Below are 57344 nucleotides of genomic sequence, written 5' to 3' on the forward strand. Positions count from 1 at the left end.
TCAGCTGCGCGGCCACGCCGGGCTGGCCGTGCCCGCCGGGGCGGCGCAGCAGCAGCGAGAACAGCTCGGTGCGGATCGCCGCGATCGGCCGCTCGTCGCCGTCGGCCTTCGCCAGCCGGGCGAGCTGATCGATGACCGCGTAGGCCTCCGCGGCCTCGTCGGCCGACAGTTCCGCGCCCAGGGTGGCCATGCCATCGTGACCGGGCTGCAGGAACACGTCGGCGCGGCGCTTGGCCTGCTCGCGGCGCTGGTCGGCGGCGACGGCGTCCAGCTCGGCCAGCAGCTCCAGCGCGCGGGCCCGCAGCCGGGCCACCGACAGGTCCACCGCCTCGGGCAGCAGCCGGGCCTCGACCGCCCGGGCCAGCTCGGGGCGGGTGGTGCCGAGCACGTCGGCCAGCGCGCCCGCCCGCGCCACGTCCAGGTCGCCGGCGGCCAGCGCCGCGTAGGTGGCGGGCAGGTTCTCCCGCCACGCCAACGCCCGGTGATGCAGATGCCTCGCGGTACCGCGGCCTCGGTTGAGCACCAGCGCCAGCTCCCCGGCGAAGAACTCACTCACCCCCACCGGATCCTCCCCGGCCGACCAGCCCGGCGCGCGTGTTCCCGGGGCGCCGGGCTGCGGGTCGTCGCCGTCGGGGGTCAGCTCGGCCAGCCGCAGGATCAGCTCCGCCTCGTAGGCGGCGTCCATCGCCTGCCGGCGCTGCCGCCGGGCCAACTCCGCGGCCGCCTGCCGCTTCGACAACAACTCCACCGGCAGCCCCGGCAGCTCGACCGGCTGGCCCAGCGACCAGTCGATCAGCACACCCTCGAACGTCGAGGAACCGGAAACCCGAGGCACACCCACAACCTAGGGAAGGGGTACGACAGTTTCCCGCCGACGACCTGCGCTTTCGGTCAGGGCGGCGGGAAGGGCGCGACGACCCCGCCGGGCAGGGTGCGTCGCACCGGAATGGGGCTCGATGTCCTCGTCCACCACCGCACCCCGCTGCCGCCCTCAGAAGCTGGTGACGACGGCGATGCCCGGCTGACGCCCGACGTCGGCCACCGCCCAAGATGCAGCCAGGACGTTTCGCCCGGGGAGCCCGCGTAGCTCGCCCTAACCGGCCCACTAAGGGACACCAGGCGGTTCGGTCCCCTTTGGTGCGGTGAGGGCTGCTCCAGCCGATACGTTGGGCCGGGCGCGATCCGATGCTCTCGACTGCATGGATGCCCAAACGGACGTGCCCTACATCTCGGGACAGGAGCGGCTGCGATGCCAATCGCAGAAGGGACGTATGGCCTCGAATGGTCACACGTGTACCTGTATGACGATGGCGCAGACGAAGATCTGCCCGAGTTCGATCCGTCGGCCCAGGTGGTCTTCGCGACCGCCAGCACGATTGTCGTTCGGGGACTTCCCGAAGCAGAAGGTGACGTCGGTCTGCGCGTCGTGTTCGACGAGTCCGCCGAAAGCAGCCGAACGCCAGAGCTTCTGGCCACGGGAGACTTCGCCGCTCCGTCGGGCCGGGTCATCGCGAGGACTTCGTCGTGGGACGAACCCATCCAGATGGCCGTCGCACCGGGCTCCTACCGATTCACGGTCCGCTCCGACGACGAGCAGTGGCCAACAGAAGTCCTCATCCAATTCGAGCGAGCTGCAGGCTAGAACCCCCGCCCGGGCGTCCTGGCGGTGTCCCTAAGGCCGCCTTCTGGGCGAGTCCGCGACGGGCAGTTAGCCCGATGCGATCACCCTCATTAGCCGTACTCAGAATCTCGTCACGACGGCGATGCCCGGCTCGCGTCCGACGTCGGCGAGCGCGCCGGCCGCCTGCTCCAGGCCGATCTCCCGGGTGACCAGCGGGCGCGGGTCCAGCCGGCCCGCGGCGATGAGACCGAGCAGCTCGGGATAGGCGTGCGCGGCCATGCCGTGGCTGCCCAGCACCCCCAGCTCGAGGGCGATGACCCGCTCCATCGGCACGTCGGCGCGCCCCTGCGCCGGCGGCAGCAGGCCCACCTGCACGTGCCGGCCGCGCGGGCGGAGGCTGCGGATCGAGTTCGCGCACGTCACCGGCGCACCGAGGGCGTCGAGCGAGACGTGCGCGCCGCCGCCGGTGAGCTCGACGACGGCAGCCGGGACGTCGCCCGCCCCGTCGACCGCGTGCTCGGCGCCCAGCGCCCGCGCCAGCTCCAGCGCGCCGGGGGACACGTCGACGGCGACGACGCGGGCGCCGGCCGCGGCGGCGATCTGCACGGCGGACAACCCGACACCCCCGCAGCCGTGCACCGCAACCCACTCGCCGGCCCGCACCCGAGCGACCTGGGTCACCGCGCGGAAGGCGGTCGCGTAGCGGCAGCCGAGCGCGGCCGCGGTGGTGTCGTCGAGCCCGTCGGGCAGCGCCACCAGGTTGACGTCCGCGGCGTCGAGCGCGACGTACTCGGCCAGCGAGCCCCAGTGGGTGAAACCCGGCTGGGTCTGCCGGGCGCACACCTGGTGCTCGCCGGCGGCGCACTGGGCGCAGCGGCCGCACGCGTTGACGAAGGGAACGGTCACCCGGTCGCCGACGGACCAGCGGGTGACGCCCCCGCCGACGGCCGCAACCGTCCCGGCGAGCTCGTGACCCGGCACGTGCGGCAGGACGACGTCGGGGTCGTGGCCCTGCCAGGCGTGCCAGTCGCTGCGGCAGATCCCGCTGGCACCGACCTGGACGACCACCCCACCGGGGGCGGGAACCGGATCGGAGAGGGTCTCCACCCGGAGCGGGCCGGCGAAGGAGTCGAACATCAGCGCGCGCACAGGGTGCAGCTTGCCCGGTGCCGCCGTGTGGTCGCCCCGGCCGCCCCGCACCGCGGCACCGGGGGCCGCAACGCGGCATCCGCCGTCGGCCAGACCGTCCGCCCCGGCGTCCACACAGTGGGACCGGTGTTTCACGTGGGACATCGGGCCACCTAGGATCGGGTCTGGCTCACGAGAGGCAGCGACAAGCACCTGGCTGGCTGCCCGGCAACCTCTACTCCGTCTGAGGTGCTCCAGGGGAAGAGCCGGCTCTCGCGGCGCCCGCCGCGGGGGCAAGGACGGAGCTCCTGCGCGCCGCGGGTTCTCCGCGACGAGAGGAGACGGCGCGTGACCGACCCCCAGGCATGGAGCTTCGAGACCCGGCAGATCCACGCCGGAACCAGCCCCGACCCCACCACCGGCGCTCGCGCGCTGCCGATCTACGCCACCACCGCCTACCAGTTCCGCGACAGCCAGCACGCCGCCGACCTGTTCGCGCTGGCCGAGATGGGCAACATCTACACGCGGATCATGAACCCGACGCAGGACGCGCTGGAGCAGCGCGTGGCGTCGCTGGAGGGTGGGGTCGCGGCCCTGGCGGTGTCGAGCGGCCAGTCGGCGACGACGCTGGCGATCCTCAACGTCGCCGAGACCGGCGACCACGTCGTCGCCTCGGCGTCCCTCTACGGCGGCACCTACAACCTGCTGCACCACTCGTTGCCCAAGCTCGGCATCACGGTCTCCTTCGTCGAGGACCCCGACGACCCCGAGGCGTGGCAGGCGCTGGTCCAGGACAACACCAAGGCGTTCTTCGGCGAGACGATCGGCAACCCGAAGGGCGACATCCTCGACATCGAGGCCGTGGCCGCGGTCGCGCACCGCAACGGCGTCCCGCTGATCGTCGACAACACCATCGCCACGCCGTTCCTGATCCGGCCGTTCGAGTTCGGCGCCGACGTCGTCGTCCACTCGGCCACCAAGTACCTCGGCGGCCACGGCACCGCGATCGCCGGGATCATCGTCGACGGCGGGACGTTCGACTGGTCCAGCGGCAGGTTCCCCGGCTTCACGACCCCGGACCCGACGTACCACGGCGTGGTCTACAAGGACCTCGGTGCGCCGGCCTACGCGCTCAAGGCCCGCGTGCAACTGCTCCGCGACCTCGGTCCGGCGATCTCGCCGTTCAACGCGTTCCTCGTCGTCCAGGGCATCGAGACGCTGTCGCTGCGCATGGAGCGGCACGTCGAGAACGCGCTGACGGTGGCGCAGTGGCTCGAGACCCACGACGAGGTCGACGCGGTGAACTACCCGGGCCTGCCGTCGTCGAGGTGGCATGCGGCGCAGCAGAAGTACGCCCCGAAGGGGGGCGGCGCGGTGCTCACCTTCGAGCTGCACGGCGGTCGCGAGGCCGGCCAGAAGTTCGTCGAGGCGCTGGAGCTGCACAGCCACGTGGCCAACATCGGCGACGTGCGCAGCCTGGTCATCCACCCGGCGTCGACGACGCACTCGCAGCTGACCGCCGAGGAGCAGCTGACCACCGGCGTCACCCCGGGTCTGGTCCGGCTGGCCGTGGGCCTGGAGGGCATCGAGGACATCCTGGCCGACCTCGAGGCGGGCTTCCGCGCGGCGAAGAGCGCCTGACGATGGGCGGGTGGGTCGAGGGGGATCCGGTCGGTGACCGGCGCTTCCTCGACCTGCCCGGCCCGTTCCCGCTGGAGCGGGGCGGGCAGCTCCCGGGCGTGCGGGTCGCCTACGAGACCTGGGGATCGTTCGACGGCTCCAACGCCGTGCTGGTGGAGCACGCGCTGACCGGTGACAGCCACGTCGTCGGCCCGGCCGGCCCCGGGCACCCGACCGGCGGCTGGTGGGACGGTCTGATCGGGCCGGGCCGGGCGCTGGACACCGGCCGGTTCTTCGTCGTCTGCCCGAACGTCCTCGGCGGCTGCCAGGGGACGACCGGCCCGTCCTCGTTCGCGCCGGACGACGGCCGCTGGGGCTCCCGGTTCCCGGAGGTGACCGTCGGCGACCAGGTGCGCGTCGAGGCGGCGGTGGCCGACGCGCTCGGCGTCGCGCGGTGGGCCTGCGTCGTCGGTGGCTCGATGGGCGGCATGCGCGCGCTGGAGTGGGCGGTCGCGCTGCCCGAGCGGGTGGAGACGCTGCTCTTCCTCGCGTCGGGTGCCGTGGCCACCGCCGACCAGATCGGCACCCAGACCACCCAGCAGGCCGCCGTCCGGGCCGACCCTCGCTGGTCCGGGGGCGACTACGACCCGGCCGACCCGCCGGTCGACGGGCTGGGCATCGCCCGCCGGATCGCCCACCTGACCTACCGCAGCGCCTTCGAGCTGGGCGAGCGCTTCGGCAACAGCGTGCAGGACGACGGCCGGTTCGCCGTCGCCTCCTACCTCGACCACCACGCCGACAAGCTGGCCCGCCGGTTCGACCCCGGCAGCTACGTCGTGCTGACCGAGACCATGAACACCTGGGACGTCGGCCGCGACCGCGGCGGCGTCGCCGCGGCGCTGGCCCGGGTGACGGCGCGGTCCCTGGTCGCCGGCGTCGACAGCGACCGGCTCTACCCGCTGGCGCTGCAACAGGAGGTGGCCGACGGTCTCGGCGTCCCGCTGCGGGTGATCTCCTCGCCCTACGGCCACGACGGCTTCCTGATCGAGGTCGACGCGGTCGGCGGCCTGCTGCGGGAGCTGCTGGGCTGACTGGCTAGCGTCGGGCCATGAGCTACGACGTCGCGGCGGTCCGCGCCCAGTTCCCCGCGCTCAAGGCCGGGACGGCGCACTTCGACGGACCCGGCGGATCGCAGGTGCCGGAGCCGGTGGCCCGGGCGGTCGCCGACCTGCTGATGTCACCGATCGCCAACCGTGGGCGGGTCACCGCAGCCGAGCGGCTGGCCGACGACACCGTGCTCGAGGCACGGCGGGCGATCGGGGACCTGCTCGGCGCCGACCCCCGCGGGATCGTCTTCGGCCGCAGCGCCACCCAGCTCACGTTCGACCTGGCCCGGACGCTCGCGGCCGGCTGGGGCCCCGGGGACGAGGTGGTGGTGAGCCGGCTCGACCACGACGCCAACATCCGGCCGTGGGTGATCGCGGCCGAACGCGCCGGGGCCACCGTGCGCTGGGCCGCGTTCGACCCCGCGACCGGCGAGCTGACCGCCGACGACGTCGCCGCGGTGCTCACCGACCGCACGAAACTGGTCGCCGTCACCGGGGCCTCCAACCTGATCGGCACGCGCCCGCCGGTGGCGGAGATCGCCGCTCGCGCCCACGCGGCCGGCGCGCTGCTCGCCGTCGACGGCGTCCACCTGACCGCGCACGCACCGATCGACGTCGCGGCGCTGGGCGCCGACTTCTTCACCTGCTCGCCGTACAAGTTCCTCGGCCCGCACTGCGGAGTCCTGGCCGCCGACCCCGCGTTGCTGGCGAGGCTGGCACCGGACAAGCTGCTGCCGTCGACCGACGAGGTGCCCGAGCGGTTCGAGCTGGGCACCCTGCCCTACGAGCTGATGGCCGGGACGACGGCGGCGGTGGAGTTCCTCGCCGGTCTCGACCCGGCCGCGACCGGCAGCCGGCGGGAGCGGGTGCTGGCGTCGATGGCCGCCGTCGAGGCATACGAGGACGGGCTGCGCGCCGACCTGGAGGCCGGCCTGGCAGCGCTGCCCGCCGTCACGCTGTGGTCCCGCGCGGCGCATCGCACGCCGACCCTGCTGCTCACGTTCGACGGCCGCGACGCCGCCGACGCCTACCGGTTCCTGGCCCAGCGCGGGGTCAACGCCCCGGCGGGGTCCTTCTACGCCATCGAGGCCAGCCGCTGGCTCGGGCTGGGCGACACCGGGGGGCTGCGCGCCGGGCTGGCGCCCTACAGCGACGCCGACGACGTCGAGCGCCTGGTCACCGGCCTGCGGGAGTGGCTGGCCTCCTGAGCGCGAGATCTGCACATCCGCCCGGTTCAGAGCTCTGAAAGGGGCGAGTGTGCAGATCTCGTCGCGGAATCAGGGCATGCCGTCGTCGGGCACCCAGCCCGCCGGGGGGAGCGGGCGGCGGACGACCGGGCGCACCTTCCGGGCCTGCGGCAGCCGCTCGTAGTACTCGGCGGCGTTCCACCGGATGTGCGCCAGGTCCTCGTCGGTGGCCTCGCGGACGACCTTGGCGGGCATGCCGGCGATGACCGAGCGCGGCGGGAACTCCTTGCCCTGAGTCACCACCGCGCCGGCGGCGACGATCGAGCCCGTGCCGATGTGCGCGCCGTTCATCACCACGCTGCCCATGCCGACCAGGACGTCGTCGTCGATGCGCGCGCCGTGCAGCACGACGCGGTGGCCGACGGTGACGCCGCGGCCGACCACCAGCGGGAAGCCGGGGTCGGAGTGCAGGGTCGAGCCGTCCTGGATGTTGGAGCGCTCGCCGATCTCGATCGTCTCGTGGTCGGCACGGGCGACGGCGCCGTACCAGATGCTCGCCTCCGCGCCCATCGTCACCGCGCCCACCACGACCGCCGTCGGCGCGACGAAGGCGTCGTCGTCGATCTTCGGGGCTCCGAAGGGCAGTTCCGCGATGTAGTTGTCGCTCGTCACGCCGTCCTCCTCGTTCGCACGTCGGCGGTGAGTCTGGCAGTCAGGGGGTGACCTCCGCGAGGGCTCGGGGGATCTCCGGCGGCAGCTCGCGGGCGAGGAAGCCCAGCTTCCCGACCGACGACGCCAGCCGCTCCCCCGTCCGACCGTGCAGCCAGGCGGCCCAGACGGCGGCCTGCGCGGGGTCCGCGCCCCGGGCCAGGAGCCCGCCGACGATGCCGGCCCGCACGTCGCCGGCACCCGAGACACCGAGCCCGGCACCCCCGCTCTCGTCCCGCCAGAGGTCGCCGTCGGGGGTGGCGATCCAGGACGTGACGCCGCCGAGCCCGACCACGCCGCGCGCCCGGCGGGCCAGCTCGATGGTCGCGCCGGAGGGGTCGTCGTCGATCGTCTCCTCGTCGACGTGCAGCGAGTGCGCGATCTCGGTCGGGTTCGGGGTGAGCACCACCCGGCCGTCGAGGTGGTGCAGGCACGTCTCGTCGGCGGTGACGTTGGCCAGCCCGAGCGCGTCGAGGGCCAGCGGGCAGCGCAGGTGGGGGAGCAGCCGCTCGCCGAAGGCCTGGGTGGCCTCGGTGTCGGCCATGCCCGGGCCGATCAGGACGGCGTCGGCGGCCTCCGCGAGGTCGCGCACGGCGTCAGCGGCGTCTGGGCCCAGCGCTCCCCCGCCGGTCTCGGGCAGCGGGCGCACCTTCGCCTCGGGCAGCGCGAGCGCCGCGAACGGCGCCATCGAGGCGACCGTGGCCACCTGCAGCTTGCCGGCCCCCGCGCGCAGGGCCGCCTCGGCGGCGAGGACGACGGCGCCCAGCGTCTCGGTGCTCCCGCCGATCACCAGGATCGAGCCGCGCGCGTTCTTCCCGCCGCTCGGATCCGGCAGCGACCACCCGCGCAGCACCTCCGGCGTGACCAGCGTGGCGTCGGGGCCGTCGGCATCAGGTGCGCGGTGCGGCATCGGGCTCCTTCGTGACGTCCTCGGCCTCGGTGACCAGGTGCTCCACCTCGTTGAACGTGACGAGCCGGAAGTCCCCGGCGTCGTCCCGCTCGTACCGGGTGAGCGAGGCGTTGGCGACCTGTTCCTCCTTGTCGACGGCGAGCAGTTCCTGCTCGGTCAGCTCCTCCAGCACGTACCGGAAGACCATGATCACGGCCTGGTGGGCGACGACCAGCAGCCGCTGGCAGTCGTTGCGCAGGCCCTCGGTGGCCAGCAGGCTCCGGATCCGCAGGGCGACGTCGGCCCAGCTCTCCCCGCCCGGCGGCCGGTAGTAGAACTTGCCGAGCAGGTCACGCCGGCCGGCCTCGTCCGGGAACTGCTCGCGGATGCCGGCGCCGGTCATCCCGTCGAAGGCGCCGAAGTCGCGCTCGCGCAGGCGCTCGTCGGTGCGCACCCGCACGTCCAGGGCACCGGTGGCGAGCTGGGCCGTGGTGAGAGCCCGCTTGAAGGGGGAGCTCAGGGCCGCCGTGGGCCGCTCGTCCTCCGGGAGGCCGGCCAGCCACTTCCCGAGCGCCTCGGCCTGCGACCGGCCGGTGTCGGACAGCGGGACGTCGGGGTCGCGCACGTCCAGCTCCAGCCGCCCCGCACCGGCCTTCTGCGCGTGCGCGTCGGCCACGTTGCCGATGCTCTCGCCGTGCCGCACCAGCCAGATCACCGACGGCCCCGGTTCCCGGTCGCCCACGTGCACCCCTCCCCGCCTCGGATCGATCCCCGGCCCGGTAGCCGCCGGGCGCCGTCGCGAAACGGCCGCCCCCTGGACGGGTGCGCCCGTCGCTGCCCAGGATGGCGCGGTGACGCTGCCGACCGACCTGCCCGTGCTGGCCTTCCCCGACCAGGCCGCGCTCGAGGCGTGGCTGGAGAGCGAGCACGCGACCGCCCCCGGCCTGTACGTGCAGCTGGCCAAGAAAGGCGCCGGCGTGCCGTCGGTGACCTACGCGGAACTGGTCGAGTCGTGCCTGTGCTTCGGCTGGATCGACGGGCGGTCCAACCGGCTCGACGACCGGTTCTACCTGCAGCGGATCACGCCGCGCCGGGCCCGCAGCGTCTGGTCGCAGAAGAACGTCGACGCGGTGGAGGCGTTGCTCGAGGCCGGGCGGCTGCGGGCGGCCGGGATCGCCGCCGTCGAGGCCGCCCGGGCCGACGGGCGGTGGGAGCGCGCCTACGCCGGCTCCGCCGACATCACCGTGCCCGACGACCTCGCCGCCGCCCTGGACGCCGAGCCGGCCGCGAAGGCGGAGTTCGAGGTGCTGGACGGCGCCAACCGGTACGCCGTCCTGTGGCGGGTGCACACCGCGGCGAGCGAGGCGACGCGGGCGAGACGGATCGCGACGCTGGTGCAGATGCTGCGCGAGGGCCGCCGCATCCACCCGCCGTCCTCCGGTTAGACCTCGATCGTGGGCCGCTCGCGCCAGAAGGTGGCGTCCCGGCGGCGCCACCAGAGCATCAGGACCACGCCCGCGCCCAGCACGCCGACCCCGATGACCAGCGGCGGCCCCACCCCGAGCCACGCCTGGCCGGTGTAGGAGTTGCCCGGGTCGGCCAGGTCGCGCACCGAGAGGACGAGCAGCCAGGTCAGCATCGCCGCGCCCGCGACCGGGCCCACCCCGAGCAGCAGCAGGTCGCGCACGCTGCGGGTCAGCCGGCGCCGGAAGGCGACGGCGCAGGCCAGGCCGGTGAGCGCGTAGTAGAGCGCGATCAGCAGGGAGAGGCCGGTGATCGAGTCGTACAGCGCGTTCTCGCTGAGCAGCCCGACGCCGACGTACCAGGCGACGGCGATGCCGGCGACCCACCAGGTGGAGACGTCGGGGGTGCGCCGGCTCGGCGAGATGTGCGCGAACCGGCGCGGGAGCGCTGCCCGCCGGGCCATCGACAGGCCGGTGCGGGACGCGGGGATGATCGTCGTCTGCGTGGAGGCGAGCGCCGAGGTGGCGACCGCCACCAGCACCACCCAGTCCCAGCCGCCGAGGGCCTCCGTGGACAGCAGCGCGAACACCGCCTCCTCCTCGTCGGCGTTCTCCGCCAGCCAGTCCGCGCCGGCGAAGGAGACGACCGCCGTCGCGACGCCCACGTAGGTGAGCAGCAGGACCACCGTCGAGAGCACCGCGGCCCGTCCCGGCGTCCGCTCCCCCCGGGCCTCCTCGGTGAGGTTGACCGTCGACTCCCAGCCCCAGTAGGCGAAGACGCCCAGCAGCAGACCGCCGGTCAGGGCCGCGCCGCCGGCGCCGGACGGGTCCAGCCAGGCGACCGACGGCGTGAGGGCCCCGAACGGGCTGTCGCCGCGCACGCCGCGGGTGAGCGCGACGCCGGCGAAGACGGCCAGCGCGAGCGTCTGGGCCACGATCAGCCCGTTCTGCATCCGGGACGACAGCTCCGTCCCGCGCACGCAGATCGCCGCCATCACCACGATGACGCCGACGGACAGGCCCATGACGACGGGCGTCGACTCCGCCCAGCCGTCGAGTCCGAGGGCGAGCAGCGAGAAGCGGACACCCACCTCGGCCAGCGAGCCGAGGACGAGGACGCCGGTCATGGTGATCGCCCACCCACCGATCCAGCCGGCCCACGGGCCCATGGCGCGGGTGACCCACGAGAACGTCGTCCCGCAGTCCGGGTCGACGCGGTCGAGAGCGGCGAACGCACCGGCGATCAGCAGCATCGGCACGAAGGACGCGAGGAGGACGCCGGGGGCGTGCACGCCGACCAGCGCCACCACCGGGCCCAGGACGGCGGCCAGCGAGTAGGCGGGCGAGGTCGAGGCCAGGCCGATGACCAGGGTGTCGAGGAACCCGACGGCATCGGGGCGCAGGGTGCCCCCGGACGTGCGGTCCACCGTCGGTGTGCTGCTCACGCCGACCGTTCTACCGGGCGGGCGACCGGGGCCGACCGGCGCGGGTCAGCCGACGATGCGGGTGGCGAACCGGTAGCCGGCCTGGTCGACGCTGGTGACCGCGACCGGCTGCCCGAACGTGCGGGCGTGCACCATCATCCCGTTGCCGATGTAGAGGCCGACGTGGCTGATCGGGCTGTAGAAGAAGACCAGGTCGCCGGGCTGGAGCTCCGATCGCGACACCTGCCGGCCGAGCGAGGACTGCGCGCGGCTCGAGTGCGGCAGCGCGACCCCGGCGGCGCGGTAGGCGTAGGAGGTCAGTCCCGAGCAGTCGAAGCCGGTCGGACCCGACGAGCCCCAGACGTAGGGGGAGCCGACCTTGGCCAGCGCGGCGCCGATGGCGATCGCCGCGGCGCTCCCGGGGGCGAGCGGGAGCGCGTCGACGGACGGCACGGCCAGCGCGGGACCGGCGATCGCGGTGGCGACGGCGGCCTGCTCGGCGGCGGACAGGCGGGCGAAGTCGGCCTGGTACTGCTGGACGCGTTCCTGGACCTCGGCCTGCTGGGCCTGGAGCTCGGTGAGCCCGGCCTCGGCCCGGGCGGCGGCCTCGGCGGCGACGGCCTGGGCCTGCTCGGCGGCGTCCTGGAGGGCGGCCACCTGCGCGATGATCTCGTTGGTGTGCGCGGCGATCAGGTCGAGCGTCGTCATCTGCTGGACGAGTTCGGTGGCCGAGTCGCTGGTGAGGAACGCGGCGACCCGCGACTGGTTCTCCCCGGTGAAGCCGCTGTGCGCGATGGCCCGCAGCTGGGGCTCGTAGGCGTCGACGGCCCGCTGCGCCTCGGCGGCGGCGGCGGCTGCCGCGTCGGCGGTGGCCCGCTGCTCGGCGACGGTGACCTCGGCCTGGTGGACCTGCTCGTCGATGACGGTCAGCTCCTGGGCGGCCTGCCGCACCTGCGCCATGGCCTCCGCGGCGGTCCCGGGCTCGGCGGAGGCGACCGTCGGCGACAGCACGCCGGTGGCGGTGGCGACGAGGGCCGCACCGAGAGCGAGGACCGCGCGCGAACGACGCCGGGTGGTCGAGCGCGTGAGCTGCACCGTGGCCTCCGTCTGCTGCGCCGGGCCCGGGGAAGGGGCCGCGTTCCATGCGCGTCGGAAACGGACGGTAGGCAACCGTTGTCGACAAGTAGTGGGGGCGCGCTGGGCGACATTCACCCTGGCGCCACGCACGTCACACCTGTCGCGGGGGGCGCCATCCGCCGCTCCCGTCACAGGCTGGGCGACGGAACGGGTTGACGCGGGCAGGGCAGGACGGATCGACTGCAGGGTCGATCGACGGGAACACGCCGCGGTGCCGAGGCGCCCCGGAACACGTGCGAACGGCCCGCTGCGAGCGTGCGAGCCGGAGGGGTCTCCCTCAGCCGGCGAGCGGCTCCTGCGACTGCAGGCTGGAGACGCTGCGGAAGTCGCGCAGGATGGCGGAGAGCTCCTCGGCGGTCCACGGCTCGCAGCAGTCGCACCCGCCGTCGCGGTAGCTGGCGAGGCCGAGCTTGCCGCCGGCCTGGTCCTCTTCGATGGAGAGGTGCCCGGCGGAGGGGTGCCGGTGGCAGGCGCAGGCCGCGGCGCAGAGGCCCAGCCCCCACCCGGAGATGACCACGGTGTGGCCGTCGTCCCGGACCTTGCCCACCTGGAAGACGGACGGCTTGCGACTCCTGCTCACGGAGCCTCCCCTCGACGGTCCCCATCTCCGAGATGAGGACACGCGGCGTGACGTACTGGGTATCGGCAGGACTCCGCGGTCACTGGATCGATCGCGACGGAAGTCATCCGAAGGCGGGGTGTAGCAGTGCTGCCGTCCCGGTACCGAGCGTAATTACATCGGTGCAATACGTCGCCGTCAGTTGTCCCCAGCGGTTGACCGCACCGGTTGGCGGAACTCCACCGCTGCCCGGCGCGTCGCGTGACGCCTGGGACTCGTGGGACGAAAGGTCGCCGAACGACCGTCCTGGCTCAGCTGGCGGGGCTGACGCTGCTCATGTTGAAGTCGGGCACCCGCAGCGCGGGCATGGCCGCCCGCGTGAACCAGTCGTTCCACTCGCGGGGCAGCGTCCGCTCCGTCCGCGACGCCTGGGTGGCCCGGCCGAGCAGGTCCACCGGCGACTCGTTGAACCGGAAGTTGTTCACCGCCCCGGTCACCTCGCCGTCCTCCACGAGGAAGACGCCGTCGCGGGTGAGACCGGTGAGCAGCAGCGTCTGCGGGTCGACCTCCCGGATGTACCAGAGGCAGGTCAGCAGCAGGCCGCGCTCGGTCGCCGCCACCATCTCGGGCAGCGTCGCGGTGCCCGTCGGGTCCTCGAGGATCAGGTTGTCGACGGCGGCCGTCGCCGGCGCCGTCGTCTTCAGGGCCCAGGCGCGCGGCCGGATCAGGTTGGTCAGCGTGCCGCCGGAGATCCAGTCCACCGCGGGCGTGGCCATCCCGTTGTCGAACACCGAGGCCGACCCCGACGAGGCGCCGACGACCTGGAACGGCGTCGTCTCCAGGCCGGGCGCGCAGGGGTCGCTGCGCAGGGTCAGCGGCAGTTCGGCCAGGCGCTCCCCGATCCGGTTGCCGCCGCCGGGCTTCGCGAAGACGTTGCGGCCCTCGTCGGCGTCGCGGGCCTCCATCGTCCAGTACAGGTAGATCATCAGGTCGCTGACGGCCGAGGGCGGCAGCAACGTCTCGTACCGGCCGGCCGGCAGGTCGACCCGGCGCTGCGCCCAGGTCATCTTCTGCGCCACCTCGGCGGCGAGGTCGGCGACCGAGACGTCGGCGAAGTCGCGGGTGCCGACGCCGGTCCACACCGAGCGGGCGAAGTCGGTGCTCTTCCCGTTGAGCTCGACCCGCCCGGTCGGCTGGTCGGTGCGCAGCCGCAGCCCGGTGGAGCTGCCGAGGTAGGTCGTGGTCAGCTGGTGCTCGGCGAAGCCGAACAGCAGGTCGCCGCGGTCGCGGGCCTCGCCGAACGCCTGGCCGAGCGCCGGCGCGAACTCGCCGAACACCTCGATCGACGTCGACGCGGGCTCGGCGGCCCAGTCGCCGGCGCCGGGCGGGACGTCGGAGATCAGCGGCATGGCGTCCTCGGCCGGTCCCGCGTCGCGGGCGGCCTGCTCGCTGGCGGCGACCAGCTCGGCGACGTCGGGCGTCCCGGTGCGGGTGACGGTGCCGGCGGCCATACCGGCACCCCCGTCGAGGAACGAGACGACGACGACCCGCCGCGAGCGCATCGACCCGTTGGTGGTCAGGCTGTTGCCGGCCCAGCGGAGGTTGGCCTCCGAGCTCTCGACGACGAAGGCGATCTGGCCGTCGGCGGCCGAGGCCGCCAGTGCCCGCTCGACGATCTCCTGTGGCCTCATCGCTCCGCTCCTCGCTCGCTGGCGCTCGCTGCGCTGCTCGCTTGCCGTCTCGCTGGCGCTCGCCGGCAGAGGGCATTCATCGCCCGGCCTCCTGGACGGTGTTGAGGATGGTGACGTTCTCGAACAGCGCCGACGGGCAGCCGTGGCTCACCGGTGCGACCTGGCCGGGCTGGGCCTTGCCGCAGTTGAACGCGCCGCCGAGGACGTAGGTCTCCGGCCCGCCGACCACCGACATCGAGCCCCAGAAGTCCGTGGTCGTCGCCTGGTAGGCCACGTCGCGCAGCTGCCCGGCGAGCCGGCCGCCCTCGATCTTGTAGAACCGCTGACCGGTGAACTGGAAGTTGTAGCGCTGCATGTCGATCGACCAGCTCTTGTCGCCGACGACGTAGATGCCGCGCTCGACCCCGGCGATGATCGCTTCCGTCGAGGGCCCGCCGGGCGCCGGCTGCAGCGACACGTTGGGCATCCGCTGGACCGGCACGTGGCGGGAGGAATCGGCGAAGGCGCAGCCGTTGGACCGGGGCATCCCCCGCAGCCGGGCCATGTTCCGGTCGACCTGGTAGCCGACGAGGACGCCGTCCTTCACGATGTCCCACTGCTGCCCCGCGACACCCTCGTCGTCCCAGCCGACCGTGGACAGCCCGTGCTCGGCGACCCGGTCACCGGTGACGTTCATCTGCGGCGAGCCGTACTGCAGGCTGCCGAGCTTGTCGACCGTGGCGAACGACGTGCCGGCGTAGGCCGCCTCGTAGCCCAGCGCCCGGTCGAGCTCGGTGGCGTGCCCGATCGACTCGTGGATGGTGAGGAACAGGTTCGAGGGGTCGATGACCAGGTCGTAGCGGCCGCCCTGGACCGACGGCGCCTTGGTCTTCTCGCGCAGCAGCTCGGGGATCTCGGCTAGCTCGGCGTTCCAGTCCCAGCCCGTGCCGGTGAGGTACTCCCAGCCGCGGCCGACCGGCGGCGCGAGGGTGCGCATGCTCTCGAACTGGCCGGTCGCGCGGTCGACGGTCAGCGCCGTGAACTCGGGGTGGATGCGCACCCGCTGCTGGCGGGTGCGCGTGCCGGCGGTGTCGGCGTAGTACTTCTGCTCCTTGACCAGCATGCAGCCGGCCTGGACGTGCTCGACCCCGTCGGCGGCCATCAGCCGCTCGGAGAGCTCGATGAGCAGGCTCGACTTCTCCGCGTCCGGCACCGCGAACGGGTCGATCTCGTAGGCCGACACCCACGAACCGTCGTAGGTCGGCTCGGGCGCCAGCTCCACGCGATCGCTGTTCACCGCGGCGGAGACCTTCGCGACGGTGACCGCCTCCTCCGCCAGCCGGACCGCCTCGGCGGCGGTCAGGACGACGCCCGCCGCGAAGCCCCACGTGCCCTCGTGCACGACCCGGACCGCGAGCCCGAGGTCCTCCTCGTCGGAGAACGCCTCGGGCCGCGCGTCACGCAGGCTGATCGTCTGGGTGCGGATCCGCTCCACCCGGATGTCGGCGTGCTCGCACCCGAGGTCGACGGCCCGGGTGAGGGCGGCGTCGGTCAGCGCGGAGAGGGGGAGCGCGAGGAAGGACTCGTCGACGGCGCGGGCGGCTGGCACGGCGCCCTGTCTACCAGCCGGATCCGCGCCGACACGACCAGATTGTTCGCACGGCTACAGATTTTGCCGCCACACCGCGGCGGTCAGCCGCGGGCCAGGACCTCGTCGAGACGCTCGTAGCCCTCGACGACACCGGTGTCCATGCCGCTGGCGACGAACGCGTCGCGGTCGGCGAAGGAGTCCACCAAGGACGTCGAGGTCAGCCGCGTGCGGCCGTCGCCGAGGTCCTCGAGCACCAGCTTCTCCAGCGCGACGCCGTCGGGCATCCCCTCGAAGGTGAAGGTCTGCACGATCAGCTCGTTCGGCCGAACCTCGTGGAAGCAGCCGTGGAAGCCGTACTCCTCGCCGTCGCGCGAGTGGATGTAGCGGTAGGAGCCGCCGGTGCGGCAGTCGTGGTGGTCGATCCGCATCTCCATGCCGCGTGGGCCGAGCCACTGGACGAGCAGCTCGGGGTCGGTGTGCGCGCGGAAGACCTTCTCCGGGGGCGCATCGAACTCCCGGACGATCCTCACGAGCGGGACGTCGGGGTCGGAGACGATCTGGGTCTCGTGGTGGGTGGTGCTGGTCATGTCGGTTGTCCTTCCTGGTGTGGGGTGGGTGACCGCCCGTCCGGCCTGACGTCGTCCGGCATGGACCGGAGGACGTCGTCGAGACGGCGGTAGCGCTCCTCGGCCTGCCGCCGGTACCGCTCGATCCACTTGGTCATGAGGTCGAAGACATTCGCTTCGAGATGGACCGGCCGGCGCTGGGCCTCCCGGCTTCGGCTGACCAGGCCGGCGTCCTCGAGCACCTTGAGATGCTTGGAGACGGCCTGGACGGTCACGTCGTAGGGCGCGGCGAGCTCGTTGACCGTGGCATCGCCGACCGCGAGCCGTGCCACGATGTCCCGCCGGGTGGGGTCGGCCAGGGCCGAGAACACCCGGGAGAGCGGATCTGCCGCCACTGCATCCTCCTTGTTCAACCTCTCGGTTGATAAGGACGCTAGCCCTCGACCGCAGCGTGGTCAACCGTTCGGTTGAAAAAGAGGGGATTCAGCTTTCGGTACAGGAAGCTCAGCCCGGCGGTCGAGCTTTCTGTACAGAAAGCTCCGGGGTCAGCCGGCCGCGAGGCGGGCGGCTCGCGCCGCGACGTCGGCGCGCAGCGCCTCGACGTCGACCCGCGTGGACGCCCCGTCCCGGACCACCTGCGCACCCCCGACCCAGACGTCGCGGACGTACCGCCCCCCGCCCGACCAGACCAGGTGTGCCGTCAGGTCGGCCGGGGAGAGCACCGGCTCGAAGACGAGATCCCGGGTGTCCACGTGCACGAGGTCGGCCCGGCGGCCCGCGACGAGCTGCCCCAGATCGGGTCGGTCGATCGCGTCGGCCGCACCGCCCGTGGCCAGCCACAGGGCCTCGGGTGCGGTGAGCGCCGTGGCCGACGCCCCGACCAGGCGCGCCAGGGAGGCGGCCAGCCGCACATCGGCGAACAGGTCCAGCCCGTCGTTCGACGCCGGGCCGTCGGTGCCCAGGCCCACCCGGATCCCGCGGTCGAGCATCGCCCGAAGCGGCGCGATCCCGCTGGCCAGCTTGGCGTTGCTGGCCGGGCAGTGCGCGACGGCGACGTCGTGCTCCTGCCAGACGGCCAGGTCTCCGTCGTCCATGTGGACGCAGTGCGCGGCGAGCACCCGTCCTCCGAGCACGTCGTGGGCGGCCAGGAGCACCGGCACCGACAGGCCGTGCGCGGCGAACAGGTCGTCGCCCTCGGTCGCGGTCTCGGCGACGTGCAGGTGGAGCAGCAGGCCGTGCTCCCGGGCTGCCGCCGCGGCTTCGCGCAGCACCGGGAGAGGGACGGTGTAGGCGGCGTGCGGCCCGAGGCCGTACTCGATCGTGCCGTCGTCGGGCCCGGAGGCGGCCAGGGCCACCGCCTCGCGCAGCTGCTGCTCCATCGGCGGCATCCCCGGCAGCGGCAGGAGGGGCGTGGCGATCACCGCGCGGGCGCCGGTCGCCCGCACCGCGGCGGCGATCCGCTCGGGGTGGAAGTACATCTCGACGCTGGTGGTGACGCCGTTCGCGAGCAGCTCGGCCGACGCCGCGGTCATCGCGACCTCGACGTCCTCGGGCGTGAGCCGCGCCTCCCGCGGCCACATCACCTCGCGCAGCCAGCGGTCCAGCGGCAGGCCCTCGCCCTGGCCGCGGAACAGCACCATCGGCGCGTGCGAGTGGGCGTTGACCAGCCCCGGCGCGAGCACACCGGGCAGCTCCACGACCTCGGCGCCGGCGGCCGGTGGCGCCTCGGCGGCGGGGCCGACCCAGGCGATCCGGCCGTCGGCGACGTCCAGCACGGCGGCGGGGATCACGGTGCCGGCGCGGTCACCGACGACGACGGCACGGGCGGTGAAGCGCTGCGGCATGCCGGCGAACCTAGCGCCGCCCGCCTCCCCGACGTCCGGGCGACTCCCAGGACTCGCGGATACGGTGGGGGCATGGATCTCCTCGCCGCAGCGTCCGACGAGGGCGGGATCACCGGCTTCCTGCTCGACCTCGTCGACAGGCTGGGGGCCGTCGGGGTCGGGCTGAGCATCCTGGCCGAGACCGTCGTCCCGCCGATCCCGAGCGAGGCGGTGCTGGGGCTGGCCGGCGTGCTCATCAACGACGGCCGGATGTCGATCGTGCCGGTGATCCTCTTCGCCACCCTCGGCTCGCTCGTGGGTGCGGTCTTCTTCTACTACGTCGGCCGCGCCCTGGGCCCGCGCCGCTCGCACGCGTTCCTCGACCGGCTGCCGCTCGTGGAGACCGCCGACGTGGACAAGACCTTCGACTGGTTCCGGCGACACGGCCGGTCGGCGGTCTTCTTCGGCCGGATGGTGCCGATCGTGCGCAGCTTCATCTCGGTGCCCGCCGGGGTGGTCCGGATGCCGCTGGGCCAGTTCCTGCTCTTCACGGCCGGTGGCAGCCTCATCTGGAACACCGTGCTCGTCAGCCTGGGCGTGGCGGCGGGTGACTTCATCCAGGCGAACCTGCGCTACCTGGACTACGTGGTCGTCGCCGTCGTCGTCCTGGCCGTGGCGTGGTTCGTCTACCGCAAGGCGACCGGGAAGCTGCGCCGCCCGCCCACGGCGGGCGCCGACCTGCCGACCGACGAGCGCGACCAGGCAGCATGACCCGGCAGCGCCCGCAGGTCGTCGCCTTCGACGTCAACGAGACGCTGCTCGACCTCGCCCCGGTCCGCGCCGCCCTGGTCGAGGCCGGACAACCGGAATCCCTCCTGCCCACGGTGTTCGCCCGCACCCTGCTGACCGGGATCGCCGCCGCGTCGCTGGGGGACTGGTGCCGGTTCCGGGACGCCTTCGACGCCGCGCTGGCCCAGGTGAGCGATCTGGACGGACCGGTCCGGACCGGGATCGCGGACGCGTTCGGCGAGCTCAGCCCCCACCCGGACGTCGAGCCCGCACTGCGTCGGCTCGCCGCCGCCGGGGTCCGGGTCGTCACGCTGACGCACGGCTCCCCCGGGGTCGCCGAGGCCGCCCTGGAGCGCGGCGGGATCAGCCCGCTGGTGGAGCGGTGCCTCTCCAGCGAGGAGATCCGCGCCTGGAAGCCCAGCCGGGAGGTCTACCTCTGGGCCGTCGGGAGATGCGGGACGACGCCGGAGCGCACCGCGCTCGTCGCCGCCCACGGCTGGGACGTCCTGGGCGCGCAGCGGGCGGGGCTCACCGGCGCGTGGTTCCCGCGCGCGGAGCGCAGCTACCCGGCCGTGTACGCGGCTCCCCACGTCGCCGCGGCCGATCTCGGCGCCGCCGTCGACGCGCTGCTCGACCTCCCGTGACCGCGCGGGAGATCGCCACCCCGCTGGGTCCGGCCCGGGCGCACACCACCGGCGACGGCACGCGCGGCACCCTCGTCCTCGGCCACGGCGCCGGCGGCGGGACCGACTCCGGTGACCTGCTGGCCGTCACCGCGGCGGCGGCGGAGGACGGCTGGCGGGTGCACCGCGTCGACCAGCCCTGGCGGGTGGCCGGGAAACGGATCGCCCCGGCTCCGGCCCGGCTCGACGTCGCCTGGACGGCGGTGCTCACGGCCCTGCGCGACGACGACCTGCTGACCGGCCCGCTCGTGCTCGGCGGGCGCAGCGCGGGGGCGCGGGTCGCCTGCCGCACCGCGGCGGAACAGGGCGCTGCCGGGGTGCTCGCGCTGGCGTTCCCGCTGCACCCACCCGGTCGGCCCGAGAAGAGCCGCGCCGACGAGCTGACCTCGGTCCGCGTGCCGCTGGTCGTCGTCCAGGGCGAGACCGACGCCTTCGGCGGCCCCGAGGAGGTGGCGACGGCGCTGGCCGGGCACGCGCACGCCTCGGTCTACGGCGTGCCCGGCGACCACGCCCTCACGAAGAACGTCGACGTGGTCGCCGCGGCCGCGCTGTCCTGGCTGGGTGAACTTCTACGGACGGCCCAGGCCTGACGACGCCTTAGTCGCTGTATCCCGTTTTCCGTAGGGTTTCGGCGCCGGCAGCGACCGTCCGGTCCACAAGACCCAGCACTATGTCCTCCGCCATCACGTCAAGCCGGTAGGTCAGTGCTGGACTCACCGTCGGCTGCAGGTCGCGAATCAATGCTTCTTCAACCACGGCGACGGGGCTTCCACCGACGATTACGAAGTCGGGGCCATCTGCTTGCCCCTTCATGATCATGCAGCTAAACGCAAGGGTGATCTTCGCGGACGCGGGCGGGGCAGACTTCGCTTCCAACTGAAGGATTCTCGAGTTGGGCGGATTGCGATACGGTTCCAATCTCGCAACGGATCCGCTAGCGAATCCCTTCCGAATCGACAGCGGGTGCTCAACGGGGTTCGAAACCATGGCCCGATCGAGAGCAGCGACGAACTCGTCAAAGAGCAAGGATGCGAGCGCATCAACCTCCTCGTGCGGCAAACCGCCTCGCCCCAAGAGTGCCCGCCGCATCTCCTGCATGCGGTCACTCACGCTGGGGCGGGGTTGACGACGCATATCGGCAGACACCATTCGCACGACATCCACGGCCCGATCGGCGATGAAGTGAATGAAGGGCCGATAGGCACCGCGGTCAGCAGCTTCGAGAGCATCCAGGTAGGCAGGTTTTTGGTCCGCAAAGATCACCAACGGGACGCCTGGCGACCGGTAGAGGTACACAGAAGCGAGCGCTCGCGACACCCTACCGTTTCCGTCCGCAAACGGATGAACGCACACAAAGGCGTAGTGCGCGTATGCCGCTTGAACTACTGGGTGAGCGGTCGCGAACGCCTCGCTATTCAACTCTTGAATTAGTCGATGCATCTCGGCAGGCGTATCCGAGACGGGCGCATACCCATGAATCTGATTGGCGGCGAGATTCAGGGGGTTATTTGGAAAAGCCTTATAGCTACCCTTGGGGAGCGGATGGTCCTGCTTTCCAGCCGCCGTGATTACTGCGTGCGTATCCTGCGAGGCGCAGATTACCGTGTGCAACTCTTTGATCCACGTCTCGGTAATTGGCCTGCTTTGCGTTGCCACATCCAATACGAATTCATATCCATTGAGCGCGTCCTGAATCGCTCTCTCTACAGACTCACCCTTCTGGAGGTGCACGTTGTCCCACGCGGCCGCCTCGGCCGCAACGGTAAACGTGAAACCTCGATCAACCTCGTAGAGTCCTTCGATCGCCCCCGTGTCAATCGCAGCCCATTTAGTAGCCTTTTCCACGGCAGCCGCCATCTGCTCTTTCGTGGCGGCTGCGCGAGCTTGCTCTAGGATGTCCGCAAACTGTGAGAAGGTGGTGTCGTCGAAATCGACTTCGGTGAACTCTTCAAACGATGGAAAGGGCTCATACTCAGCCAGTTCGGGGGCTGCCATATTGGGTTGCACTCTCCTTCTGAACCGACAGCAAACAATAGCTAGGCTGCTCGGGGTGGGGCAACCCACTTCTCGACAAAGGGAAGTAGCCCTGCTCCGGCACGGAGGAAGCCACGCTATCGCGGCAACACGAGGATGCATCAATAGCCAGTCAGTTCCCGTACGAGGTCGGCCCAGCCGGCCGGGTAGCGGCAGCTGGGGTGCGGTCGGGCGGGATCCCGAGTCAGGCAGGCCGCCGCATTGCGGCGCTCGACCGCTACTAGTCATCCGGCGGGAGGCCACTGCAGGAGCGGGCAGGCGCAGTTACAGGACGGTAGTTCAGCCGGCCACGCCGCGAGCCGGTCGAGCTCGGCGCGAAGCACAACTCCGCGGGCCTCGGTGACCGGGTCGGTGCGCGCGATGTCCGACGCGACAGCCGAGCGGGGACCGCAGGTCGCCGGGAAAACAGCAGCTCCACCCCGAAGGATCACCTTCGGACACGTGACGAGCGCGGGGGGGAGTGCGACAGGAGCTGGCAGCCGAGCAGGACGAACGGCTCAGCCTTCCCGTCAGCCGGTCCGAAGGGCCGGCGGCCCTAGTTCGCGACGAATGAGGGCCCGATAGCGGGTCTCTCAGCGACGGCGGCGCCGCAGCAGCAGGAAGATCAGCAGCAGCACGCCGAGGATCCCCGCCGCGGGAGCCGCGTAGCGCGCCATCGCCGCGCCGCCGGCAACCTCGAGGAGGTCGATCGGCTCGGGCTCGGCCTGGGGCCGGGGTCGGGCCGGCGGGGTCGTCGTCGGCAGGGTGCGCACGGGGGCGCCGGTCGCGGGCCGGGTCGGCGGGGCCGTGGTGCCGGTCGGCGGGCCGCTGGGCGCGGCCTTCTTCGCCGGGGCGGCCTTCTTGGCCGGCTTCTCCTCCAGCGCCTTGTCGGTCGCCGCGGCCGCGGCCTTCTTCGTGGCCGCCGCGGTCTTCTTGACCGCCTTCGCGGCGGCGCCGTTGCCCTCGACCTGCTCGGCCGAGGCGGCGATCTCCTCGACCGCCCCGGCCGCCGTGGCGGCGGCCTCGGCGGCCGCGGTCTCGGCCCGCTCGGCCTGGCCCTCGGCGGTGCCCTCGCCGAGCTGGGCGGCGAGCTTGTCGGCGAACTGGCCGAGCAGCTTGTTGCCGACGTCGGTCATCACCCCGCGGCCGAACTGGGCCGGCCGGCCGGTGATGTTCAGGTCGGTCAGGACGTCGACGCGGGTCACCGAGCCCTCGGCCTTGAGGTTCGCGGTGACGACCGCGGCGGCCGTGCCGTTGCCGCGCTGGTCCTTGCCGCGGGCGTCGATGACCGCCTTGTGGTTGGCCTCGTCCTTCTCGATGAACGACGCCTTGCCCTGGTAGGTCAGGTTGATCGGTCCGAGCTTGACCTTGACCCGGCCGGTGAAGTCGTCCCCGTCGACGGAGTCGAGCGCGGCTCCCGGCATGCACGGGGCGATCCGCTCGATGTCGAGGAGCACCCGCCACGCCTCGTCGACGGGCACGGGAACGGTGAACGAGTTCTCCAGCTGCACTGCTGACCTCCGAGAGGCGACACGGTCGGCCCGCCCCCGTGAGGGCGGGCCGACCGCGAGACGGACGAGTACTGACCGGTTCCGGTTCGGACGCTACAGCCCGGCGGCTGCGGTGACCGCCCGGCGCGTGAGGACCGTGACCAGGTGCTGACGGTAGTCGGCCTGGGCGTTGAGGTCACTGCTCGGGCTCGTGCCTTCGGCGGCCCGCGCGGCCGCCGCCGCCACGGCCTCCGCGGTGGCGTCCGCGCCGGTCAGTGCCTCCTCGACACCGGAGGCCCGGATCGGCGTCGGGCCCATGTTCGTCAGCCCGATCCGCGCCTCGGCGATGCGGCCGCCCTCCCGGCGGACCGCCGCGGCGACCGCGACGATCGACCAGGCCTGGGCCACCCGGTTGAACTTCTCGTAGTGCATGCCCCAGCCCTCGCGCTTGGGGACGCGGATCTCGACGAGGATCTCCCCCTCCTCCAGCGCGGTGGTGAGGTAGTCGACGAAGAAGTCCGCCGCGGGCACCGTCCGCCGCCCGCCGGACCCGGCGATGACGAACTCCGCGTCCAGGGCCAGCGCGACCGCCGGCAGGTCGCCGGCGGGGTCGGCGTGCGCCAGCGCGCCGCCGAAGGTGCCGCGGTGGCGCACCTGACGGTCGGCCACCGTCTCGGTCGCCTCGGCGATGAGCGGCGCGTACTGCTTGATCAGCGGGTCGGAGAGGACGTCGGAGTGCGTCGTCATCGCGCCGATGACGATCGCGTCGCCGTCGTCCCGGACGCCCCGGAGCTCGGCGACCCGGGTGAGGTCGACGACGGTCTCCGGCGCGGCCAGCCGCAGCCGCATGACGGGAATGAGCGACTGCCCGCCGGCGAGGATCTTGACGTCCTCGCCGCCGGAGGCGACCGCCTGCAGGGCTTCGTCGACCGTGCTCGGACGCGCGTAGGCGAACGGTGCGGGAATCATCGGTCCCCTCCCAGCGACGACGCGTCGGTGGACTCCCCGGTGGTGGTCTCGGTCGAGGCCCCGCCGTAGGCGTTGATGCCGGCGGTGGCGCGGTCCCCGCCGTCACCGCCCTGGTGGATCGCCCGCCAGACGCGTTCGGGTGTCAGCGGCATGCGGATGTCGGAGACACCGAGGTGCCGGACGGCGTCGAGCGCGGCGTTGACGACAGCAGGCGTGCTGGCGATGCAGCCGGCCTCCCCGACGCCCTTGGCGCCGAGCGGGTTGCTCGTCGCCTCGTGCACCGTGTTGCCGGTGTCGAAGTGCGGCAGGTCGTTGGCCGAGGGCACCAGGTAGTCGACGAAGGTGCCGGTGGTCAGGTTGCCGTCGGCGTCGTAGACGGCCTCCTCGTACAGGGCCTGCGCGATGCCCTGGGCGAGCCCGCCGTGGATCTGACCTTCGACGATCAGCGGGTTGACGATCGCCCCGACGTCGTCGACGCAGGCGTACTTGCGGATCTTGACGAACCCGGTCTCGGTGTCGACCTCCATGGCGCAGATGTGCGTGCCGTGGGGGAAGGAGAAGTTCTCCGGGTCGAACGTCGCCTCGGCGTCGATCGAGGGCTCGATGCCCTCCGGGTAGTTGTGCGCGGCGAAGATCGCCAGGGCGATCTCCTGGATGCCCAGGCCCGTGCCCGGCGTGCCGCGGACGGAGAACTTGCCGCCCGAGAACTCCAGGTCGTCCTCGCTGGCCTCCAGCAGGTGCGCGGCGATCTTCCGGGCCTTGGCCACCACCTTTTCGGCGGCCTTCACCACAGCGGTGCCGCCGACCACCAGCGACCGGGAACCGTAGGTGTCCAGACCCTTCGAGGAGATCGCGGTGTCGCCGTGCAGCACCTCGACGTCCTCGAACGGGACGCCGAGCTGGTCGGCGACGATCTGGCTCCACGCCGTCTCGTGGCCCTGCCCGTGCGGCGTCGAGCCGGTGACGACCTCGACCTTGCCGGTCGGCAGCATCCGGATGGACGCCGACTCCCAGCCACCGGCCCCGAAGGACAGCGAGCCGAGCACCCGGGAGGGGGCCAGGCCGCACATCTCGGTGAAGGTGGAGAAGCCGATGCCCAGCTGGACCGGGTCGTTCGACTCCCGGCGGCGACGCTGCTCCTCGCGGAGCTCGTCGTAGCCGAGCAGGTCCAGCGCCTGCTGGGTGGCCATCTCGTAGTCGCCGCTGTCGTACTGGAGACCGGCGACCGTGGTGTACGGGAACTCGTCGGCGTTGATCCAGTTCTTGCGGCGCAGCTCGAGCGGGTCCATGCCCAGCTCGACGGCGAGCTCGTCCATGATCCGCTCGATGGCGAACGTGGCCTCGGGCCGGCCGGCTCCGCGGTAGGCGTCGGTGGGCACCTTGTTCGTGAAAACGCCGTCGCACTCGAAGCGGAACGCCGGCACCTTGTAGATCGCCGGGTACATGAGCCCGCCCAGCACCGGCACGCCCGGCGTGATCAGCCGCAGGTAGGCGCCCATGTCGGCCAGCAGGCGCACCTTGAGGCCCTTGATGTGGCCCTCGCGGTCGGCGGCGATGTCGATGTACTGGATCTGGTCGCGGCCGTGGTGGGCGGTCATCAGCGACTCGCTGCGGGTCTCGGTCCACTTGACCGGCTTGCCCAGCCGGCGCGCGATCATCAGGCAGAGGATCTCCTCCGGGATCACCTGCAGCTTGCCACCGAAGCCGCCGCCGACGTCGGGGGCGACCACGCGCAGCTTGTGCTCGGGGATGCCGGTGACCATCGCGGCCATCACCCGCAGGATGTGCGGGATCTGGGTGGCCGACCACATCGTGTAGTTGTCACCCTGCGGCTGGACGACGACCGAGCGCGGCTCCATGAACGCCGGGATCAGCCGCTGCTGGATCAGCCGGCGGCTGACGACCACCTCGGCGTCGGAGAAGGCCTGGTCGACGTCGCCCCCCGTGCCGACCTGCGCGGAGTCGAACACGAAGTGGTAGCTGCTGTTGCTCTCGATGTGGTCGTGGCAGAGGTCCGCGCCGTCCTTGACCGCCTCCTCCATGTCCAGGACGACCGGGAGCAGGTCGTAGTCGACGTCGACGAGCTCGACGGCGTCCTGTGCCGCGACCTTGCTGCGGGCGACGATCACCGCGACGGCCTCGCCGACGTGGTTGACCTCCTCGACCGCGATCGACGGGTGGCCGGGGTTGACCATGTCGGGCGTGACCGGCCAGGCGCAGGGCAGCGAACCCTGCTCCTCGGCGAAGTCGGCGCCGGTGAACACGGCGACGACGTTCGGCGCCTCCTTGGCCGCGCTGACGTCGACGTTGCGGATCTTGGCGTGCGCGACGGGGCTGCGGACGACGGCGAGGTGCAGCATCCCCGGCAGCACCATGTTGTCGGTCCAGGTGGTCTTGCCCGTGATGAGGCGGGCGTCCTCCTTGCGCTTGCGCGCCTGGCCGACCTCCTTGGCGGGGGCGACAGCGGCGGCGTCCTCGGTGACCGTCATGCCTGGCCTCCCGCCGGGTTCATCTCGGCCGCCGCCTGCCGCACGGCGCGCACGATGTTCTGGTAGCCGGTACAGCGGCAGAGGTTGCCCTCGATGCCCTCGCGGACCTCGTCGTCGCTGGGGTTCGGGTTGTCGTTCACCAGGTCGATCGAGGCCATGATCATCCCCGGGGTGCAGAACCCGCACTGCAGGCCGTGCATCTCGTGGAACGCCTTCTGCATCGGGTGCAGGCCGCCCTGCGGGGCGATCCCCTCGATGGTGGTGACCTCGCTGCCGTCGGCCTGGACGGCGAAGACGGTGCAGCTCTTCACGGCCTCGCCGTCGAGGTGCACGGTGCAGGCGCCGCAGTTGCTGGTGTCGCACCCGACGACGGTGCCCACCTTGCCCAGCTGCTCCCGCAGGTAGTGGACGAGAAGCGTCCGCGGTTCGACGTCGTCGGTGTACGACGCTCCATCGACCCGCACGCTGATGTGCGTCAAGGAAGACCTCCGCTCTGAGGTGTGGCCCCGGTCACTGCCGGGGTGCTGAGCGGAGTCTGTCAACGGGGCAGGGGTGCGTCCAGAGCCATCGCGCGCGGGGGCACCACCGGATCCGCGGATACGGGTCCTGGACCCCGATCGGCCCCGTTCTGCGGGGCGTGCGCCCGAATCCGGTGCGCGGGCGCGGCCCCGCGCAACGTTGCAGCCTCGTTGCAGGTGGGACCGGTCCGCCTCACCGGACGGTCGCGGGCTCCTGGTGCGCGAGAGCGATCCGGTCGGCGGCGTCGTCAGTCGTGGCCGCACGCACCGCGCGGTGCCGGACGACGGCCGACGCGGCCAGCGGGAGCAGCCCCGCGACCGCCAGGCCGGCGCCCACGGCCGCCGGCGCCCGGAACCCGAGTCCCGCCGCGATGACCAGCCCGCCGAGCCACGCCCCGAGCGCGTTGGCCAGGTTCAGCGCGGAGTGGTTGAGCGCGGCCCCGAGCATCTGCGCCTCGCCGGCGGTCTCCATCAGCCGCATCTGCAGGGTGATGGCCAGCACCGAGGCGGCCACCGACACCGCGAAGACCCCGACGAACAACGCCGGCGCCCACGGGGAGGTGAGCGCGACCAGGACCAGGAGGAGGAACAGGGCGACCAGCGAGCCCACCAGGGAGCGGAACAGCGCCCAGTCGGCCAGCTTCCCGCCCAGCGCCGTCCCGATGATGCCGCCGGCGCCGTAGGCGAGGAGGACCAGCGGGACCGTGCCGCGGGACAGGCCGGCGACGTCGGTGACCACCGGCGCGATGTAGCTGTAGAGCGCGAACATGCCGCCGAACCCGACGATCCCGACCATCAGCGTGAGCAGCACCTGCGGCCGGCGCAGCGCACCGAGCTCGCCGCGGACCGTGGCCTCCGGCCGCCCCGGGGAGGACGGCACGACGGCGAGCACCGCGGCGACGGTCAGGGCGGCGAGGACGGCGACGGTCCAGTAGGCCGACCGCCAGCCGAACTGCTGCCCGAGCCAGGTGGCGGCCGGGACGCCGGTCAGCATCGCGGCGGCCAGGCCGAGCATCACCGAGCTCACGGCGCGGCCGCGCAGGTGCGGGGCGACGAGCGATGCGGCCACCAGCGACGCGACCCCGAAGTACGCGCCGTGCGGCAGCCCGCTGAGGAACCGGGCCACCAACAGGGTCCGGTAGCCGGGCGCCGCCGCCGACAGCCCGTTGCCGATCAGGAAGGCAACCATCAGGCCGACGAGCAGGGCACGGCGGGGGAGTCGGGCACCCAGCGCCGCGATGACCGGCGCCCCGACGACCACGCCGAGGGCGTACACGGAGATGACGTGGCCCGCCGAGGGGATGTCGACACCCACGCCGTCGGCGATGTCGGGCAGGACGCCCATCGTGACGAACTCGGTGGTGCCGATCGCGAAGCCACCCAGCGCCAGGGCGACCACTGCGATGACCACCCGGCGGGTGGACAGGGCAGGACGGTCGATCGAGGGAAGGGTGGTCACTCAGACAGCGAAGCCCACCCGGCGGCGGGGCATTCCCGACGCGCCGTCACCGCGGGCGTGAGGTGCGCCGCAGCCGCAGCAGATGGGCCGCCGCGGCCGTGCGCCGCGGCGAACCGGCCGGGAGCCACTCGACGCAGGCCTGCCAGACGGCGGCGTCGTCGCGGGCCTCGGGCAGCTGGGCGTAGCGCAGCAGCAGCTCCGGACGGCGGCTGCGCAGGACCGCCTGCCGCAGCAGGGCGGTCACGCGCTCGCGGGCGGCCATGACCCCCGGCGCCAGCGACCCCGGCAGCACCGCCCCGGGATAGCGCTCGAGCGCGGAGCCGACCGCCCCGCGCGCGAGCAGCCGGCGCACCTGGTCGAGGTCGGTCTCGATGCGCCCGCGCAGCCGGTAGGGCCGCGAGCCGACGAGGTCGGGACCGAGCAATCGGCGCAGGCGGGACAGCTCGGCGCGGATCGTGACCGCTGCCGCCTCGCCGGGGTGGCACTCGGCGGCCAGCTGGGTGGCGCTGCGGCCCTCGCCGGCGACGGCGGCCTCGGCCAGGAGGAGCAGCAGTTCCGAGTGGCGCAGCGACAGCTCGAGGGTGCCGCCGGGACGGCGCAGCCGTCCGCGCTCGCGGCCGAGCACCTCCAGCAGCGGCGCGGGGCGGGGGACCGGCGGCGCGGGCCGGCGACCGGCGGCGCGCTGAGCCTGCTCCCGGTGCAGCCAGCGCAGCTCGGACTCGACGGCGGCCACCGTGGCCCGGACCAGCGTGAGCACGTGCGGGCTGGCCACGTGGTCGCCGCCGGTGACGTCGATGGCGCCGAGCAGCGTGCCGGTGAACGGGTCGTGGACCGGCGCCGCCGAGCAGCTCCACGGCTGGACCGGACGACGGTAGTGCTCGCTGCCGTAGATCTGGACGGCGTGGTCGACGGCCAGCGCGGTGCCCGGGGCGTTGGTGCCGGCGACCTCCTCGGCCCAGCGCGCGCCCTCGACGAAGTTCATCCCGGCCGCCATGCTGCGCAGCCGGTGGTCGCCCTCGACCCAGAGCATCCGGCCGCCGGCGTCGGTGACGGCGACGATCATCTGGTCGGCCTCGGCGTCCTCGACCAGCAGCCGGCGGATGACCGGCATGACCGGCGCGAGCGGATGGGCGGCGCGGTAGGCGAGCAGGTCGTCGTCGAGGAGCTCGACCGGGGGGGCCTGGCCGTCGGGATCCACGCCGCTGCCGAGGGAGCGCCGCCACGAGTCGCGGACGACCGAGCGGACCACCGAGTCGGCCGGCAGGCCGCAGCTGGTGACGAGCCGTTCGTGGGCGGCACGGAGCTGCCGTGTCAGGCTCGCGCTCGGCCGGCCGTCCGGCAGCGCCAGCCAGGGATTCACGGCCGTGGACACCGGGCGCCCCGCGTTGAGTGGCTCATGTCACGCCCATCGTGGCCGGTGGTTGACGATTCCACCAGGCGTGGCGTCGTCCGGGTCGCGCCGTCGATCCAGGGCCGGCCGTGCCCGGTGCCGCCGTAGGGCTCCCAGGACCGCGTCGCACCGCGGCACCGGAGGCCGCACCGGGGCACCGGGCGGAGCAGCGGTCAGAGCCGCGGCGGCCGGGTCGGCCGGAGCGCCCGGAGGTCGTGAGCCCGGGCCGCGCCCCACCACAGGCCCGCCCCGTAGGCGAGGTCGTCGAGCCGCCGGGCGACGGCGAACCGGAGGGGGCCGAGACGCCGGCGGACCGGCCACCAGGCGGCCGCGGCATCGACGACGGCGGCGCCCAGCAGCCACGGACGCAGCCGCCGGACGGCGAGCAGCACGACAGCCAGCGGCCAGTGGTGCCGCGTGACGGCCCGCGCCAGGGAGCGCCCCGCCGAGACCGCCCCCCGCAGGACCAGCCCGGCGGCGAACCCGGCCTCCGGGGGCCGGCCCGGGCCGGCGAGCCGGCGGGACAGCCGGACCGTGTCGACGGCGAGGATCGCGGCCGCCGGCGCCCATCCCCGCCGACCGCCGGCGACCAGGAGAGCCCACACCGCCGCCGATGTGGGGGCGAGGACGACCGGCGCGACCGCCGGGCCGTGCCGCGCGGCGAGCAGCGCGGCGCCGGTGCCGTAGAAGGCGCGGCGCCGCAGCCACTCCGCCGTCGCCACCGGGTGCTCGTGCTCCACGACGGCCCCCGGCTCGTAGCGCACGCGCCACCCCGCCTCGACCAGCCGCCAGACCAGGTCGACGTCCTCCGCGACGCGCATCGACTCGTCGAAACCCCCGCCCAGCGCCACCCGCCGGGCCAGCATCGCGGCGCTGGGCACGTAGGAAACCGCGGACCAGGGGCGCACCGGCGCCGGGTGCTCCCCCATGTCGAGCGCCCCGGCCACCTCGTCGTAGGCGGCGGTCCAGCCCGTGGGACCGCCCGGCAGGCCGGTGATGCGCGGCGCGACCAGGGCCAGGCGGGGGTCGGCGAGGTGCGACCGCAGCACCCCCAGCCAGCCGGCCCGGGGCACGCAGTCGGAGTCGAGGAAGGCGACGAGGTCGGTCCGGGCCTCGCGCAGGCCCGCGTCGCGCGCGGCGGCCGGGCCACCGGAGACCTCGCGGCGGACGACCCGCACGCCGCACGCACCGGCCACCCGGACCACCGCGGCGGGATCGACCGAGCCGTCGTCGACCACGACCAGCGGCGCCCGGGCGGTCGCCGGGTCCGCCCGCAGCGCGGTGAGCAGCCGGGCGAGGGCCGCGGGGCGGTCCCGCACCGGGACGACGACGGTGACGTCGTCCTGCGCGCCCCCAACGGCCGGCAGGTCGGGGTGGGCGAGGCCGGCGTCGAGCAGGCGGCCGGCGAGCACCGCCGTCCGGGCGTCCCGCACGACGAGGCGGTCGCCGGAGAGGAGCGCGCGGGCCGGGGGCGAGAGCCGGAGCAGTCGCAGCGGCGACCCGCCGAGCAGCACGGCGCCGTCCTCGCGACGGCGGGCCCGCGGGTCGAGCCGCACCGCGAAGCCCGTCGGGAGCGGGCCGCCCGGGGTCACCGCCCGAGGACCTCGTCCGTCGTGGCCAGGCGCACCAGCGGGGAGTAGCGGTGCATCAGGTGCAGCGCCCGGTCGTGGTCGTCGTCGGAGGATCCCGCGCACGCGTCGGTGACGACGAGGACGCCGACCCCCGCGTCGGCGGCCGGCAGGACGGTCGAGAGCACGCAGCAGTCGGTGGCGACGCCGGTGACGGTGATCGGGCCCTCGCCCACGACCTCCATCAGGTGCGGCCCCCACTTGCCGAAGGTCGGCGCATCGATCACCGGCTGTCCGCCCGGGTCCTCGACCAGTCGGTAGCAGTGCGCGTCGGCCGGCTGCAGGGCGAAGTCGTACTCCTCGAAGTACTCCTGCCACGCGCCGATGGGCTGCGCCGGGGCCACGAACCGGGTCCAGACCACGCGGTCGCCGAACGCCTCGACCAGCCGGCGGATCCGCGGCCGGATCTCCTCGAAGCGGGGCGTCGTCCAGGGGGTGTCGGGATCGCCGAACACGTGCTGCAGATCGACGACGACGAGCCAGCCCTGCACACCGGAACCCACCGGCGGACCCTAACCTCCGGCCGGGTCCGTCCCCTCGGGCGCCGCCGGCTCGCGCAGCCGCCCACCGGCGTCGACCGTCCAGGCCAGGGTGGCGGCGACCAGCCGGTCGGTCAGCGCGGTCAGCAGAACGGCCCCCTCCTCCGCCGAGGCACCGGCCGGGTCGCCCAGGACCCCGGTCGGGCTGACGCCCCGCACGCCCTCGGCGCGCAGCCGGGGCAGCAGCTGCGCGAGCGGCGCCGTCTCCCCCGCCACCGCCCGCTCCCCCAGCACTCCCTCCGGTTCCACGTGCAACATCAGCGACGTCTCGGTCCGCCCCGCGTGGGCGTCGCCACCGGGCACGCCGCAGGGGAACCACGCGACGTCCCGGCCCTCCGCCCGCAACAGCGTCCCGGCCGCCCGCAGCGCCTCGAGGTTCCCGCCGTGGCCGTTGACCAGCAGCACGCGCCCGGCCCACCGGCAGGCCGACCGCCCGTACTCGACCAGCAGCCCGGTCAGCGCCTCGGTGCCCAGCGACACCGTTCCGGGGAACCCTTCGTGCTCACCGCTGGCGCCGTAGGCCAGCGCCGGGGCGAGCACGGCGCCGTCCAGGGAGAGCGCCGCGGCGTCGGCGACCGCGCAGGCGACCGCCGTGTCGGTTCCCAGCGGCAGGTGGTGTCCGTGCTGCTCGGTCGAGCCCAGCGGGACGACGAGCAGCGGCGACGGGGGGATCGCCGGCCAGACGGAGCCGGCCAGGGATCGCACCGCCGCAGCCTAGTCAGCGACGGGCACCATTCATTCCGTCGTCCTGAAGATGCGCGCCGCCAGCGCCACCAGGCCCAGGGTGATGACGGCGACCGCACCCAGCTGCACGCCGACCGGCACCTCCCAGCCGAACCAGGTGATGACCGGGAGCAGGCGTTCCTGCTCCGCCGCCGTGAGCGAGAGGTGCTCCAGCGTGAAGTGCCGCATCGGCTGGACCACGTAGGTGAGCGGGTTCAGGTGGGTCAGCACGGCCAGCCAGCCGGGCAACCCGGAGATCGGGAACAGCGAGCCCGACAGGAACATCATGGGCATGATCAGCAGCTGGCTGATCGGCATGGCCGCCTGGATGGTCTTGATCCGGGTCGACAGCAGGACGCCGAGCGCGGTCAGCAGCAGCGCCCCGAGGAACAGGCAGCCGATCAGCTCGACGATGAGCACCGGCGAGTAGGGGATGCCGACGGTGCCGAGCAGCGCGAGCAGCACCAGGCTCTGTAGGGTCGCCACGATCGCGCCGCCGAGGCACTTGCCCCAGATGATCGAGGCCCGGGAGATCGGCGCCACCATCATCTCGCGCAGGAACCCGAACTCCCGGTCCCACACCAGCGAGATGCCCGCGAACGCGGCGGTGAAGAGCACCGAGGTCGCCAGGACGCCCGGGTAGAGGAACGTCCGGAAGTCCGTGCCCCCGCCGGTGTCGACGATGCTGCCGAGCCCGGTGCCCATCACGAAGATGAACAGCACCGGCTGCAGCAGCATCGTCACCATGCGCGCCTTGTCCTGCTTGAGCCGCAGCAGTTCGCGCCGGGTGACCACCCAGGTGGCCCGCAGCTGGTGCGCCCGGTCGCTGCGCACCTCGGGCAGGAGATCCAGCGGCGCGGCGGTGCCGGCGGGCGCGGTGTCTCGCGTGGTCATCTCAGCGCCTCCCGGCGAAGGGAAAGACGGAGCCCTGCGGCCCCTCGGAGTCACGGATGGTGCGGCCGGTGTAGGTCATGAAGACGTCGTCGAGGCTCGGCCGGGTGACGGTCACCGACAGGATGTGCACCCCGAGCTCGGTGAACAGCCGCGGGACGACCTGCGCCCCCTCGGGGACGGCGATCGTCACCTGCCCCTCGTGCACACCGGCCTCGACGCCGAGCCGCTCGCGGATGCGGGCGATGGCGACCTCGTCGTCGTCCGTGCGCAGGGCGATCCGGTCGGTGCCGATGCTCGACTTCAGCGCCTCCGGGGTGTCCTCGACGACGATCTCGCCGTGGTCCATGATCGCGATCCGGTCGCAGTGCTCGGCCTCGTCCATGTAGTGCGTGGTGACGAAGACGGTGATCTCGGTGCGCTGCCGGAGGTCGTGCAGGTAGTCCCAGATCGCGGCCCGGGTCTGCGGGTCCAGCCCGATCGTGGGCTCGTCGAGGAACAGCACCTGCGGGGCGTGCACGAGGCCGCGGGCGATCTCCAGCCGGCGCTTCATGCCCCCGGAGAACTTCATGACGACGTCCGAGCGACGATCGGCCAGCGCCACCATCTCGAGCACCTCGTCGATCCGGCGCTCGGCGTCGGCACGGCCGAGCCCGTAGAGGTCGGCGTGGAAGCGCAGGTTCTGCTCGGCGGTCAGCTGCAGGTCCAGCGTCTGCTGCTGGAAGACCAGCCCGATCCGGCGGCGCACCTGGTCCCGCTCGCGGACGACGTCGAAACCGCCCACCCGCGCGGTGCCGGACGTGGGGTTGCGGATGGTGCAGAGCATCTCGATGGTCGTGGACTTCCCGGCGCCGTTCGGGCCGAGGAAGCCGTAGGTCTGCCCGGCCTCGACGCGCAGGTCGATGGAGCGGACGGCCTCGACGGCGGTGTCGCCGGATTTGTACGTCTTGGTCAGCCCGACGGCCTCGATCGCGGGGCCTCTCACGGTGTCGGACACGCGGGACAATCTCCCCTACCCGCGGGCCGACTCCCAACGGAATTCGCGTCGCGCCCCTCCGTCGCGTTCCCGGGTAGCTCCGCTCCGGGGGCGTTGTCCGCCCTCCCCGGGTCCTGCAGGACACCACGTGCGGGAGGAACACCCCGGGAGCAGTGGCCTCAGCCGGTCGGGGCTCCCTGGAGACGCTCGATCGCGGGCGGGCCCGGCTGGGCGGGGATCCCTCCCGTAGCGAGATGGGCACCCGCCTGGTGCGCCGGCTCCGGTCGGGCGAACAGGTAGCCCTGGGCCGAGCCGCAGCGCAGCTCCTCGAGCGTCCGGCGCTGCTCCTCGGTCTCGACGCCCTCGGCGATGACCTCGAGGCCCAGCGTGCGGGCCAGCTCGACGATCGAGGAGATCAGCGTGCTGGCCGAACGTCCGGTGGGGAGGTCGCCGACGAAGCTGCGGTCGATCTTGATGATGTCGGCCGGCAGGTTGCGCAGGTAGGACAGCCCCGAGAAGCCGGTGCCGAAGTCGTCGATGGCGATGCGGACACCCAGGGCGCGGAGCGCCTCCAGCCGGGCGACCGCGCGGTCGACGTCCCGGACCAGGACACCCTCGGTGACCTCCAGGGTCAGCTGTCCCGCGGGGAACCCGCTGTCACGCAGCGCCGCCTCGACGTCGGCGACCACGTCGTCGTCGAGCAGCTGGCGGGGCGAGAGGTTGACGGCCATGCGCAGCGGCGTTCCCGTGGCGGCCGACCAGGCCGCGCCCTGGGCGACCGACTGCCGGAGCACCCAGCGGCCGATCTCGGTGATGATGCCGGTCTCCTCGGCGAGCGGGATGAACTCGGCCGGCGGCACCATGCCGCGGGCGGGGTGGTTCCACCGGACGAGCGCCTCGAAGCCGGTGGTCCGGCCGTCGGCCACGCGGACGGTCGGCTGGTAGTGGACGACGAGTTGGTCCTCCGGCACGGCGAGGGCGAGGTCCTGCTGGAGCTCGGCGCGGCGGCGGGCGGCCTGGGCCATGCCGTCGGCGTAGGCGACGAGGCGGTTCTTGCCCTGGGCCTTGGCCAGGTGCATCGCGAGGTCGGCGTTGCGCAGCAGCGAGCCGGGGGTGGACTCGCCGGGATCACCGGACGCCGCGATGCCGACGCTGGCGCGCACGGTCACCGGCCCGGAGTCGAGGGGCACGGGCACGGCCAGGCAGCTGAGCGCGCGGCCGGCGATCGCCCGGGCGACGTCGGGGCCGCCCTGGACGACCAGCGCGAACTCGTCGCCGCCGGTGCGGGCGACGACGTCACCCGGGCGGACGCAGCCGCGCAGCCGCTCGGCCAGGACCAGGAGCAGCTCGTCGCCCTGGGAGTGGCCGCGGCTGTCGTTGACGTCCTTGAAGTCGTCGATGTCGATGAACAGGACGCTGACCGCATCGCCCCGCTGCAGGATCCGGTGGGTGATCTCCTCGAGCAGCGTGCGGTTGGCCAGACCGGTGAGCGGGTCGCTGAGCACCTGGTCCTCGTTGAGGCGCCAGGACGCCAGGTTCGCCAGGCTGGCGGCGAGCACGAACGCGGCGTGGATGCCGGCCCAGACCCAGGGGTCGTGCACGGCGCCGTGGCTGAAGACGACCGAGGGATACAGCGTCCCCACGACGCCGTGGTGCAGCGTCACCACGAGCAGGGCGATGAGGTAGGGCAGCCAGTCCTGGTAGAGGGAGACGACCCCGATCATCACGAAGAAGATGAAGTGCGACTCGGTGACCCCGCTCCACAGGTGCACGAGGGCGACCGAGGCGGCCATGAGGCTCGTCGTGGCGGCGACCGACCGCTGCTTGCGGCTCAGGTGGGGGATCGCGGCCACGCCGGCCGGCCCGGCGACGGCGGCCAGGACGGCGACGGCCGCGGGCTGGCCGAAGCCCTGCAGCCAGCTGAAAATCACCAGTGCCACGGCCAAGCCCAGCGCGACCCGCACGATCGCCAGGTGACGCCGCTGCCACACCGCTTCGGGCAGCAGCCGACCCTCGGGCAGCGCATGCAGCACCCGATCGCGGAGTCGGCGCATCACAGCCGGACCATCGGCCCGAACGGGTGATTCCTGGAGCCGCTGGGCACCGAGCTGCCTCTTTCGGGGCAGCCAGAGAACGTCCCGCGTCAGTCCAGCGAGAGGCCCGCGAGCGGCGATTCGTCGCAACCGCGCACCGGCGGGAGGCTCGGCATGCCCAGGAGCGTCGGCTGTCCGCGCACCGGGCCGCTGTGCGAGTGGTCGAGGTGACTGCGCGGCGCCACGCGGTCGGCGTCGCGAGCCGCCAGCGCCGTCTCCCCGTAGCCCTGGACGCACTCCGGGTCCGGGCCGTCCAGCGGCAGGCCGGTGAAGAACTTGGCCGCCATGCACCCGCCCCGACAGGCGTCGAAGTGGGCGCACTTGGTGCACGCGCCACCGGTCTGCGGGCTGCGCAGGTCGGCGAACAGCTCGCTCTGCTGCCACACCCGCTGGAAGCCACCCTCGTCGCGCACGTTGCCGGCGAGGAAGTTCTCGTGGATGGCGAAGGGGCAGGCGTAGACGTCGCCGACCGGGTCGATGAGGCAGACCACGCGGCCGGCACCGCAGAGGTTCAGCCCCGGCAGCGCCTCGCCGAACGCGGACAGGTGGAAGAAGGAGTCGCCGGTGAGCACGTTGTCGCCGTTGGCCAGCAGCCACCGGTAGAGGTCGCGCTGCTGGGCCTGGGTCGGGTGCAGCTGGTCCCAGACGTCGGCGCCCCGACCCGAGGGCCGCAGCCGGGTGATGCGCAGCTGCGCGCCGTAGGAGTCGGTGAGCGCCTTGAACTCGTCGAGCTGGCCGGCGTTCTCGCGGGTGACGACCACCGAGACCTTGAAGTCCTTCATCCCGGCCTCGGCCAGGTTCTCCAGGGCGCGCGTCGCGGTGGCGAACGACCCGGTGCCGCGCACGCGGTCGTTGACCTCCGCCGTCGCGCCGTCCAGGGAGATCTGGACGTCGACGTAGTCGGTGGCCGCGAGTTGCGCCGCACGGGCTTTGTCCAGCTTGATGCCGTTGGTGGAGAACTTGACCCCGACGTCGTGGCCGATGGCGTAGTCCAGCAGGTGCCAGAAGTCCGGCCGGACGGTCGGCTCGCCGCCGCCGACGTTGACGTAGAAGACCTGCATCCGCTGCAGCTCGTCGATGACCGCTTCCGCCTCGGCGGTGGAGAGCTCCCGCGGGTCGCGCCGTCCGGACGACGACAGACAGTGCACGCAGGCGAGGTTGCAGGCGTAGGTGAGCTCCCAGGTCAGGCAGATCGGGGCGTCGAGCCCGTACTCGAACTGGTCGATCAGCTTTCCGCCGACGGGACGCGTCGGGAGGACAGAGGTCATGCGGAGGTCTCCCGGCGTTCGATCATCTGCGAGCGGGCGAGATCGGCGAGCGCCTTCTCGTAGGCCGGGCGCTGCGCGTCCGTCACGCCGCACGCGGTCAGCGCCCCGGCGGCCGTGGGGTGGTTCTCGAGCGCCTCGACGACGCTCACCAGCGTCTTCGACTTCAGGAAGGACAGCTTCCGGTTGCCGAAGTGGTAGACCAGGGCCCCGAACGGCTCGGGGCGCAGGGCGACCGAGCGGGCCCGCCGCCACGGCACCGCGACGTCGAAGACGTCCGACGCCGGGCTCGGGGCAGTCACGGGCGGGCTAGTAGACGCCGCACATGCCGTCGATCGAGACCTCCTCGACCAGCGACTCCTCGACCAGGACCTCCTCGACTCCCGGTGTCTCCGCGGTCTCCACGCTGCTGTCGGTGGGTTCGGGCATCGGGACCTCCGGAACGACTCTGGGGCGGGATGTCCCGAGGCTAGGGACACCCGGTGCCAGCGGCAATACGGGGGGACGGATCGGTCCATGCGCAGGTCTGACGGGGGACAATGGGACCCGTGACCGAGACGGGGCTCGACGAGAGCCCGCGCGAGGGAACCCGGGCGCGCATCGAGCGCGCAGCCCTGGACCTGTTCACCCGGCGCGGGTTCGAGGGCGTGACGATCGACGAGGTCGCCGAGGTGGCCGGCATCAGCCGGCGGACGTACTTCCGCTACTTCGCCACGAAGGCCGACGCCGTCTGGGGGGACTTCGCCGCGCACGTCGCCCGGCTGGCCTGGCTGCTCCGCGACACCGGCGACCGTCAGCCGGTGCTCGCGGCCATCTGCGCGGCCTACGTCGAGGTGAACGACTACTCCTCCGCCGACCTTCCGCTGCTGCGCCAGCGGATGCAGCTGATCCTCACCGAGCCGGCGCTCCTGGCCCACTCGCAGGTCCGCTACGCCGACGTCGACCGCGTGGTCGCCGAGTACGTCGCGATGCGGACCGGAACGGAGCCAGGCGAGCTTCTCCCCCGGCTCGTCGCGACCAGCACGCGGGCCGCGGCGACGACGGCCTTCGAGGCGTGGCTGACCTACCCGGAGTTCTCGCTGGACAAGGCGCTGCGCACCGCCTTCGACGAACTCGCGACCGGCTTCCGGTCGCTGGACGTCCAGGCGCCGTCGGCGTGAGCTGCGGGTCAGGGGGTGGCTTCATCGCCCCTCGCGCGTTCGGCTCGACACAGGCACCATGGCACTCAGTGCCACGGCGGGGAGCTGCCCGAGTTGTGGCGAGCGGGTGTCGCCGAGAAGAGTCCAGACAGCGGAGGCAGTGATGGCGAGCAAGTGGTTCGAGTCGGTGGCCGAGGCCCAGCGCCGGGCGAAGAAGCGGCTCCCCAAGGGTGTGTACGGCGCGCTGGTCGCCGGGTCGGAGCGTGGCCTCACCGTCGAGGACAACCTCGCCGCGTTCGCCGAGCTCGGCTTCGCGCCGCACACGGCAGGCCTGGCCAACGAGCGCAACATGGGCGTGACCGTGATGGGCCAGTCCCTGTCGATGCCGATCATGATCAGCCCCACCGGCGTGCAGGCCGTGCACCCCGACGGGGAGGTCGCCGTCGCCCGCGCGGCCGCTGCGCGCGGCGTGGCGATGGGGCTCTCGTCGTTCGCCAGCAAGCCGATCGAGGACGTCGTCGCCGCCAACCCGCAGACGTTCTTCCAGATGTACTGGGTCGGCACCCGCGAGGAGATGCTCGCCCGGATGGAGCGCGCCCGGCGGGCGGGTGCGGTCGGGATGATCGCCACGCTGGACTGGTCGTTCGCCTACGGCCGCGACTGGGGCAGCCCGTTCATCCCCGAGAAGATCAACTTCGAGGCCGCGCGCCGCTACGCGCCGCAGGTCCTGCTCAAGCCGCGCTGGCTGCTCGACTTCGCGAAGACCGGGAAGATCCCGGACCTGAAGGTGCCGAACATGGTGGCGAACCCCGGGGACGACGCGCCGACGTTCTTCGGTGCCTACGGCATGTGGATGCAGTCCCCCATGCCCACCTGGGAAGACGTGGCCTGGCTGCGCGAGCAGTGGGGCGGCCCGTTCATGCTCAAGGGCGTCATGCGGGTCGACGACGCCAAGCGCGCCGTCGACGCCGGGGTCACGGCCATCTCGGTGTCCAACCACGGCGGCAACAATCTCGACGGCACGCCGGCGTCGATCCGGGCGCTGCCCGCGGTGGCGGAGGCCGTCGGCGACCAGGTCGAGGTGCTGCTCGACGGTGGCATCCGCCGCGGCGGCGACGTCGCCAAGGCCCTGGCCCTGGGCGCCAAGGCCGTGCTGATCGGCCGCGCCTACCTGTGGGGCCTGGCCGCCAACGGCCAGGCGGGCGTCGAGAACGTGCTCGACCTGCTGCGCGACGGACTCGGCTCGGCCATGGTCGGCCTCGGCCACCCGGACGTCGGCGACCTCAGCCGCGACGACCTGGTCATCCCCGAGGGGTTCGAGCGGCAGCTGGGCAGCACCGCCGTCGCCAACGCCCTGCTCACCACGTCACCGGCCCGCGCCCGCCGCGAGGCCTGACCCGGGCACGGTTCCGCCCGCGCCCGGCGGGCGACCGGGCGCGGGCGGAGCGGGTGGACGGGGGATGCGGTCAGTCGTCCGAGCCGTGGCCGCCGGCGCTCCGGTCGTCGGAGTCGTCCGGACCGTCGTCATCGCCGTCGTCGCCGTCGTCGCCGTCGTCGACACCGTGCCCCCCACCGACGCGACCGTCGGAGTCGTCCGGGCCGTCGTCGCTGTCGTCGGCACCGTGACCGCCCCCGACCCGACCGTCGGAGTCGTCCGGACCGTCGTCGAGGTCGTCGGAGCCGTGCCCGTCGTCGTCACGGCGGTCGTCGGCACCCGGACGGTGCGAGCTGGAGGTGGATTCCGCCGTGGAGGCGGGTGCGACCACGGACGTGTCGTCCGTGGCTGTCGGGCCGCTGGGGGATGCGGCGAACGCGAAACCGGCCAGGGCGGCACTCATGGCGACGGTGGCGGCGGTGATCACTGTCTTCCTCATGCCGCAGACAGTGCGTCCGCTCAGGTCAAGCCGACGCTAAGCCGACGTCAAGACCTCTCCAGACGCGCGACTGTGCGCGTATCCACGCATCCCGCCAGGAATTCGGTGCTCGAGCGCACAATCGCGGGCTCAGCCCCTGGCGGAGCGCACGATCCGGTCGGGCCGCACGGTCACCGCGCTCGCCCGGCCGTGCCGCAACCAGCCGGTCACGGTCCCGCCCGGGTCGTCGGCGGTCACCTCGGAACCGTCGGCGCGGATCACGACCAACCGGTCGCCGTCCGGCCGGATCTCCGCCTGCCCCGGGCCGAGCACGTCGTCCAGCCGGCACGGTCGCCCGTCGACGAGCACCGTCGGTTGCGGCAGGAGATGCCCGGCCAGCCGCCGGCCGGGTCGCCCCCGTCGGTCGACCAGCGGACCGGCGGGCAGGGGCGGTGAGGCGGAGTCGGTGGCCAGCCGGGCGACGACGGGGATCCGCCGGACGACGGCGAGGACCGCGCGGCGCAGCACCGACCCGGCCCGCCCCCCACCGGTCATCAACCGGCCGAGCAGCCGCGCGACGCCGATCAGCGCGCGGGCGTGCGGCTCGCGCTCGGCCTGGTAGCTGTCGAGCAGCTCGTCGTCGGCCGCGCCGCCGAGGACGTCGGCCAGCTTCCAGGCCAGCTGGTGCACGTCGCGGAGCCCCAGGCCCAAGCCCTGCCCCACGAACGGCGGGCTGAGGTGGGCCGCGTCGCCGGCCAGGAGCAACCGCCCGGCCCGCCAGCGGTCGGCCACCTCGGCGCGGTAGGTGTACTCGACGGCCCGCTCGATCGTGACGGCCTCCGGGTCGACGGGCGCGAGCAAGGCTGCGAGGGAGTCCGGCGTCGTCAGGTCCGCCACCGTCTCCCCCGGCGCCATCCGGCACTCCCAGCGGTACCGGTCCGCCGTCACGGGCATGAAGGTCGCGGCCCGGCGCGGGTCGCAGACCTGGTGGACGCCCGGCCAGACCGGCAGCGGCCCGGGGGCGCGCACGTCGAGCACGAGCCAGCGGTCGGGTGGGCCGAGCGGGCGCATGCTCGCCCCGATCAGCGTGCGGACCGTGCTGTTGGCGCCGTCGCACCCGAGCACGGCCGCCGCCCGGACGGACCGGTCCGCACCGTCGTCCGCGCGCAGGGTGGCGACCACGGGTCGGCCGGGCGTCAGGCCGACCAGCTCCACCCCGCGGTCCACGGTGATCCGGGGATCGGCGTCCGCCGCGGCAGCGAGCACGGCCTCGAGGTCGGGCTGGTGCACGAACGAGCCCTGCGGGAAGCCGTGCAGGCCGGCGTCGGGGGACCGGCGGAACTCGGCGAGCACGCGGTGCCGGCCGTCGAGCAACCGGAGACCGGCCATGGGCCGGCTGCGGGCGAGGACGTCGTCGACCACCCCGGCGGCCTGCAGCACGCGGAGCACCTCGTCGTCCAGGTGCACCGCGCGGGGCAGCGGATAGGGCCGGGCATGCCGTTCGACGACGTGCACCTCGAGCCCCCGCCCGGCGAACAGCAGCGCCGCCGTCAGGCCGACCGGTCCGGCGCCGACGACGAGCACGGGGGCGGCGGGCACCGCACCAGTGTCCGCATCGGCCTCATCCTCGACACCCTGAGCGCATCCCGGACCACGCAACGTTGCACGACCGCCGTCCGGGGGCCCTCAACGTTGCACGCCTCTTTCCCCGATGTGACGGGGGCCATAGCGTGCAGGGGAGGCATGCGTGACCACGCATGCAGCGGCCGGCCCTCGACGATGAGGGCGACGAGGAGGTTCGGATGCCCACCAACACCCGCGGCGCGATCATGCGCGAAGCCCCCGGCAAGTGGGAGGTCGTCGACCTCGTCTGCGACGACCCGCAGCAGGGCGAGCTCCAGGTCAAGGTGGCCGCCTCCGGGCTGTGCCACTCCGACGACCACGTCGCCACGGGCGACATGCCGGTCGGCCACTACCCGTTCCTCGGCGGCCACGAGGGTGCCGGCGTCGTCACCAAGGTGGGGCCGGGCACGAAGGGCTTCGAGGAGGGCGACCACGTCGTCTTCTCGTTCCTGCCCGGCTGCGGACGCTGTCGCTATTGCGCCAACGGCCAGCAGTACATCTGCGACTCCGGAGCCAACCTGCTCGTCGGCTCGCGGTGGGACGACGCCACGAGCTTCCGTTTCCAGACCTCCGACGGCACCGACGTCGGCCAGATGTGCGGGCTGGGCACGTTCGCCGAGATCACCACGGTCGACGTCCGCTCGACGGTGAAGATCGACAAGAGCATCCCGCTCGAGGTCGCCTGCCTCGTCGGATGCGGCGTCGGCACCGGCTGGGGCACCGCCGTCCAGGCCGGCGAGGTCAAGGCGGGAGACACCGTCATCGTCATGGGCGTCGGCGGCATCGGCATCAACGCCGTCCAGGGCGCGGCGCACGCCGGAGCCAGCCACGTCATCGCCGTCGACCCGGTCGCGTTCAAGCGCGAGAAGGCCATGGAGCTCGGGGCCACCCACACCTTCGAGAACATGGACGAGGCCGGCGAGTTCGCCCGCAGCGTCACCAACGGGCAGGGCGCGGACAAGGCGCTGATCACCGTCGGGGTCCTCAAGGGCGAGCACGTCGCCGAGGCGTTCAACGCGATCGGCAAGGGCGGCCGGGTCGTCATCACCGGCCTCGGCGACCTCACCGACGTGGGCATCCCGATCAACCCCAGCATGCTGGCGCTGTTCACCAAGGAGATCCGCGGCGCCCTGTTCGGCGACCAGAACCCGAGCGCCGACATGCTGAAGATGCTGCGGCTCTACCAGGAGGGGACGCTCAAGCTCGACGAGCTGATCACCAACAAGTACACGCTCGACGACATCAACAAGGGCTACGAGGACATGCACGCCGGCAAGAACCTGCGCGGCGTGATCATCCACAACTAGTCCCGCCAGACCGCCCGGGGTGTCGCCTGCTGAGCCAGGCGGCACCCCGGCGCGCGTCCGCCCCGTCCGACAGGAGGCCCGATGACCAGCACCGCCGCCCGGCTCGACGTGGGAGGCATGGTGCGGGTCGCGCGCGATCGGGTGGTCGCCCGCATCCGGGAGGCCGAGGTGGTCGCCGCGGCGCTCTCGGCCGGGCGCAACGTCGTCCTGGAGGGGCCGCCGGGCACCGGCAAGACCACCCTGCTGCGCTCCCTGGCCGACGGCGCCGGCGTCCCGCTGGTGCTCGTCGAGGGCAACGCCGAGCTGACACCGACCCGGCTGGTCGGGCACCACGACGCCTCCCGGGTGCTGACCGAGGACTACCGGCCGGAGAACTTCGTGCCCGGACCGCTGACCCGGGCGATGACCGAGGGCGCGCTCCTCTACGTCGAGGAGTTCAACCGGGTGCCCGAGGAGACGATGAACATCCTGCTCGGGGTGCTGTCCGAGCGGGAGATGCACGTCCCCCGCTACGGCCGGGTCGCCGCCCGGCCCACCTTCCGGCTGGTCGCGGCGATGAACCCGTTCGACGCCGTCGGCACCGCCCGCGTCACCCCGGCCCTCTACGACCGGTCCTGCCGGGTCGCGATGGGTTACCAGGACGAGGCGGCCGAGCTCCGGGTCGTCGAGACCGTGACCGGCGGGCCGGCGGACCTCGTGGCCCGAGCGGTGCGGGCCGTGCGGATCACCCGGGACCACCCGGAGCTGCGGATCGGCGCCTCCGTCCGCGGCGCGATCGACACCGTGCTCATCGCCGTCGAGCTGGCCACGGTGCGCGACACCGCGCCCCTCGACGAGGAGACCGGCCTCGACGCCGCGCTGGCCGCCCTGACCGGCAAGGTGACCCTCGGCGACGGCGTGGGTCGACCCGTCGAGGCCGTCATCGGCGACATCTGGCGCCGGGCCGGTGAGGAGCTGGGAAAAGGCTGACGCCCGGGGACGACGAGCCCGGGCCGCCGCCCCCGCCGGGACCCGGGGGTGAACCGCCGGGCGGCCGGTCACCGCAGGCGCGCGTCGTGGAGGACCCCGACGAGGTCGAGGAGCTGCTGCGTTCCCAGGGCGCCCGGCGGGCCAGCCGCGACCAACTGTCGCGCAGCAACCCGGACTTCGACGCCGTCTCGCCGGAGGCCGGTCAGCTCGACGCCGAGGCGGTCGCCGACCTGGCGGCCCGCGACCCGGACGCCGCCCTCCGCGTGCTCGCGGCGATGGCGCGCGCCTTCGACCCCGCGCTGCGGGCCGCTGCCCGCTCGCTGGCCGCGCGGCTGCCGGTGGGCAATCCGCGCACCGGCACCGCCGACCGGCCGGGCACCAGCCGGGTGGTCACCCGGCGCGAGCCGACCGGGTCCGACGTCGACCTCGACGCCACGCTCGCCGCGCGGGGTTCGGAACCGCACTGGCGCGCCGAGCACCTGCACACCCGCGGCTGGCGCTCGACCGGGCGGGCGGTCGTGCTGCTGGTCGACGCGTCGGGCTCGGTCGCCGGCGACGAGCTGGCCGCGGCCGTGCTGACCGCGTCGGCGCTGGTCCAGCGCATGCGGCCCGGGGACGAGCTGGGCGTGGTGGCGTTCTGGTCGAAGGCCGTCGTGCTGCGGCCGCTGTCGGCCGACCCGCGGGTGGACCTCGTCGTCGACCGTCTCTGCGACCTGCGCGGTGGGGGGACGACGGACCTGGAGCTGGCCCTGCAGACGGCGGCCGCCCAGGTGGCGCGCTCCCGGGCGGCCGACCGCCAGGTCCTGCTCCTGTCGGACGGCATCGCCACCGACAGCCCGGACCCGGTGAACGCCGCCTCGGCGCTCGCCCGCATCCCGGCGCGCCTGCAGGTGCTCGCCCTGTCGGCCGAGGACGAGGCGATGGCGTCGTGCACGGCACTCGCGACGGCGGGGGCGGGCAAGGTGGCTGCCTTGCACCGCCCGTCGATGGCCCCCGCCGCCGTCCGCGAGCTCCTCGGATAGGCGGCCCCGCACCACCGGAGGCCCGGCGGACCGGCTGGGTCAGCCCCCGGCGAGCTGGGACAGGTCGAGCGGGTTCACCGGCGCGCTGATGTCGGTCGTCTCGCCGAAGCGGTCGAACCTGACCGTGCCGCTCGAGTCGCCGGTGTTGGACATCTCCAGCGGGTAGGAGGGGTCGGCGGCGGCGACCTTCAGGGTGCTGCCGTTCTCCTGCCGGACCACGACCACGTCCTCGCCGTCGACGACCCCTTCGGACACCTCGTCGCTGATCGCCCCATCGGAGGGGTTGCGCAGCTCGTTGGCGAAGCCGGCCAGTGAGAATTCGGAGAAGTCGGCGCTGGCCTCGTCGGGCACGGCCACCCACCGGTTCTCGAACATGGCCGCCGAGCCGTCGGGCATCCCGAACGATGCCCAGAACTCCAGCGGCGCCTGCCAGTAGACGGTCCCGTCGGCGGTGATCAGCTGGATCTCGGTGCCACCGACCGTGATGCTGCCGATGGCGTCCTCGCCCTGCAGTTGCAGGTCGATCTGCCCCTCCTGGCCGTCGGTGGTCATCGTGCCGGAGACGTGGACAGCGCCGGCTTCCTCGAGCGCGTCGGCGGCCGCAGCGGCGACCTGCGGCCCGGTCTTCCCCTCGAGCGGGTTGCTCCCGCAGCCGGTGAGCAGCAGCAGCGTGGCGCCCACGGTCGCGGCGGCGGGAACAGGACGGGTGCGCACGGCGGAGCTCCAGACGTTGCCGGAACTCGGCCGTCCGGACGTCGTCGATCCTCGGCTGCGCGGTCGTCGCCCGGCGGTTCCTCGCACCGGTCGGCGTGTCGGTGTGCGCCGTCCATGTTGATCATCGGGTGCGTGCAGGCGACACGGTCGGACACGCCGGCCGACCGTGCATACAGACGATGATCAACTCCAGGAGTGGCCCTCTCAGCGGTCCGCCGTCGCGTGGATGGGCCCCTCCGTGGTCGCCAACCGTTCCCCCGAGCCACCCCAGCGCCCGGCGATGATCTCCGCCGCGATCGAGACCGCGGTCTCCTCCGGCGTCCGGGCGCCCAGGTCGAGCCCGATCGGCGAGGACAGCCGGGCGATCTCCTCCTTCGACAGCCCCGCCTCCACCAGCCTCGCCTCCCGCTCCTCGTGCGTGCGCCGCGAGCCCATCGCGCCCACGTAGGCCACCGGGATCCGCAGCGCGACCTCGAGCAGCGGGACGTCGAACTTCGGGTCGTGCGTGAGCACGCAGAGCACCGTGCGCTCGTCGATCCGGCCGGCGTCGACCTCGGCCTGCAGGTACCGGTGCGGCCACTCCACGATCACCTCGTGGGCGTCGGGGAACCGCTTCGCCGTCGCGAACACCGGCCGGGCGTCGCACACGGTGACCCGGTAGCCGAGGAAGGCGCCGACCCGCGCGACCGCCGCCGCGAAGTCGATCGCGCCGAACACCACCATGCGCGCCGCGGGCGCGAACGAGTTCACGAACAGCGTCAGGTCGTCGCCGCGCCGCTCGCCGTCGTGCCCGAAGTGCATCTGCCCGGTGCGCCCCGCGGCCAGCATGCCCCGCACGTCGGCGGCGACGGCGTCGTCCAGCCGTTGCGACCCCAGAGTGCCCGACGCGCGGTCCGGCCACAGCACCAGCCGCCTGCCCAGCCGGTCGTCGGCGCCCTCGATCACGGTGACGACGGCGACCGGCTCGTGCCGGCCGATCGACCCGGCGATCTCCCCGAGCTCGGGGAAGGACTCGCGGGAGACCGACTCGACGAAGACGTGCATGATGCCGCCGCAGGTCAGCCCCACGGCGAAGGCGTCGTCGTCGGCGATGCCGTACCGCTGGAGAGTCGGCACGCCGGTGGAGACGACGTCCAGGGCCTCCTCGTAGACCGCGCCCTCGACGCAGCCGCCGGAGACGCTGCCCACCGCCGTGCCGTCGGGTCCGACGAGCATCGAGGCCCCGGCCGGGCGGGGCGCGGAGCGCCAGGTGCCCACGACGGTGCCCATGCCGACGGTCTCCCCCGCCTGCCACCACCCGATCAGGTCGTCGAGCACATCACGCATCGCAGCCTCCTTCTGGGCAGGAACGTTCACGCACGCTGGATCACTCCCGTGAGCTCCTCGAACGCGGCCATGCTGTGGCCGGACACGAAGTGGTCGATCGACGGCAGCGCCGCCTGCATGCCGCCGGTGAGCGGCTCGTAGCCCGCGCGTCCCTTGTGCGGGTTCACCCAGACGACCGCGTGCGCCAGCCGGCGGAGCCGGGCCATCTGCTCGGCCAGCAGCTCGGTCCCGCCGCGCTCCCAGCCGTCACTGCAGACGACGACCACCGCCCCGCGGGCCATCCCCCGCTGGCCCCACCGGTCGAGGAATGCCTTCAGCACCTCCCCGAGCCGGGTGCCGCCGGACCAGTCGGGGATCGCCGAGCCGCTCGCGGCCAGGGCCCGGTCGGGGTCGCGCTGCCGCATCTCCCGGGTGACGCGGGTCAGCCGCGTGCCGATCGTGAACACCTCGGTGGCCGCCGGGTGCGCGCGGACCGCCGCGTGCGCGAACCGCAGCAGCGCGTCGGCGTAGGGCGACATCGACCCCGAGACGTCGATCAGCAGCACCACCCGGCGGGGGCGCGGCCGGCGCCGGCGGTACAGCAAGCGGGTGACCTCGCCACCGTCGCGCAGCGCGCGCCGCACGGTGCGGGAGGCGTGGACGGCGCCGTGCGGGCTCGGCCGCCGCCGACGGGCCGGCCGCATGGGGGTGGCCGGGGCCAGCAGCGCGAACAGCCGGCGCAGGTGGTCCCGTTCGGCGACGGTCAGCTCGCCGACGTCGCGGTGCCGCAGCACCTCGTCGGCGCTGGCCTGCGCGGCGAGATCGGGCAGCTCGCTGTCGTCGTCCCCCTCGCCCGACCCGGCGTCCAGCGGCGCGGACACGGCCATCTGCTGCGGCGCCTGCGGTTGCGACGCCCGCGACCGAGGGGCCTCGCCCGCGAAGTAGGCCGCGAACGCCGCGTCGTAGCGGTCGAGGTCGTCGGGTCCCGCGCAGAGGGTCAGCCGACCGGCCCAGTAGACGTCGGTCGGGTCGAGCACGTCGAGCGCGCCGAGGGCCGAGAGCATCGCCTCGACCCGGTCGGGCGAGGCGGCCACCCCCGCGTGCCGCAGCGTGCGGGCGAAGCCGAGCACCGTGTCGACGACATCCCGCGTCCGCGTCCCCGATCCCTGCGCCCCGGCTTCAGCCACCGAAGAGCGCCCCCCGAGCCAGGGCGTGCACGCGGTCGGTGTCCTCGCGGTACTTCAGCACGGCGCCGAGGGTGCGGGCGGCGACGTCCGGGTCGAGCTCGCGGGCGCCGAGGGTGTGCAGCGCGGTCGCCCAGTCCATGGCCTCGGCGATGCCGGGCGGTTTGAGCAGGTCCAGCGTGCGCAGCTTCGCCGTCGCCCGGGCGACCTCGCGGGCCAGCTCCTCGGTCACCTGCGGCACCCGCCGCCGCAGGATCGCCACCTCGCGGTCGAAGTCGGGGTGCTGGAGCCAGTGGTAGAGGCAGCGCCGCTTGAGCGCGTCGTGCACCTCGCGGGTGCGGTTGGAGGTGAGGACGACGAGCGGCGGCGTGACCGCCCGGATGGTGCCGAGCTCGGGGATGGAGATCGTGAAGTCGGACAGCACCTCGAGCAGGAACGCCTCGAACTCGTCGTCGGCCCGGTCGACCTCATCGATGAGCAGGACGCTGGGGGAGTCCTCCAGCGCCTGGAGGAGGGGGCGGGCCAGCAGGAAACGGCGGTCGTAGAGGGAGGCCTCGAGCCGCTCGGGGTCGTCGACGGCGTGCGCGGCCTCGGCGGCGCGCAGGTGCAGCAGCTGCCGGCCGAAGTCCCAGTCGTAGAGCGCCTGCGTGGCCTCGATGCCCTCGTAGCACTGCAGCCGGTAGAGCGGCCGGCCGGTGACCTGCGCGAGAGCGTGCGCCAGTGCGGTCTTGCCGACGCCGGCCTCCCCCTCGAGGAAGAGCGGGCGGTGCATCACCAGGGCCAGGTAGGCGGCGGTGGCCAGCCCCTCGTCAGGCAGGTAGCCCGCCGTCTCCAGCGCGGCCGCCAGCTGCTCCGGGTCGGAGAAGGCAGCGCTGTCCGGCGCCGTGCTCTCCGGTGCCCTCTCCGGTGCCGTGGTGGGCTCGATCACGTCCCGAGCATCCCACCCGCACTGACGGCCGTGTTCGGCACGCAACGTCGGCGCAACGCGCGAGTGCGACGAACTCGTGGTGATCAGCGCCGCATCACCACGAGTTCGTCGCACTCGCCGGGCCCGGCCGTGGCCGGGGGTCGACTACACGCGGCGGTCGCGGGTGGTGTCGCCGTCGACCTCGATCTGCTCCTTGCGGAGCTCTTCGGACACCTGGGCCTGCTCGGTCACCGTCTCCTTGTCCAGGCGCACGCGCTCGACCGGCACGGCCTCCTTGGCGACGACGGGCTGCTCGGCGTGCAGCACGACCTCGTGCTCCTCCTCGCTGATGGCCGGCCCGTCCATCGCGCTGCCCACGTTGGCGTCGGTGATCGGCTCGCGCTCGACGCGGACCTCCTCGCGGGTCACCGGCACGGTCTCGGTGACGTTCTCGGTGACGACGAACTTGCGCAGCCGGGCGCGCCCGACCTCCTGCGAGGTCGTCCCGACGGTCATGCGCTCCTCGGAGCGGGTCATGGCGTCGTCGGTGGTCGGGCCCGAGGTGTCGTGGCCCACGGTGCCGCGGGTGTCGGCGTAGTCGGCGGTGCCGGTCGTCATCCCGGTCGTCGTGCCGGTCGTCATCCCCGACGTCATGGTGTCGGCCTGGCCGGTGCCCATGGCGGTGCCGGCGCCCAGGCCGTAGTAGCGGTAGAGCTCCTCCTCCTCGGCCGGGGAGAGGTGCCCGTCGGTGTCGATCTTCGGGGCGTCCTTCACGCGCTCCTTGCTCACCGGTACGCGGACGCCGTCGTCGGTCAGGTCGGCGTCGCGGATCGGGACGAAGGACTCCTTGGTCCCGAAGAGGCCGGTGCGGACGGTGACCCACTCGGGCCGGCCGGTCTCGTCGTCGAGGTAGACCTCGGACGCCGAGCCGATCTTCTCGCCGGACTCGTCGTAGACGTCGTGGCCGATGACGCGGTCGATGGTGTCGGTGCCGATCATGTTCGTATTCGCTCCCATCACGTGCACGGGGTGTGCGGGTCACTCTTCTGGGTGACCGAGGAGGGCCCCTCGAAACGGATCCGATCCGTCCGACACGCGCGGGTTCCGATCACCCGGAGTCACGTTTCCTGTGACGCGGAGTCGCAGGCGGGAGCCATCCGTGCAGGTGGACACCCATTCGGTCGCGCACGGCCGATCGGCGGCCCCGCGTGCGGAGACGCGGTGACCGGGGCCACGGCCGGTCCGCCCCGGGCGTGTCGCGGGCGGTCACTCCGGCGCGTCGCGCCGGGATCGGGCCGCCGCCGTGCTCAGCATGGGGGGTGCCTCCCCGTTCGCCGTACGACAACCTCGTCCATCCGCGCACCGTGAAGAAGCCGGTCCCGCAGGTCGAGGCCGAGCGCGACCTGGTCGTCGAGGACCCGAGCACCGGGTTCGTCGGCGCGGTCGTCCGCTGCGAGAAGGACGTCGTCCACCTCGAGGACCGCAACGGCCGGACCCGCGGCTACCCGCTCGGCCCCGGCTTCTGGGTGGACGGCCGGCCCGTCGTCCTCGTGCGGCCGAAGCGCCAGGCGCCGGCGGCGCCGACCCGCAGCGCGTCGGGCTCGACCTACGTTGCCGGGGCGCGGGCCCGCGTGGCCCGCGAGGGCCGCATCTACGTCGAGGGCAAGCACGACGCCGAACTCGTCGAGAAGGTGTGGGGCCACGACCTGCGCATCGAGGGCGTCGTCGTCGAGCCGCTGCACGGTGTGGACGACCTGCCCGCGATCGTGCGCGAGTTCCGCCCGTCCCAGGGACGGCGGCTCGGCGTCCTGGTCGACCACCTCGTGCGGGGCTCGAAGGAGAGCCGCATCGCCGAACAGGTCACCGGCGAGCACGCCCTGGTCGTCGGCCACCCGTTCATCGACATCTGGCAGGCGGTCAAGCCCTCGGTCGTCGGCATCAAGGCCTGGCCGGTCGTCCCGAAGGGGCAGCCCTGGAAGGAAGGTGTCTGCACGGCCCTGGGCTGGGAGGACGACACCGGCTACGTGTGGGCGCAGCGCATCCTGGCGCGCGTGCGCACCTGGACCGACCTCGAGCCCACCCTCATCGGCCGGGTCGAGGAGCTCATCGATTTCGTCACGACGGACTGAGCCCGACCCTGTGACCTGGCGTCACGGTATGAGTTGGACGCCGACGGGGCACAGGGGCTGGGGACAGTTCGTCGACGGACGGGGAGGCCGGGCACCGGCTGCGGCGACGGGCACCGACCACGTCACTGACGCCGTCGACCGCGAGAGCGGCGACGCGAGAGGGTGAGTTCTGCGATGCGGCCCCCGACGCACGACGATCCGAACGCCATCCCGCGCAACGGCACCGACGTGCCCTGGGTGGAGCTCGACGACCCCAGCCACCGGCGCGCCGCCCCCCGCCCCGCGATCACGAGGTCCGGGAAGCACCACGCCGCGGAAGGGCCGCGCGTCGCGTCCCGGATCTCGTGATCGCGGTTGACGGCCGCGGAGATCAGCTCGGGATGTAGTTGAACTCGTCCGGGTTCGGGCCGGTGCGCTCCCCGCGGTCGAGAGCCGTGATGGCGGTCATCGCCTGCTGATCGAGCTCGAAGTCGAAGATGTCGAAGTTCTCCTCGACCCGGCTGCGGGTGACCGACTTCGGGAAGACGACGTCGCCGCGCTGGACGTGCCAGCGCAGGGCGATCTGCGCCGGGGTCTTGCCCACCTGCTCCGCGACGCCGCGGATCACCGGGTCCTCGTTCACCTTTCCGCGCGCGATCGGGGCCCAGGCCTCGGTGACGATCTCGTGGTCGGCGTCGAAGGCGCGCAGTTCGTCCTGGACGAGGAAGGGGTGCACCTCGATCTGGTTGACCGCCGGGCGGACCTCGGAGGAGCCGAACAGGGTGCGCAGGTGGTGCGGCTGGAAGTTGGAGACGCCGATCGCCCGCACCTGCCCGCCCGCGTAGATCTCCTCCATCACCTTCCAGCGGGCCACGAAGTCGCTGGCGGCCGGCAGCGGCCAGTGGATGAGGAACAGGTCGAGCTGGTCGAAGCCCAGGGCCTCGAGGGACGCGTCGAACGAGCGCAGGATGTCCTCGCGCTCGAGCCGGTTGTTGTTGAGCTTGCTGGTCACGAAGACCTCGGCGCGGTCGAGGCCGGACTCGCGCACGGCCTGCCCGACCTCCTTCTCGTTGCCGTACATCTGCGCGGTGTCGATGTGCCGGTAGCCGATCTCCAGCGCCGTCCGGGTGGCGGCGACCGTCTCGTCCGGCGGGATCTGGAAGACGCCGAAGCCCAGCTGCGGGATCTCGACGCCGTTGTTCAGGGTCAGGGTGGGCACGGTTGCCACAGGGAGGTCCTCTCGGTCGGGGAGGGCGGCGCGCCAGGCGGCGCGACCAGCCCGTACGGCAGGCGCTACCCGCCGGCGGGCGGCCGACCCCTCGGCTTCCACCCGACGGAAGGAGCTCAGAGCACGGTGCGGGCCGCCCACAGGTCGGGGAACACGACGCGGGCGGCGCTGCGCTCGAGCCAGGCCAGCCCGGCCGAGCCACCGGTGCCGGGCTTGGCGCCCATCGCCCGGCGGACCGCCGTGACGTGCCGCTGGCGCCAGGTCGTGAACTCCTCGGCCACGTCGGTGAGCGCCTCCCCCAGCGCGAACAGCTCGTTGCCCGGCCGCGGGTCCCGGTAGATCCCGGCCCACAGCTCCGTCACCGCCGGGTGCGCCTCGTGCGGGACCGTCCGGTCGCGCTCGAGGACCTCGGCCGGCACCGCCAGCCCGTGGCGAGCGAGGAAGGCGAGGACGTCGTCCTCCAGCGAGGGACCCTCGAGCGCCCGCTGCAGGTCGGCGTGCACCGCGGGCAGGGCCCGGTGCGGCCGCACCACGGACTCGGCCTTGAGGCCGAGCAGGAACTCCACGTGCCGGTACTCGTAGGACTGGAACCCCGACGCCTCGCCGAGCTGCTCGCGGAAGCCGTTGAACTCCGTCGGGGTCAGCCACAGCAGGGAGCCCCAGCTGGCGTTCAGCGAGCGCAGGTGGTGCACCGAGCGCCGGATCGCGGCCACCGCGCCGTCGAGGTCGTCGGCCCGCAGCCGTCGCTGCGCCAGCTCCCACTCCCGCCGCAGGAGGGTGAACCACAGCTCCATGATCTGCGTGACGACGAGGAATGACGGCTCGGCCGGGTGGTCGGTGACCGGGCGGACCAGCGCCTGGAGCTGCCGCACGCCCACGTACTGCTCGTACGGCGTCACCTCGGCGAACTCGACGATCGGCTCGGTGGGTCCGGCGTCGACCGGGGACGCGGCGGATCCGTGCATTCGTCGGGTGCTCACGCCGGTCAGCCTTCCCCGCCCGCGTGCAGACCCGGAAGGGGCTGGGGCACCTGTTCCCCCACGACGGTGACCGACACCTCGGCCCCGGTCCCCGGCACGGGCGCCGGACGGCGCAGCAGCGGGGCGCCGGCGAGCGCCAGCAGGCCGGCCAGCGCGGCGGACAGGGCTGGGACGGCGAAGGCGGTCTCGGCCCCCCAGGCGTCGACGGCGGCGCCCGACAGCGCGGAGCCGGCGGTGACGCCGAGGGTGAGGCCGGTGACCACCCAGGTGAGCGCCTCGGTCAGCGCCGAGCGCGGCACGCGCGACTCGACCAGGGACATGCCCGACACGAGCACGGGGGCGATGGCCAGCCCGGCGAGGAATCCGACGGCCACGAGGCTGACGAGCGAGTCGACGGCGAAGAGCAGCTGGGCGGCGACGGCGAAGAAGACCGCGCAGCCCAGGTATCGGGCGGCAAGGCTCCCCGGCAGGCGGACGACGCCGTAGACCAGCCCCGCGACGAGGCTGCCGGCGGCGTAGACGGCCAGGGCCACTCCCGCCATGGCGGGCGCGCCCTCCTCCTCGGCGTAGGCCACGACGACGACGTCCATGGCCCCGAACACCGCGCCGACGGCCAGGTAGGCGAGCCCGAGCAGCAGGACCGTCGCGTTGCGCAGCGCCGACCGTCGGCGGGGCCCGTCGACCTCCACCGGGTGCACCGGCGGCTCCGTCGTCCGCAGCCGGGACAGCCACATGCCGCCGGCGAAGCCGATCACCACCCCGGTGAGGAAGCCGACCGGGGGGTTGATCAAGGTCGCGAGGAACGTGACCAGCGGCGGCCCGACGACGAAGACCACCTCGTCGACGACGGACTCGAACGCGAAGGCGGTCTGCCGGCGCTCGCTGTCGAGCGCGTGCGCCCACCGGGCCCGGACCAGCGCGCCGATGTTGGGACCGCAGCCGCCGGTCAGCCCGGCGAGGACGAACCAGGCCCACGTCGGCGCACCCAGGACGACGGCGACGACGAAGGCGATCCCGAACACGAGGTAGCCGGTGAAGACCAGCGGCAGGACGACGCCCTGGCCGCGGCGGTCCATGGCCCGCGCCCACTGCGGGCTGAGCAGGGAGCCGACCAGCGCCAGCGTGCCGGCGACGGCCCCGGCGAGGCCGTAGCTGCCGGTCTCCCCGGCGACGAGCAGGACCGCGCCCAGGCCGAGGATGGGCATCGGCAGGCGGGCCAGCCAGCCGGCGAAGGAGAAGGCGCGGGCACCGGGCACCGCGGAGAAGATCTGGACGTACGGGCTGAAGACGGTGCGGGGCGACACGGTTCTCTCGCGCTTCCTGGCCACGGGCGAGTGCGGGGAAAGCCCCGCCGGACTCTCGGGTGGCAGCGACGACCGTAGCAACGGACGACGTCCTGACCATCCGCTTTTGTCGTTCGGCGCATTACATTCGGGCTGTGACCACCAACTCGCTGCCCGACCCATGGGTGCGCCCCGCTGACGGCGCCTCCCCGGGCAGCGGCGGGTTGGTCGACCGGCACGGCCGCGTCGCCACCGACCTGCGGGTGTCGCTGACCGACCGATGCAACCTGCGCTGCACGTACTGCATGCCGCCCGAGGGCCTGGACTGGCTGCCCAAGGTCGAGGTGCTGACCGACGACGAGATCGCCCGGCTGGTCCGGATCGGGGTCGAGCAGCTGGGCATCCGCGAGGTCCGGTTCACCGGCGGCGAGCCGCTGCTGCGTCCCGGGCTCGTCGGCATCGTCGCCGCCGCGACCGCGCTGCACCCCCGCCCCGAGGTCAGCCTCACCACCAACGCCATCGGCCTGGCCCGCGTGGCACCGGCGCTGGCCGAGGCCGGGCTGGACCGGATCAACTGCAGCCTCGACACCGTCGACCGCGACCGCTTCAAGCAGCTCACCCACCGCGACCGGCTCGACGACGTCCTCGCCGGCCTGGCCGCCGCCCAGCGCGCGGGCCTCACGCCGGTCAAGGTCAACGCGGTGCTCATGAAGGGGCTCAACGAGGAGGACGCGCTGCCGCTGCTCGACTTCTGCCTGGAGCACGGCTACGAGCTGCGGTTCATCGAGCAGATGCCGCTCGACGCCCACCACGCCTGGACCCGCGGCGAGATGGTCACGGCCGAGGACATCCTCGAGCGGCTGTCGGCCGCCCACACGCTCACGCCCGACAGCGAGGAGCGCGGCTCGGCTCCGGCCGAGCGCTGGCTGGTCGACGGCGGCCCGGCGACGGTGGGCGTCATCGCCTCGGTGACCCGGTCGTTCTGCGGGGCGTGCGACCGCACGCGGCTGACCGCCGACGGGCAGATCCGCAACTGCCTGTTCGCGCGCGAGGAGTCCGACCTGCGCACGGCGATGCGCGAGGGGGCCACCGACCAGGAGCTCGCCGACCGCTGGCGGATCGCCACCCTCGCGAAGCTGCCCGGGCACGGCATCAACGACCCCAGCTACCTGCAGCCCACCCGTCCGATGTCTGCCATCGGTGGCTGACCTCCGGTGAGCGTCACGGTCCGGTACTTCGCCGGTGCGCGCGCGGCGTCCGGCGTCGACACCGAGTCGCGGGCCGCCGCGTCGCTGGACGAGCTGATCAGCGACAT

The 57344-nt window shown here is 73.3% G+C and carries 56 protein-coding genes and 1 riboswitch (1 of these 57 running past the window's edge); of the genes, 17 read left to right on the forward strand and 39 right to left on the reverse strand.

The features are described 5' to 3' along the window. Positions 1-835, reverse strand: an 835-nt coding sequence (locus tag ABD644_RS20575) for a DUF222 domain-containing protein (protein WP_344690928.1), incomplete at its 3' end; no start/stop codon positions are given. Between the two features lie 456 nt (positions 836-1291). Between ABD644_RS20575 and ABD644_RS20580 the strand changes: the two genes are divergently transcribed. After that, a complete protein-coding gene (locus tag ABD644_RS20580) occupies positions 1292-1642 on the forward strand; it encodes a hypothetical protein (RefSeq protein ID WP_344690929.1) in 351 nt (116 codons plus the stop codon). A gap of 99 nt (positions 1643-1741) precedes the next feature. Here the strand turns inward: ABD644_RS20580 and ABD644_RS20585 are convergent, their stop codons facing one another. Then, on the reverse strand, positions 1742-2770 hold the full coding sequence (locus ABD644_RS20585) for a zinc-dependent alcohol dehydrogenase family protein (RefSeq protein WP_344690930.1): 1029 nt from the start codon (positions 2768-2770) through the stop codon (positions 1742-1744). A gap of 167 nt (positions 2771-2937) precedes the next feature. Then, positions 2938-3055, forward strand: a riboswitch (SAM riboswitch). Positions 3056-3097: 42 nt separating this feature from the next. Between ABD644_RS20585 and ABD644_RS20590 the strand changes: the two genes are divergently transcribed. From ABD644_RS20590 to ABD644_RS20600, 3 genes are read left to right on the forward strand one after another with little or no spacing between them, the layout of a single operon-like run. Further along, on the forward strand, positions 3098-4390 hold the full coding sequence (locus ABD644_RS20590; RefSeq protein ID WP_344690931.1) for a bifunctional o-acetylhomoserine/o-acetylserine sulfhydrylase: 1293 nt from the start codon (positions 3098-3100) through the stop codon (positions 4388-4390). 2 nt (positions 4391-4392) lie between these two features. Next, complete coding sequence (gene metX / locus ABD644_RS20595; protein WP_344690932.1) at positions 4393-5460, forward strand: homoserine O-acetyltransferase MetX; 1068 nt, start codon at positions 4393-4395, stop codon at positions 5458-5460. A gap of 17 nt (positions 5461-5477) precedes the next feature. After that, the gene (locus ABD644_RS20600; protein WP_344690933.1) at positions 5478-6683 is read left to right on the forward strand and encodes a cysteine desulfurase-like protein; all 1206 of its coding nucleotides are present in this window, start codon (positions 5478-5480) and stop codon (positions 6681-6683) included. Positions 6684-6752: 69 nt separating this feature from the next. Here the strand turns inward: ABD644_RS20600 and ABD644_RS20605 are convergent, their stop codons facing one another. From ABD644_RS20605 to ABD644_RS20615, 3 genes are read right to left on the reverse strand one after another with little or no spacing between them, the layout of a single operon-like run. Next, positions 6753-7334 (reverse strand): gamma carbonic anhydrase family protein, encoded by a 582-nt coding sequence (locus ABD644_RS20605; protein ID WP_344690934.1) that lies wholly within the window; start codon positions 7332-7334, stop codon positions 6753-6755. Positions 7335-7374: 40 nt separating this feature from the next. Continuing rightward, positions 7375-8280 (reverse strand): NAD(P)H-hydrate dehydratase, encoded by a 906-nt coding sequence (locus tag ABD644_RS20610; RefSeq protein WP_344690935.1) that lies wholly within the window; start codon positions 8278-8280, stop codon positions 7375-7377. Then, positions 8261-9001, reverse strand: coding sequence for a histidine phosphatase family protein (locus tag ABD644_RS20615; protein WP_344690936.1), 741 nt, complete (start codon positions 8999-9001; stop codon positions 8261-8263). Before ABD644_RS20615 ends, ABD644_RS20610 begins: the two co-directional genes overlap by 20 nt. A gap of 109 nt (positions 9002-9110) precedes the next feature. Between ABD644_RS20615 and ABD644_RS20620 the strand changes: the two genes are divergently transcribed. Then, positions 9111-9704 carry a YdeI/OmpD-associated family protein gene (locus tag ABD644_RS20620; protein WP_344690938.1) on the forward strand — a complete coding sequence of 198 codons (594 nt, stop codon included), beginning with the start codon at positions 9111-9113 and terminating at the stop codon, positions 9702-9704. On the opposite strand, the gene ABD644_RS20625 is transcribed toward ABD644_RS20620, so the two are convergent. The 8 genes from ABD644_RS20625 to ABD644_RS20660 form a co-directional block, all read right to left on the reverse strand. Next, positions 9701-11167, reverse strand: a complete 1467-nt coding sequence (locus ABD644_RS20625) for an APC family permease (protein ID WP_344690939.1) — start codon at positions 11165-11167, stop codon at positions 9701-9703. The two genes, ABD644_RS20620 and ABD644_RS20625, sit on opposite strands and share 4 nt — an antisense overlap. 45 nt (positions 11168-11212) lie before the next feature. After that, positions 11213-12241, reverse strand: coding sequence for a C40 family peptidase (locus ABD644_RS20630; protein WP_344690940.1), 1029 nt, complete (start codon positions 12239-12241; stop codon positions 11213-11215). Between the two features lie 319 nt (positions 12242-12560). After that, entirely contained in the window at positions 12561-12863 is a 303-nt protein-coding gene (locus ABD644_RS20635; RefSeq protein WP_344690941.1) for a hypothetical protein, read from the reverse strand. Between the two features lie 290 nt (positions 12864-13153). Continuing rightward, complete coding sequence (locus ABD644_RS20640; RefSeq protein WP_344690942.1) at positions 13154-14533, reverse strand: metallopeptidase TldD-related protein; 1380 nt, start codon at positions 14531-14533, stop codon at positions 13154-13156. A 76-nt stretch (positions 14534-14609) separates the two neighbouring features. Further along, a complete protein-coding gene (locus ABD644_RS20645; protein WP_344690943.1) occupies positions 14610-16121 on the reverse strand; it encodes a TldD/PmbA family protein in 1512 nt (503 codons plus the stop codon). A gap of 83 nt (positions 16122-16204) precedes the next feature. Next, positions 16205-16690: an SRPBCC family protein gene (locus ABD644_RS20650; RefSeq protein ID WP_344690944.1), complete on the reverse strand. Its 486-nt coding sequence runs from the start codon at positions 16688-16690 to the stop codon at positions 16205-16207. Further along, a complete protein-coding gene (locus ABD644_RS20655; RefSeq protein ID WP_344690945.1) occupies positions 16687-17064 on the reverse strand; it encodes an ArsR/SmtB family transcription factor in 378 nt (125 codons plus the stop codon). Before ABD644_RS20655 ends, ABD644_RS20650 begins: the two co-directional genes overlap by 4 nt. Before the next feature lie 150 nt (positions 17065-17214). Next, positions 17215-18513, reverse strand: a complete 1299-nt coding sequence (locus ABD644_RS20660; RefSeq protein WP_344690946.1) for an amidohydrolase family protein — start codon at positions 18511-18513, stop codon at positions 17215-17217. Positions 18514-18585: 72 nt separating this feature from the next. Here ABD644_RS20660 and ABD644_RS20665 point away from each other — a divergent pair, with 72 nt between their 5' ends. Genes ABD644_RS20665 through ABD644_RS20675 form a run of 3 tightly spaced genes read left to right on the forward strand, consistent with a single transcriptional unit; the run spans position 18586 to position 20554 of the window. Further along, complete coding sequence (locus ABD644_RS20665) at positions 18586-19263, forward strand: DedA family protein (protein ID WP_344690947.1); 678 nt, start codon at positions 18586-18588, stop codon at positions 19261-19263. Continuing rightward, on the forward strand, positions 19260-19925 hold the full coding sequence (locus ABD644_RS20670) for an HAD-IA family hydrolase (protein WP_344690948.1): 666 nt from the start codon (positions 19260-19262) through the stop codon (positions 19923-19925). Before ABD644_RS20665 ends, ABD644_RS20670 begins: the two co-directional genes overlap by 4 nt. Continuing rightward, positions 19922-20554, forward strand: a complete 633-nt coding sequence (locus tag ABD644_RS20675) for an alpha/beta hydrolase family protein (protein WP_344690949.1) — start codon at positions 19922-19924, stop codon at positions 20552-20554. Before ABD644_RS20670 ends, ABD644_RS20675 begins: the two co-directional genes overlap by 4 nt. Before the next feature lie 7 nt (positions 20555-20561). On the opposite strand, the gene ABD644_RS20680 is transcribed toward ABD644_RS20675, so the two are convergent. The 16 genes from ABD644_RS20680 to mftA all read right to left on the reverse strand — a co-directional run bounded on the left by ABD644_RS20680 (position 20562) and on the right by mftA (position 38836). Then, positions 20562-21959, reverse strand: coding sequence for a Fic family protein (locus tag ABD644_RS20680; RefSeq protein ID WP_344690950.1), 1398 nt, complete (start codon positions 21957-21959; stop codon positions 20562-20564). 611 nt (positions 21960-22570) lie between these two features. After that, a complete protein-coding gene (locus tag ABD644_RS20685; RefSeq protein WP_344690951.1) occupies positions 22571-23488 on the reverse strand; it encodes an SRPBCC family protein in 918 nt (305 codons plus the stop codon). A 93-nt stretch (positions 23489-23581) separates the two neighbouring features. After that, complete coding sequence (locus ABD644_RS20690) at positions 23582-24436, reverse strand: FAD binding domain-containing protein (RefSeq protein WP_344690952.1); 855 nt, start codon at positions 24434-24436, stop codon at positions 23582-23584. Continuing rightward, positions 24433-26925, reverse strand: coding sequence for a xanthine dehydrogenase family protein molybdopterin-binding subunit (locus tag ABD644_RS20695; RefSeq protein ID WP_344690953.1), 2493 nt, complete (start codon positions 26923-26925; stop codon positions 24433-24435). The genes ABD644_RS20690 and ABD644_RS20695 overlap by 4 nt, the downstream gene beginning before the upstream one ends. After that, the gene (locus ABD644_RS20700; RefSeq protein WP_344690954.1) at positions 26922-27404 is read right to left on the reverse strand and encodes a (2Fe-2S)-binding protein; all 483 of its coding nucleotides are present in this window, start codon (positions 27402-27404) and stop codon (positions 26922-26924) included. The genes ABD644_RS20695 and ABD644_RS20700 overlap by 4 nt, the downstream gene beginning before the upstream one ends. Positions 27405-27636: 232 nt before the next feature. Continuing rightward, complete coding sequence (locus ABD644_RS20705; RefSeq protein ID WP_344690955.1) at positions 27637-28902, reverse strand: MFS transporter; 1266 nt, start codon at positions 28900-28902, stop codon at positions 27637-27639. A 46-nt stretch (positions 28903-28948) separates the two neighbouring features. After that, positions 28949-30274 carry a sigma-54-dependent transcriptional regulator family protein gene (locus ABD644_RS20710; RefSeq protein WP_344690956.1) on the reverse strand — a complete coding sequence of 442 codons (1326 nt, stop codon included), beginning with the start codon at positions 30272-30274 and terminating at the stop codon, positions 28949-28951. Positions 30275-30465: 191 nt separating this feature from the next. Beyond that, positions 30466-31884 carry a mycofactocin biosynthesis glycosyltransferase MftF gene (gene mftF / locus ABD644_RS20715; protein ID WP_344690957.1) on the reverse strand — a complete coding sequence of 473 codons (1419 nt, stop codon included), beginning with the start codon at positions 31882-31884 and terminating at the stop codon, positions 30466-30468. Next, complete coding sequence (locus ABD644_RS20720) at positions 31881-32423, reverse strand: cysteine hydrolase family protein (protein WP_344690958.1); 543 nt, start codon at positions 32421-32423, stop codon at positions 31881-31883. Before ABD644_RS20720 ends, mftF begins: the two co-directional genes overlap by 4 nt. Before the next feature lie 9 nt (positions 32424-32432). Then, positions 32433-33164 carry a mycofactocin biosynthesis peptidyl-dipeptidase MftE gene (gene mftE / locus ABD644_RS20725; RefSeq protein ID WP_344690959.1) on the reverse strand — a complete coding sequence of 244 codons (732 nt, stop codon included), beginning with the start codon at positions 33162-33164 and terminating at the stop codon, positions 32433-32435. Between the two features lie 30 nt (positions 33165-33194). Then, a complete protein-coding gene (locus ABD644_RS20730) occupies positions 33195-34076 on the reverse strand; it encodes an ABC transporter permease (RefSeq protein ID WP_344690960.1) in 882 nt (293 codons plus the stop codon). 1 nt (position 34077) lies between these two features. Then, positions 34078-35070 (reverse strand): ATP-binding cassette domain-containing protein, encoded by a 993-nt coding sequence (locus tag ABD644_RS20735; protein WP_344690961.1) that lies wholly within the window; start codon positions 35068-35070, stop codon positions 34078-34080. Between the two features lie 158 nt (positions 35071-35228). Further along, a complete protein-coding gene (locus ABD644_RS20740) occupies positions 35229-37103 on the reverse strand; it encodes a putative bifunctional diguanylate cyclase/phosphodiesterase (protein ID WP_344690962.1) in 1875 nt (624 codons plus the stop codon). An 89-nt stretch (positions 37104-37192) separates the two neighbouring features. After that, positions 37193-38410, reverse strand: coding sequence for a mycofactocin radical SAM maturase (mftC, locus tag ABD644_RS20745; RefSeq protein ID WP_344690963.1), 1218 nt, complete (start codon positions 38408-38410; stop codon positions 37193-37195). Further along, positions 38407-38709 (reverse strand): mycofactocin biosynthesis chaperone MftB, encoded by a 303-nt coding sequence (gene mftB, locus ABD644_RS20750; protein ID WP_344690964.1) that lies wholly within the window; start codon positions 38707-38709, stop codon positions 38407-38409. Before mftB ends, mftC begins: the two co-directional genes overlap by 4 nt. A gap of 7 nt (positions 38710-38716) precedes the next feature. Next, positions 38717-38836 carry a mycofactocin precursor MftA gene (gene mftA / locus ABD644_RS20755; RefSeq protein WP_344690965.1) on the reverse strand — a complete coding sequence of 40 codons (120 nt, stop codon included), beginning with the start codon at positions 38834-38836 and terminating at the stop codon, positions 38717-38719. A gap of 119 nt (positions 38837-38955) precedes the next feature. Here mftA and mftR point away from each other — a divergent pair, with 119 nt between their 5' ends. Both mftR and mftD read left to right on the forward strand, forming a co-directional pair. After that, on the forward strand, positions 38956-39567 hold the full coding sequence (gene mftR, locus ABD644_RS20760) for a mycofactocin system transcriptional regulator (RefSeq protein WP_344690966.1): 612 nt from the start codon (positions 38956-38958) through the stop codon (positions 39565-39567). A 142-nt stretch (positions 39568-39709) separates the two neighbouring features. Continuing rightward, entirely contained in the window at positions 39710-40942 is a 1233-nt protein-coding gene (gene mftD / locus ABD644_RS20765) for a pre-mycofactocin synthase MftD (protein WP_344690967.1), read from the forward strand. A 70-nt stretch (positions 40943-41012) separates the two neighbouring features. Here the strand turns inward: mftD and ABD644_RS20770 are convergent, their stop codons facing one another. Beyond that, complete coding sequence (locus ABD644_RS20770) at positions 41013-41420, reverse strand: hypothetical protein (RefSeq protein ID WP_344690968.1); 408 nt, start codon at positions 41418-41420, stop codon at positions 41013-41015. A 129-nt stretch (positions 41421-41549) separates the two neighbouring features. Then, positions 41550-42998: a bifunctional 3-(3-hydroxy-phenyl)propionate/3-hydroxycinnamic acid hydroxylase gene (locus ABD644_RS20775; RefSeq protein ID WP_344690969.1), complete on the reverse strand. Its 1449-nt coding sequence runs from the start codon at positions 42996-42998 to the stop codon at positions 41550-41552. 203 nt (positions 42999-43201) lie between these two features. On the opposite strand from ABD644_RS20775, the gene ABD644_RS20780 reads away from it, so the two are divergent. The 3 genes from ABD644_RS20780 (at position 43202) to ABD644_RS20790 (ending at position 46320) form a co-directional block, all read left to right on the forward strand. Next, the gene (locus tag ABD644_RS20780; RefSeq protein WP_344690970.1) at positions 43202-44329 is read left to right on the forward strand and encodes an NDMA-dependent alcohol dehydrogenase; all 1128 of its coding nucleotides are present in this window, start codon (positions 43202-43204) and stop codon (positions 44327-44329) included. 81 nt (positions 44330-44410) lie between these two features. After that, a complete protein-coding gene (locus ABD644_RS20785) occupies positions 44411-45298 on the forward strand; it encodes an AAA family ATPase (RefSeq protein ID WP_344690971.1) in 888 nt (295 codons plus the stop codon). An 86-nt stretch (positions 45299-45384) separates the two neighbouring features. Continuing rightward, a complete protein-coding gene (locus ABD644_RS20790; RefSeq protein WP_344690972.1) occupies positions 45385-46320 on the forward strand; it encodes a vWA domain-containing protein in 936 nt (311 codons plus the stop codon). A 39-nt stretch (positions 46321-46359) separates the two neighbouring features. Here the strand turns inward: ABD644_RS20790 and ABD644_RS20795 are convergent, their stop codons facing one another. The 5 genes from ABD644_RS20795 to ABD644_RS20815 all read right to left on the reverse strand — a co-directional run bounded on the left by ABD644_RS20795 (position 46360) and on the right by ABD644_RS20815 (position 51429). Continuing rightward, on the reverse strand, positions 46360-47034 hold the full coding sequence (locus ABD644_RS20795; RefSeq protein WP_344690973.1) for a hypothetical protein: 675 nt from the start codon (positions 47032-47034) through the stop codon (positions 46360-46362). Positions 47035-47238: 204 nt separating this feature from the next. Next, on the reverse strand, positions 47239-48360 hold the full coding sequence (locus tag ABD644_RS20800; RefSeq protein ID WP_344690974.1) for an XdhC family protein: 1122 nt from the start codon (positions 48358-48360) through the stop codon (positions 47239-47241). Between the two features lie 26 nt (positions 48361-48386). Next, positions 48387-49526 (reverse strand): vWA domain-containing protein, encoded by a 1140-nt coding sequence (locus ABD644_RS20805; RefSeq protein WP_344690975.1) that lies wholly within the window; start codon positions 49524-49526, stop codon positions 48387-48389. Further along, positions 49519-50451 carry an AAA family ATPase gene (locus tag ABD644_RS20810; RefSeq protein ID WP_425547488.1) on the reverse strand — a complete coding sequence of 311 codons (933 nt, stop codon included), beginning with the start codon at positions 50449-50451 and terminating at the stop codon, positions 49519-49521. Before ABD644_RS20810 ends, ABD644_RS20805 begins: the two co-directional genes overlap by 8 nt. Before the next feature lie 144 nt (positions 50452-50595). Continuing rightward, on the reverse strand, positions 50596-51429 hold the full coding sequence (locus ABD644_RS20815; protein ID WP_344690976.1) for a DUF2382 domain-containing protein: 834 nt from the start codon (positions 51427-51429) through the stop codon (positions 50596-50598). Positions 51430-51749: 320 nt separating this feature from the next. Between ABD644_RS20815 and ABD644_RS20820 the strand changes: the two genes are divergently transcribed. Next, positions 51750-52559 carry a DUF3097 domain-containing protein gene (locus ABD644_RS20820; protein WP_344690977.1) on the forward strand — a complete coding sequence of 270 codons (810 nt, stop codon included), beginning with the start codon at positions 51750-51752 and terminating at the stop codon, positions 52557-52559. 174 nt (positions 52560-52733) lie between these two features. Then, positions 52734-52907 carry a hypothetical protein gene (locus tag ABD644_RS20825; protein ID WP_344690978.1) on the forward strand — a complete coding sequence of 58 codons (174 nt, stop codon included), beginning with the start codon at positions 52734-52736 and terminating at the stop codon, positions 52905-52907. 22 nt (positions 52908-52929) lie between these two features. Here the strand turns inward: ABD644_RS20825 and ABD644_RS20830 are convergent, their stop codons facing one another. The 3 genes from ABD644_RS20830 to ABD644_RS20840 form a co-directional block, all read right to left on the reverse strand. Continuing rightward, positions 52930-53766: an aldo/keto reductase gene (locus ABD644_RS20830; protein WP_344690979.1), complete on the reverse strand. Its 837-nt coding sequence runs from the start codon at positions 53764-53766 to the stop codon at positions 52930-52932. 116 nt (positions 53767-53882) lie between these two features. Continuing rightward, complete coding sequence (locus ABD644_RS20835) at positions 53883-54746, reverse strand: tryptophan 2,3-dioxygenase (protein WP_344690980.1); 864 nt, start codon at positions 54744-54746, stop codon at positions 53883-53885. Positions 54747-54751: 5 nt separating this feature from the next. Continuing rightward, positions 54752-56050, reverse strand: coding sequence for an MFS transporter (locus tag ABD644_RS20840; RefSeq protein WP_344690981.1), 1299 nt, complete (start codon positions 56048-56050; stop codon positions 54752-54754). A gap of 134 nt (positions 56051-56184) precedes the next feature. On the opposite strand from ABD644_RS20840, the gene moaA reads away from it, so the two are divergent. Beyond that, positions 56185-57237: a GTP 3',8-cyclase MoaA gene (moaA, locus tag ABD644_RS20845; protein WP_344690982.1), complete on the forward strand. Its 1053-nt coding sequence runs from the start codon at positions 56185-56187 to the stop codon at positions 57235-57237. A gap of 6 nt (positions 57238-57243) precedes the next feature. Next, positions 57244-57344: the start of a MoaD/ThiS family protein gene (locus ABD644_RS20850; RefSeq protein WP_344690983.1), read on the forward strand. The gene runs 142 nt beyond the window's last position; the window shows 101 of its 243 coding nt (coding positions 1-101); the start codon lies at positions 57244-57246; its stop codon lies beyond the right edge, outside the window.

Origin of the sequence: Blastococcus jejuensis, assembly GCF_039534705.1 — a bacterium.
GTDB lineage: Bacteria > Actinomycetota > Actinomycetes > Mycobacteriales > Geodermatophilaceae > Blastococcus_B > Blastococcus_B jejuensis.

Coding starts and splice junctions, on each gene's coding strand:
- ABD644_RS20690 (WP_344690952.1), bottom strand. CDS start 24,436: ATGATTCCCGCACCGTTCGCCTACGCGCGTCCGAGCACGGTCGACGAA.
- ABD644_RS20770 (WP_344690968.1), bottom strand. CDS start 41,420: ATGAGGAAGACAGTGATCACCGCCGCCACCGTCGCCATGAGTGCCGCC.
- metX (WP_344690932.1), top strand. CDS start 4,393: ATGGGCGGGTGGGTCGAGGGGGATCCGGTCGGTGACCGGCGCTTCCTC.
- mftA (WP_344690965.1), bottom strand. CDS start 38,836: ATGCCCGAACCCACCGACAGCAGCGTGGAGACCGCGGAGACACCGGGA.
- ABD644_RS20740 (WP_344690962.1), bottom strand. CDS start 37,103: ATGCGCCGACTCCGCGATCGGGTGCTGCATGCGCTGCCCGAGGGTCGG.
- ABD644_RS20815 (WP_344690976.1), bottom strand. CDS start 51,429: ATGATCGGCACCGACACCATCGACCGCGTCATCGGCCACGACGTCTAC.
- ABD644_RS20800 (WP_344690974.1), bottom strand. CDS start 48,360: ATGCGTGATGTGCTCGACGACCTGATCGGGTGGTGGCAGGCGGGGGAG.
- ABD644_RS20670 (WP_344690948.1), top strand. CDS start 19,260: ATGACCCGGCAGCGCCCGCAGGTCGTCGCCTTCGACGTCAACGAGACG.
- ABD644_RS20665 (WP_344690947.1), top strand. CDS start 18,586: ATGGATCTCCTCGCCGCAGCGTCCGACGAGGGCGGGATCACCGGCTTC.
- ABD644_RS20695 (WP_344690953.1), bottom strand. CDS start 26,925: ATGACGGTCACCGAGGACGCCGCCGCTGTCGCCCCCGCCAAGGAGGTC.
- mftD (WP_344690967.1), top strand. CDS start 39,710: ATGGCGAGCAAGTGGTTCGAGTCGGTGGCCGAGGCCCAGCGCCGGGCG.
- ABD644_RS20730 (WP_344690960.1), bottom strand. CDS start 34,076: ATGACCACGCGAGACACCGCGCCCGCCGGCACCGCCGCGCCGCTGGAT.
- ABD644_RS20610 (WP_344690935.1), bottom strand. CDS start 8,280: ATGCCGCACCGCGCACCTGATGCCGACGGCCCCGACGCCACGCTGGTC.
- ABD644_RS20680 (WP_344690950.1), bottom strand. CDS start 21,959: ATGGCAGCCCCCGAACTGGCTGAGTATGAGCCCTTTCCATCGTTTGAA.
- ABD644_RS20780 (WP_344690970.1), top strand. CDS start 43,202: ATGCCCACCAACACCCGCGGCGCGATCATGCGCGAAGCCCCCGGCAAG.
- ABD644_RS20650 (WP_344690944.1), bottom strand. CDS start 16,690: ATGACCAGCACCACCCACCACGAGACCCAGATCGTCTCCGACCCCGAC.
- mftC (WP_344690963.1), bottom strand. CDS start 38,410: ATGACCTCTGTCCTCCCGACGCGTCCCGTCGGCGGAAAGCTGATCGAC.
- ABD644_RS20660 (WP_344690946.1), bottom strand. CDS start 18,513: ATGCCGCAGCGCTTCACCGCCCGTGCCGTCGTCGTCGGTGACCGCGCC.
- ABD644_RS20825 (WP_344690978.1), top strand. CDS start 52,734: ATGCGGCCCCCGACGCACGACGATCCGAACGCCATCCCGCGCAACGGC.
- ABD644_RS20785 (WP_344690971.1), top strand. CDS start 44,411: ATGACCAGCACCGCCGCCCGGCTCGACGTGGGAGGCATGGTGCGGGTC.
- ABD644_RS20600 (WP_344690933.1), top strand. CDS start 5,478: ATGAGCTACGACGTCGCGGCGGTCCGCGCCCAGTTCCCCGCGCTCAAG.
- ABD644_RS20640 (WP_344690942.1), bottom strand. CDS start 14,533: ATGAGGCCACAGGAGATCGTCGAGCGGGCACTGGCGGCCTCGGCCGCC.